This is a genomic window from Streptomyces violaceoruber (assembly GCF_033406955.1).
Lineage (GTDB): Bacteria > Actinomycetota > Actinomycetes > Streptomycetales > Streptomycetaceae > Streptomyces > Streptomyces violaceoruber.
This window is the reverse complement of the sequence record NZ_CP137734.1, coordinates 3,645,239-3,701,229: the sequence shown is the minus strand read 5'-3', so window position 1 is coordinate 3,701,229 and position 55,991 is coordinate 3,645,239. Positions and strand designations below refer to the sequence as shown.

Below are 55,991 nucleotides of genomic sequence, written 5' to 3'. Positions count from 1 at the left end.
CCAGGGCAGGCTGCGCCTGATACTGCCCGCCCAGGGAGCCGTCGACGGCTCCCACGTCAACCGCGTCCTCGGCGCGCTGGGCGTGCGCCGGCTCTTCGACTGCCACCCCGACCTCGCCTCGGCGACCGGGGACGAGCCGCGGCCCCTTTCCGCGTAGGCCGCGCGGGACATCGCGGCAAGTCCGGCCCGCGGCCGCGTCCGGCGACGTACGCTCCGGGCGAGACGTACCCCGAACACCGACGTGAGGCGGCCGGAGAGAGCCATGGTCAACAGCGAGTACGAGCGCAGGATCGCCGCGCGGTTCACCACCTTCGACCAGGACGGCAACGGCCACATCGACCGTTCCGACTTCAGCGGGGCGGCCAAGGCGCTGCTCGCCGAGTTCGGCGTCGCCGCCCGCTCGGACAGGGGCCAGGCCCTGTACGGCGGTGCCGAGGCGCTCTGGCAGGGCCTGGCCGGCATCGCCGACCGGGACGGCGACCAGCGCATCACCCGCGAGGAGTTCGTCACCGGAGCGGTCAAGCGGCTGCGGGACAAGCCCGACCGGTTCGCCGAGATCGCCCGGCCCTTCCTGCACGCCGCCCTCGGCGTCGCCGACACCGACGGTGACGGGGCGGTCACCGTCGCGGACACCGCGCGGGCGCTGACCGCGTTCGGCGTGCCCGAGGACCTCGCCCGGCAGGCCGCCGCCGCGCTCGACACGGACGGCGACGGCAAGGTGGGGGAGACGGAGATCGTCCCGGCCTTCGCCCGCTACTTCACGGTGCCCGAGTAGCGCCCTGCCGGAGCAGCGTCCAACGGAGCAGCGCCTGCCGGAGCAGCGCCCGCCGAAGTGGCGCCCGCCGAAGTGGCGCGTACCGGAGCAGCGCACACCGCGGCGGCGCCCGCCGGGGTGTCGCGGATCGTGGCGGTACGGCATCACAGAGCGTTGATACCGGCTTGTGTCCGCCGAGTCGCCCGTTACGGCCCGGAGTCGATGCCACGCTCCGGTACCTTGTGTGGGATGCGAGTGGTCCCGAGCGCCAGCCGTGCCGGAGTTGCCCCTGGGGCGGCTCCGGAACCGGCGGTGTGCGCCTTGCCCCGCAGGGCGGAACGGCCGTCGGCCGCCGCCTGTTCGACTCCTCGGGAAGCGCGTCGCACAGTATGCCGCACGCGTACTCCTTCGCGCTGGAATATGCCCGAAGCGCTTGTTGACGTGACTGTCCGTCAACCATGCTGTCCCACAAGGGATTCACGTTCCGTGAACCCTGCCCCGGCCGTTGTTCTGGCCATGCTGGAAATGGCTACGATCGTGGCCCTCATGAGGCGCGAGCCTTTGTGTCCGCCGGTTCGGATGGTGTGAGCGGTGCAGGTGCTTCAAGTGCAGCTGGAGGTCCGTCCAGACCCCTCGGAAGTGGGGCGTGCCCGGCGCTGGGCGCGTTCCCGGCTCGCCGGATCGGGGATACGGGCCGACGAACCACTCGCCGAGACGCTGGTTCTGCTCGTCTCCGAACTCGTCACCAACGCCGTGGTGCACACCGGGCGTTCGGCGGTCCTGCGGCTGGTGCTGCCGGGCGCGGTGACCGAGGAGACTCAGGAGGCGACCGTCCGCCTGGAGGTGGACGATGCCAGCGACCGGGCCCCCGTGCCCCGTTGCGCGGGCGGCGAGTCGACCGGCGGCCGGGGCCTCGCCCTCGTCGACGGCCTCGCCGACCGCTGGGGCTGGAGTCGGGAGGGCGCAGGCAAGCGCATCTGGTGCGAACTGGACCGGCGCGCCGCGGGCGAGGAGGCCCCGCCCGTCTGCGGGAGCGGCGGCGGCGCGGTGGCGTACGAGGGATTCGCGTACGAAGTGGTGTGACGGCCGTGCGCCGGGGTGTGCTTCCGTGCGCGTCCCGGCGAAGCGGGACCCGCACGAGGAGAACTCCCCTGCCGGTTGACGGATCGTGACCGTTTGCTCACGCTTGTAGCGACGATTCGCCGCGAGGGGACGACGAGGGCCCGGTGACGGGGACCTCGACGAGCGTGGGTCGTGTCGGCGGCGGTTCCCTCGGGGGCGACGGGAGCCGGGCGGGAGCGCCGGAGTCGGGCGGCGGCGCGCGATGCCGTGCTCGGGGCGGACAACGCCGCGCCGCCGGCCGACGAGTCCGGGATGGATCCCGCTCATTCTCCACAGGCTGTGGACAACTCCGCGCGGAAGGTCCGCCGGTACCCGGTCGGCGTGACCCCGAGCACCGCCTGCAAGTGCTGCCGCATCGACTGCGCCGTACCGAAACCGGCGTCCTGGGCGACCTGGTCGACCGAGAGCGCGGTGGACTCCAGCAGGTGCCGGGCCCGTTCGACGCGCTGCCGGGTGAGCCACTGGCCCGGACTGACCCCGACCTCCTCGCGGAAGCGGCGGGTGAAGGTGCGTACCGACATCGACTCCTGGGCGGCCATGTCCCGCAGCTGGATCGGCTCGTGCAGGCGGCCGAGCGCCCAGACGCGGGCCGCCGTCGTGGACGACTGCTGCGGATCGGGCACCGGCCGCTCGATGTACTGGGCCTGCCCGCCGTCCCGGTGCGGCGGTACGACGGTGCGGCGGGCCACCTCGTTGGCGACGGCGGTGCCGTGGTCCCGGCGCACGATGTGCACGCACAGGTCGATCCCGGCCGCGACCCCGGCCGAGGTGAGCACGTCGCCGTCGTCGACGAACAGTACGTCGGCGTCCACCCGCACCTTCGGGAACACCCGCTGGAAGTGCTCGGCCGAGGCCCAGTGCGTGGTCGCCGGGCGGCCGTCCAGATACCCCGCCGCGGCCAGCACGAACCCGCCCGTGCAGATCGCGACGAGCCGGGTGCCGGGCCGTACGTGGGCCAGCGCGGCGCTCAACTCCCCGGTCAGCACGCCCTCCTCGTAGACCGGGCCCAACTCGTAGGAGGCGGGGACGACGACCGTGTCCGCGGTGGCCAGGGCCTCGGGGCCGTTCCCGACCAGGATCTCGAAGTCGGCGTCCGTGGCGACCGGGCCCGGCGGCCGGACCGAGCAGGTGACGACCTCGTACAGCGGGCGCCTGTGCTCGTCCCGGGCGAGGCCGAAGATGCGTGACGCGATGCCCAGCTCGAAGGGGAGCAGGCCGTCGAGCGCGAGGACGACGACACGGTGCGGACGGACGGGGGCGCCGTGGGCGCCGGGGGCGCTGAGGGTCTCAGGGGCCATGACCCGATCCTATGGCCCGATCCTAGCGAATGGTGTCCTTCGGGCCACTCGCCCGTGCCGGGCCCGCTGCGGAGACTCGATGACGTGACCCAGACAACCGACGCGGCCGCGGCCGCAGCCGCTTCCGAGGCACGGCCGGAGCCCACCCGACCGGGCCGCCCCACCCGGGCGCACCGCGCCTGGTGGGTCGCCGCCGTCACCTTCGTGACGATCATCGGGGCCGCCGCCTTCCGCTCCCTGCCCGGCATCCTCATCGACCCGCTCCACCAGGAGTTCGGCTGGTCGCGCGGCACGATCGGGGCCGCCGTCTCGGTCAACCTCGCGCTCTACGGGCTGACCGCGCCGTTCGCCGCCGCGCTGATGGACCGCTTCGGCATCCGGCGGGTGGTCGCCGTCGCCCTGATGGTGATCGCGCTCGGCTCGGGCCTGACCGTGTGGATGAACTCCGCCTGGCAGCTCATCCTGTGCTGGGGCCTGCTGGTCGGCCTCGGCTCCGGCTCGATGGCCCTGGCCTTCGCCGCCACCGTCACCAACCGCTGGTTCACCGAACGGCGCGGCCTGGTCACCGGCGTCCTCACCGCCGCCTCCGCCTCCGGGCAGCTGATCTTCCTGCCGCTGCTGTCCTGGATCGTCGAGACGTACGACTGGCGCCCGGCGGCCGTCACCGTCGCCCTCGCCGCCCTGGCCGTCGTCCCCTTCGTCTGGCTCCTCCTGCACGACCACCCGGCCGACGTCGGCCAGAAGCCGTACGGCGCGAAGGAGTTCGTGCCCAAGCCCGCCCCCGTGCCCGGCGCCGCCCGCCGCGCCCTGACGGTCCTGTTCGCCGCCGTGCGCACCGGCCCGTTCTGGCTCCTGGCCGGTACCTTCGCGATCTGCGGCGCCTCCACCAACGGCCTGATCCAGACCCACTTCGTGCCCGCCGCCCACGACCACGGCATGCCGATCACCGCCGCCGCCTCGCTGCTCGCCGTCATCGGCGTGTTCGACGTGGCCGGCACGATCGCCTCCGGCTGGTTCACCGACCGCTTCGAGCCGCGCCGCCTGCTCGCCGTGTACTACGCCCTGCGCGGTGTCTCCCTGCTCTTCCTCCCCATGCTGCTCGCGCCGAGCGTCCACCCGCCGATGATCTTCTTCATCGTCTTCTACGGCCTCGACTGGGTCGCCACCGTCCCGCCCACCCTCGCCCTGTGCCGCGAGCACTACGGCGAGGACAGCGCGATCGTCTTCGGCTGGGTGCTGGCCTCCCACCAGGTGGGCGCCGCCCTCGTCGCCTTCCTCGGCGGCGTGGCCCGCGACAGATTCGGCTCCTACGACGTGGTCTGGATCGCCTCCGGCGCCCTGTGCGCGGCGGCGGCGCTGATGGCGCTGGTGATCCGGCGGCGGCCGGTTCCGGTGGCCGCGCTGTCATGAGCAAGTCGTAAGCTCCCGGGCATGGGGTGGGGGACGGAGCCGGAGGCGGCCGAGGGCAGACCGCTGCCGTGGTCGAACGACGAGTGGAACGTGGCTGCGGCGCTGTGCGCCACGCAGCTGCCGCTGGTGTGGCTGGCGTGGTGGTTCTTCGTGGGGGCGGGGCAGGACGACCACGGCCGCGGCGGGGGCGCTTTCGGTGTCCTCTGCCTCCCGCTGGTCCTGCCGCTGCTCGGGGTCGTGCACTCCAGTGCCCAGATCATGCCCGCCGCGACTCTGGCCCGCCTTCTCCCGCGCCGGAGCGGACCCGAGTGGGCCCGGCACGTGGTGGCTTCCGTGCTGGTCGGCGCGGGTTGGGCCGTGTTGGGGCACCTGGTGTGGGGCTGGTCGCCGAGGGACACGGCCCCCTGGTTCGCGGGTGCCGGGATCCTGCCGGTGCTGTTCCTCGCCCCCTTGCGCCGGCGGGCGTGGGGCGGGTGGAGCGTCTGGTTGCGCTCGGCCGGTGCCTGCTTCGTCCTCTCCGTCGCCGGCGGGCTGGCCGTGGCGGCCCTGGCCGACGAGTACGAGCCGCCCGCCCTCTCCGACGGGCAGCTCGCCGGGGAGTGGCGCGGAGACCACGGGGCCGTACTGCGGCTGGCCCCGGGCGGTCGGGCCGGGCTGACCCGGGTCCCGTCCCGGCCCGACTTCGGAACGTACCGGGACTACACCAGGTGCAGCGGTACGGGCACTTGGTCCCGGAACCTGTCCGGCGACCGCGAGGGCGTCGTGGTGCGGCTGGACGGCGACTGCGGTGAGGAGACGTCCTGGACGATCGGCGGGAGCGAGCGGTCGCCCGAGCTGTTCGCGCTGTTCGGCGACCCGGACGCCGGTGACCTGCTGTTCCTCACCCGGAACTAGGGGGTGTCGTTTGGATCTTGCCGGGGTCGCGGGGGCTGGCACGCGCATCTGCGGCGTTGTCGTCGGTTGCCGGGGCTCCGCCCCGTCGCCCTCCTCCGCCTTGCGGCTGCACGCACCGGACCCCGCTCGGGTCGGCCACAAGGCACCGTCGGCCGCGGCCGGCCTGATCCGAACGACACCCCCTAGCCGGGAAGCCGCGACACCCCGCCCGCCCCCCTCTTCGCGACCGCCCCGGCGATCCGCTCCGCGTCGATCGCCAGCTCGCGGAGCATGCCGCTGATGGGGTTGGTGAACCCGGTGAAGTACAGGCCGGGTGCGGCGGCCGGGGTGCGGCCCCCCTGCACGACCGGTCGCCCGGTGCCGTCGAGGACGCCGAGGTGCCCGACCAGCCCTTCCAGGCCTCGCCGGTACCCCGTGGCCGCGATCACCGCGTCCGGGGCGATGCGGGTGCCGTCGGCCAGCAGCACCTTGCCGTCCTCGAAGCCGTCCATGGCGGCGACGACCTCCACCCGGCCGGAGCGCACCGCGTCGATCAGGCCCACGTCCTGCACCGGGATGGCACCCTCGGCCACCCGGCTGTAGAGGCCGGTGCCGGGGCGCGGCAGCCCCTGCGCCGACAGGTCGGGCACGCTGATCCGGGCGAGCGGCCGGGCCAGCCGGTCCACCAGCGCGACCGGCAGCCGCCTGCACAGGACGCCGGTGTACTGGGCGGCCCACCCGGCGGTCGAGCGCCGGACGATGTGCGGCGCCGTGCGCACCGCGAGCCGGACCCGGGCGGCCCCGCCCTCCACCAGGTCCACGGCGATCTCGGCGCCGGTGTTGCCCACCCCGACCACCAAAACGTCCCGGCCGGCGTACGGCGCCGGGGTCCGGTAGTCGGCGGCGTGCCGTAGCTCGCCGGTGTAGGTGTCCCGCCCCGGCCAGTCCGGCACGCGCGGGGTGTGGTTGTAGCCGGTGGCGACCACCACCGCGGCGCCGGTCAGCTCCCGGCCCCCGGCGGCGTGCAGCAGCCAGCCGGTCCCGTCCGGCGCGCGCTCGACGCGGAAGACCTCGACGCCGGTGACGATCTCCAGCTGGTGGTACTCGGCGTACTTCTCCAGGTACCGCACCACGTCGTCCCGGGCCACCCACCGTCCGAAGCGGCGCGGGATCGGCAGGCCGGGCAGCGCCGACAGGCGGCGGGTGGTGTGCAGCCGCAGCCGGTCGTAGTGGCGCCGCCAGGAGGAGCCGACGTGGTCGGCCCGCTCCAGGACCACGGCCCGCAGACCGCGGGCGCGCAGCGCGTGGGCGACGGCGAGACCGCCGGGACCGGCGCCTATGACGTACACGGGTCGGCCCGCGGGGTGGGCGGGCCGCTGCGGTTCAGCGGACGCTGTGGAGTCGGCCATGCGGCGAGCGTAATCGCGCCCTCGCTTGATGGGTCTCGGTCAAGACCGGAATCGGTTGCGGATCGGTCACGACCGGGACGGGTCGGCTTGAATGGGCGGATGGCCCACACACCGATGTACACCCTCGACCCCTCCCTCTCCCGCACCGAACCGCGCGGACACGGCCTGCGCCTGCCCGCCTGGGACGCCGGCTCGGACGACGACGCCCACACGTGGCTGCGGGGCTGCCTGGACCCCGAGTTCCAGCGCTGGAACACCACGCTCAAGCTGTGGACCGACCTCGCCGGGGCCCGCGAGTCGCTGCGCGGGCGGGCGCGGGACGCGGCGGACGGACGGTCGGCGTCGTTCCGGATCACGGACGAGGAGAGCGGTACGACGCTGGGGCACATCGGGCTCAACGAGATCAGCCGGCAGATGAAGGTGGCCCGGGTCGGCTACTGGGTGCTCCCCGAGGCCCGGGGCCGGGGCGTCGCCACCCGCGCCCTGCTCCTCGCCTCCCGCTGGGCCTACGCCGAACTCGGTCTGCACCGCCTCGAACTGGGCCACGCCGTCGGCCACGACGCCTCCTGCCGGGTCGCCGAACGCAGTGGCTACGTCGTCGAGGGGACCCTGCGCGAGGCGATGTTCGAGGCCGGCCGGCACGACGCGTTCCGGGACGTGCACCTGCACGCCCGGCTGGCGACCGACGAGGAACCGACGCCGCCCGGCGCGCGGTGAGCGCGGTTCACGGCCACAGCAGACGCCGGTCCCAGCCCTCCTCCGCCGTCCGCCGGTAGGCCAGCCGGACGTGGCGTCGGCGGGCCTCGCCCTGGAAGAACTCCACCTCGGCGGGGCGCAGCCGGTACAGGGTCCAGGACGCGACCGGGGCGTCCGGTTCCCGCTCGGCCCGCTCCCAGGCCGCCTGCGAGGCACGGGCCAGTTCCTCCGGAGAGTCCAGCTCGGCGCTCTGCCGCCCGGTGAGCGCGGCGGCCAGGGCGCCGGTCGACCGCGCGTGCAGGTCGGCCCGCGCCTGGTCGGCCGGGGCGACGGCGACCGGTCCGCGCAGCCGCACCTGGCGGCCCAGCACCGGCCAGTAGAAGACGAGCGCGGCGTACGGGCGGGCGGCGAGGTGGCGGCCCTTGCGGCTGTCGGCGTGGGTGGCGAAGGCCCAGCCGTCCGCGTCCGCGCCGTGCAGCATCACGATGCGCGCGTCCGGCAGGCCCTCGGCGTCCGCCGTCGCCAGCGACACCGTGTGCGGCTCGCGTTCACCGGCGGCGACCGCCTCGGCGAACCAGCGGGTGAACAGCTCCAGCGGGTCGCCGGGCGCGCCGGCCGGGTCGAGGGGCGGCAGTTCGGTGACCGCGGGGTCCCACACCCGCAGCGACCTCAGCAGTTCGTGCAGATCGGTTTCCATGCCCGTCCGGGTCTCACACGGAGCCGAGGTCGGAGGAGACCCAGCGTTCGGGGCGCATCCGGACGACGACCTGCTCACCGTGGTTGGCCGAGGCGAAGGCGACGTAGCCGTCGACCTTCTCCGCCGGGAGGTAGCGCGCGGAGATCTCCCGCAGGTGCTCCTCGGTCGCGGTGACGGTCTCGACGACCGGCCCCTCCACCGACACGTAGCGGATGGTGGGCTCCAGCCGGTCGACCATCAGCGAGAACCGGCCCGCCTTGCCGATCAGCCGGTTCTTGCGGCTGTCGAGGCCCGTCATGATCCACACCTCGCCGCCGGGCGCGTACTGGTACCAGATCGGCACGGTCAGCGGGGCGCGGCCCGCGCCCGCGTCGACCGCGAGCGCGGCGATGTGCGGCTCGGCCAGGAACGTCTCACGCTCTTCGCGGGTCAGGGCCACGGGATCTCCTCCGGCGGATGCGGATGCGGATGCGTGCGGGTACGGATGCCGGACACAACGTCGGCCGGGCGGGCGGCTGTTCCCCGTCCGGGGTCGTCACGGTGCTGAACTTCGAGGCGCTGGACGTCGTGCCGGTGCGGCCGCGGGGCCGGGGCACGGTCGCCGAGTTCGAGCGGTCGGCCGACGGGGGCGCAAGGCTGGAGGTGCGGAGATGCAGAGCTGCGGAGGTGCAGAGCTGGGGAGATGCAGGGCTGCGGAGGTGCGACGGGCGGCGAACGCGGCGCGGCGGAGATGACAGGCTGCCGCGCGACGGACTACTTGGCAGGCTTCTTTCCGGTGATGCCGAGATACGTCAACAGAGCGAGATGGGGCTTGAGTTCAGCCTGTTTCACGCCCCACGAGGAGAAGCCCTTCTGGTGCGAGGCGGCGGCCGCGAGCATGACGACCAGTGACCCGGCGATCGCCGCGGGGTTCACGTCCTTGTCGACCTTGCCCTTTGCCTGGAGATCGGCGACGGAATCCGTGAGGGGGGAATTCACCGAGTTGAGGATCTTCATGCGGATTTTGGCGAATCGCTTGTCGCCCTCCGCCGCGCCGAGATCCACCACGCGCAGAATGGCGTCGTTCTTCCGCCAGAACTCCAGGAATCCGTCGACGAGTTCCTGTGCCGTCTGCCAGCCGGCCTTGCCGACCCACGAGCGGCCCGCCGTCAGCCCGGCCAGCGAGGAACTCTCGGCGGCCATGCGCTCGGCGATCTCCAGTACGGCGCCCTCGACGTCCGGGAAGTACTGGTAGAAGGTCGCGGGCGACGTGCCCGCCTTGCGGGCGACATCGATGACTTTGACATCGCGATAGGGGGAGGAGCTGAGCATTTCGCTGAGGCAGTCGAGCAGTTTCTGCCTGGTCGCCTGCCCACGCCGACCGGCCACGCGGCCGTCGACGGTACGCACTTGTCCTGTCATGCCGTCAGCTTACCGACGGGTGATCCGAGCGCGATTCGGCCGACTGCAAATGGGGTGCGGGACGGGAAAGTGACTGGTGTGCCTGGTCTGCGCGGTGCGGGTGACGCGGTTACTTTGACGGCATGGCCGAAAACGGGGCATTCGAGAAGAGGCGGGAGGGCGTCCCCTGCTGGGTGGACGCCCAGCTCTCCGACGTGGAGGCGGGCAGGCGTTTCTACGGCGAGCTGTTCGGCTGGACCTTCCAGGAGGAAGAGGGGGAGGCCGAGGAGAGTCCCTACCGGGCGGCGGGGCAGTCCGTACGGGCGTGCCTGGACGGGGAGCCGGTCGCCGCGCTGGTCCGCAAGACGGACGGCCGGATGCCCACCGTGTGGTCCGTGTACTTCCACACCTTGGACGCCGCCGCCCTCACCGCGCGGATCAGGGCGGGCGGCGGTCAGGTCGTCACTCCGCCGCACCCGCTCGGCGACCTGGGCACCACCGCCCTCGCCGCCGACCCCGACGGTGCGGTCTTCGGGCTCTGGCAGCCGGACCGCCGTAGCGGCTTCGGGCGCCGGCGCGAGCCCGGCACGTTCGCCTGGGCCGAGCTGTACACCCGGGACACGGAGGCCGCCAACGCCTTCTACGGCGACCTGTTCCACGAGGCGCTCTTCGGCCCGGACGCGTCCCCCGACTTCGGCCGGGCCCGGGTCTCCGACGTCTTCCCCGCCGAGATGCCGCCGCACTTCCTGGTCCACTTCCTGGTCGAGGACATGGACGCCGGGCTCGCGGCGGTGGTCCGGCTCGGCGGGCGGGTGCGGGTGCCGCCCTTCGGGACGTCGTACGGGCGGGTGGCCGTGGTCTCGGACGACCAGGGGGCGTCGTTCGCGCTGCTGCGACGCTGACCCGGCGGCCACGGCGCCGACGACGGCCGGTAACGGTCGCGCGAGGGTTCTTTGCCCGGAATCAGGCAAGACACCCCGATTGTCGCCAGGTTCGCCACCAGCGCCTCGGACAGGAAGAATCGGGGTGCGTGGCGCCACGGAGGTGCGGTGGTGAGACGCTGCACTTCGGTCGCGCGCATAAGTGGGTGGCGCGGCCCGTACGGGGAGGTGGCAGGCAAGTGGTGGATCAGCTGACGCAGCACGATCCGCGGCGGATCGGGCCGTTCGAGGTGCTGGGGCGGCTCGGCGCCGGCGGCATGGGGCTGGTCTATCTCGCGCGCTCGGCGTCCGGGCGGCGCGTGGCGATCAAGACGGTGCGCACGGAACTGGCGGAGGACCAGCTGTTCCGCGTCCGCTTCACCCGCGAGGTGGAGGCGGCCCGCGCGGTCTCGGGCTTCTACACGGCGGCCGTGGTCGACGCCGACCCGCGCGCCGCCGTGCCGTGGCTCGCCACGGCCTACGTACCCGCACCCTCCCTCGAGGAGATAGTGAACGAGTGCGGGCCGATGCCGGCCCAGGCGGTGCGCTGGCTGGCCGCGGGCGTCGCGGAGGCGCTCCAGTCGATCCACGGCGCGGGCCTGGTCCACCGCGACCTGAAGCCCTCCAACGTCCTCGTCGTCGAGGACGGCCCCCGCGTGATCGACTTCGGCATCGCGTCCGGCGTCTCGAACACCCGTCTGACCATGACGAACGTCGCCGTCGGCACCCCCGCCTACATGTCCCCGGAACAGGCGAAGGACTCCCGCAGCGTCACCGGCGCCAGCGACGTGTTCTCGCTCGGCTCGATGCTGGTGTTCGCCGCCACCGGACACCCGCCCTTCCACGGCGCCAACCCGGTCGAGACGGTCTTCATGCTGCTGCGCGAGGGCCCCGACCTGGAGGGCCTGCCGGACGAGCTGCGCCCGCTCATCGAGTCCTGCATGCAGATGGAGGCCACCGGCCGCCCCAACCCGGCCGACCTCCAGGCGCAGCTCGCCCCGCACCTCTTCGGCTCCGGCTCCGACGACAGCGGTACGGCGTCGGCGTGGCTGCCCGAGCGGGCCGTGGGCCTGATCGAGGGGCGCCGCAACGGCCGCCCCGCCGTCAAGCCCGCCACCACGGCCGGCGGCCGCGGCCACGGCCACGGCCCGTCCGGCGCCCGCGCTCCCGTCCACGCGCCCCCGCTGCCGCCCCCGCCCGCGCACGACCCCGTCGTACCGGCGCCGCCCGCGCACGTTCCGGCGGTGCCCGCTCCGGTCGGCGCCCCCGACGGCGGGCCGGTCCGGCTGCCCGGCGCGGCGGTGCCCATCGGGCCCGGCCCGCGCGTCGCCGACATGCGCGCCCCCGCCGGAGTCCGCCCTCGCCGCGTCCTGGTCCCGCCCGCGCCCCGGCGTCAACGGCGCCGACCCCGCCGTACCGGCCCCCGCCCCCGCGCCTCCGGAGGCCTCGCCGGCCGGGTGGCGCCCCTGGCGGTTCCGTATGTCCAACGACGTCTGGGGCACGCCGCGGGTCGCGGAGGACCTGGTCTACGTCACCTCCTTCGAGGTGCACGCCCTGGACGTGGCCACCGGACGCCGCCGCTTCAAGACCCGGGACGTCGCCTGGTCGATGGCGGTCGCGGACGGCCGTATCCACGCCTCCGACGGACCCACCCTGTTCGCCCTGGACGCCAGGGAGGGCGCCGACCTCTGGCGCGTGCAGACCGACGCCTGGGTGTACTCGCTCCAGGCCGACCGCGGCACCGTCCTCACCGCCACCCGCGGCGGCGGTGTCCAGGCCTGGGAGGCGTCGGCCGGCCAGAAGCTGTGGGAGGTCACCGGCGCGCAGACCGACTTCGAGTCCCCCGAGGCGGGCGCCGCGCTGCACGACGGCACGGCCTACGTCTGGCAGGACGCCCGCCTGCGCGCCCTGGACGCCCGTACCGGCGACGAGAGATGGTCGTACCCGATCGGCGACGCGGCCTCCTGCGGCGGCGTCCCGGTCCGCCTCACCCAGGCGCCCGACGGCTACGTGTACGTCGCGGCCGGCACCCGGGTCCTCGCCCTGGAGGTCGCCTCCGGCCACGTCCGCTGGCACTTCGAGGCCCCGGCGGTCTTCCTCGCCCCGCCCACCTTCGTGCCGGGCCCGGCCGTCACCGGCGGCGGCGTCTACCTGGCCGACTACCTCGGCACCGTCTACGCCCTCGACGCCACCGACGGCCGCGACCGCTGGCGCATCGCGACCGAGGCCCGCTCCTCGACCGACCCGGTCCTGGTCGCCGCCGGACACGTCCACGTGGGCAGCGGCAAGGGCCTGTACACCCTGGACGCGGTCACCGGGACGCCCAAGTGGCGCTTCCAGGCGGGCGGCGACATCGTGGGCGCGCCCGCGGTCGCCGAGGGCCGCATCCACTTCGGCTCGTCCGACCACCTGCTCTACACGCTGAAGGCCGACGACGGCCGCCTGCGCTGGAAGCTCGCCACCGGCGGCGAGATCACCGGCTCCCCGGTCGTCCGCGACGGCATCGTGTACGCGTGCAGCAAGGACCGCTGCGTCTACGCCCTGGACGCGGAGAAGGGCACGGGGACCGCCCGTACGACGTGAGGCCCCGTGCCCGGCCGGTGACGTGTCCGTGACATCCGCGGACTAACGTGATCTTCATGACGACACGGGGGCGAGCACTCAGGTTCACGGCGATCTCGGCGCTGGTGGTCCTCAGCCTGACCGGCTTCTCGACCGGCCGCCACGGCCACGGGAGCGACGGGTCGGGCGGGGGTTGCAGCAGCTCCGGCCAGGACCACGACGGCTCGTCGTCCACCTCGGGCGGCGGCGACGCCCACGAGGACGACGACGACACCTACGGGAGTGGCGGCAGCGGCTACCACGACCACGACGACGACACCTACGGCGACGACACGGGCGGCGGCAGCGGCGAGACAGAGGGCGCGGTCCTGAACCTGATCACCTGCGTCATGGTGGACCAGCCGTGGTCCACCGTCGAGGTCAGCAACCCGAACGCCGTCGAGCAGACGGTCCCGGTGACGGTCCTCTTCAAGGACGCGGACGGCACGACGATCGACGAAGGCACCGAGGAGGTCACCGTCCCCGCGGACGGGGTGAGCGCGGTCCGCGTCCCCTTCGACGGCTCCGGCATCCCGGACCACTGCGAAGTGACGGAGCGGTGACGGAGCCGGTCTCCTGAACCCCTCCGCGCACACGTAGGCCGCGGCGGCTCCCCTCCGCGCCGCCGCGGCCGATCCCCGTGTGGAGGAAGGTCTACTTGCCGTCGCCGTCCAGGTCCAGGGCGGGCGGGGCCGGCATGTGGTTGTCCATCGTGGTGATCGCTTCGTTCGCGGGCCCGCTCGGCATGTGGTTGTCGAGCGTCGTGACGGGCTCTTCCGTCGCCGGCGGAGTGGGCATGTGGTTGTCCTGCGGTGTGGCGTCCGCGTCCTTCATCTTGTCGCTCATGGACTTCGCTCCTCATGGGTCGTGACGAGGTAGCAACGCCCGTCCGGTAGCTCCCCCGTAGGCTGCCGGACGGGCGCGCGGAGCCGCACACTAACTGGTGGGCTCGGTCGTCATCCGTCTGCCCCCCGATGCGACGGTCTGACGGAGATGACAGTGCCAGGGGGAGATAAACGAACGCTGAACGCTCCGGCTACCGCCGGTCGACGGCCGGGTTCACCGCGCCACACTGCGAGCCAGCAACGCCCTTACCTCGCCGACCTCCTGGGCGTCGTGCTGCTCGTAGAGGCTGAGCGCCTCGCGCCAGCACGCTCGCGCGCGGTCCGCCTGGCCCAGGGCCGACAGGGCGCGTCCCAGCAGAGCCAGGACGTTGCCCCGCATCCGGTCGCCCCCGATGCATCCCAGGGCGAGTGCCTGCTCGGCGTGCTGGGCCGCCGAGGAGGGGCGTCCGGCGGCCAGGTGCACCTCGGCGAGACGGAAGTTGGTGGCGCCCTCCCACAGGCGCTGCCGGTGGTCCCCGAAGAGGTCCAGCGCCTCGGCGAACTCGCCCAGTGCCTCTTCGTGCCGGCCTGCCCTGGTCAGTGCCACTCCCAGGGCGAAGTGGCCGTTGGCGAGGCGCATGGTGCGGCCCAGCTCCGCGTACACCGCGAGTCCTTGCCGGGCGATGTCGACGGCCTCCGCGACGTTGCCCATGCCGAGCTGGGCACGGGAGAGGTTCGACAACGCGGACGCCTCGCCCGCGCGGTTGTCCGTTGCCCGGAAACCCGCGATGGCCTGGTGGAAGAGGCCCTTGCCCTCGGCGTACCGGCGCTGGTGCAGGCAGACGAGTCCTCGGTTGTTGGCGACCCAGCTCACGGCGGCCGAGTCCTCGGCGGAGCCCGCCAGCCGCATGGCCAGCCGTGCCTCTTCCTCGGCATGCTCGATGCGACCGGACACCAGGAGCACATCGCTGAGAACGGTGCGAGCCCTTCCCTCGGCGCGGGTGTCCGCAGCGGAACCGGTGGCGTCGCACATCGCCCTGGCCGTCGCCTCGTACTGGTGTGAGTTCGCGCCGGACTCCGTCAGGTCCTTGGCCGCCCACAGCAGATCCACCGCCCGCCGCAGCCTGGCCGTCCCGGCGGACTGCCGCACGCACGCCAGCAGCGGCGCGGCCTCCGTGTACAGCCAGTCCAGCGCCGCCGAGCCCTCGGTGAACGTCAGCCCCGGGTACTCCGTCGGCTCCAGGCCGTCCACCAGCCGGTCCCCCGGCCGCTCGATCGCGTACACCCCCGCCGCCGTCGCCAGGTAGAAGTCCAGCAGCCGCGACAGCGCCGCCCCCCGCTCGCTCGGCGCGTTCCCGTCCCGTTCCGTCCGTTCCGCGCAGGCACGCGCGTAGAGGCGGACCAGGTCGTGGAAGCGGTAGCGGCCCGGGGCCGCCGATTCGAGCAGCGAGGTGTCGACCAGGGACTCCAGGAGGTCCTCCGTGTCCTGCGCCGGGAGGTCCAGCACGGCCGCCGCCGCCGCGAGGGAGATGTCCGGGCCGTCGGCCAGGCCCAGCAGGCGGAAGGCGCGGGCCTGGGCCGGTTCCAGCTGGCCGTAGCCCAGTTCGAAGGTGGCCTCGACCGCCTGGTCGCCGGCCTGCAGCTCGTCCAGCCGGCGCCGTTCGTCCGCCAGCTTCGCGGCCAGGACCGAGACCGTCCAGGTGCGGCGGGCGGCCAGCCGGGACGCGGCGATGCGGATCGCCAGCGGCAGGAAACCGCACGCGCCGACCACGTCGAGCGCCGCCTGCCGCTCCGAGGCCACCCGCTCCTCGCCCACGATCTTCGTGAAGAGGGCCAGCGCCTCCTCGGGCGCCATCACGTCCAGGTCGACCAGGTGCGCCCCGGCGAGGTCCACCATCCGCACCCGTGCCGTCACCAGCGCCGCGCACCCGTCCGTGCCGGGCAGCAGGGGCCGCACCTGGGCGGCGTCGCGGGCGTTGTCCAGCAGGACCAGGACACGGCGGCCGTCCAGGACGGAGCGGTAGAGGGCGGCGCGCTCCTCCAGGGAGTCCGGGATGGCCGAGTCGGCCGTGCCCAGGGCCCGCAGGAAGGAACCGAGCACCGTCTCCGGCTCCGCGGGCCGCGCGCCCGCGCCCTGGAGGTCGACGTACAGCTGCCCGTCCGGGAAGGCGGCCCGCGCCCGGTGGGCGACGTGCACCGCGAGGGTCGTCTTGCCGACGCCGCCGATGCCGGCCAGCGCCGAGACCGCCATCACGCGGCCCGACGCCGACTCCCCGGACGCGGCGGACAGTACGTCGCTCAGCTCCCGGACGAAGGCCGCGCGGCCGGTGAAGTCGGAGACGGTCGCGGGCAGTTGCGCCGGGCGCAGCGTGGCCGTCGCGGTCTCCGCGGTGGCCGCCGAGAGCTCGGCCAGGGCCGGGTCGGCCTGGAGGATGCGCTGCTGGAGTTCCTGGAGGCCGGGGCGCGGGTCGACGCCCAGCTCGTCGGCGAGCAGGCGGCGCGTGTCCGCGTAGACGGCGAGCGCCTCCGCCTGGCGGCCGCTGCGGTACAGGGCCAGCATCAGCAGCTCGCGCAGGCGTTCGCGCAGCGGGTGCGCCGCGGTCAGCGCCGTCAGTTCCGAGACCGCCTCGGCGTGACAGCCCTGGTCGAGGTCCATGTCGAGGCGGGTTTCGAGGAGTTGGAGCCGCCATTCGCCGAGACGGACCCGCTGCGTCTGCGCGTACGGCCCCGGCACGCCGGCCAGCACCTCGCCGTCCCACAGGTCCAGCGCCCGGCGCAGCAGGTCACGGGCGTGGCACAGGTCGCCGGCGCTCCTGGCCTTCTCGGCCGCCGCGGCCAGGTCCTGGGCCCGCGCCAGGTCCAGCGCCCCCTCGGCGAGGCCCCGCACGGCGTACCCGCCCGACTCGCTGACCAGCACCCCCGGGTCGAGGACCTTCCGCAGCCGGGACGCGTACGTCCGCACCGCCGCCAGCGCCTGCGACGGCGGTTCCTCGCCCCACAGGGCGTCGATCAGCTCGCCGGCCGTGGCCGTACGGCCCTCGCGCAGCAACAGGGCGGCCAGCAGCGCGCGCTGCTGCGGGGAGCCGGTGGCCAGCGTCTCCCCGTCCCGCCAGGCGCGCACCGGCCCGAGCACACCGAAGCGCAGCGCGCCCGATTCCTCCTCTTCCGCCGGGAATCCGGGACGCCGCTGCTCCGGAACCCGCGGTCCACCGTCCATGCCGTCCCCCTAGACATCCTGAGCAACCACGTCAGTTTGCCTTGTTCATGCCGACCACGTCAGCCGTGGGAGACGCCGATCACAGGTTCTCCATCAGCTTCTTCGGCTTTGCCCCTCCAACTCCACCCGTACCGTCAGCAGCCCCGTCCCGACGCCCATCGCCCGCACCGCCACGCTGTTGAGGCGGGGGAGGCGGCGCAGGCGGGCGAGCGGGTCGTCGTCGGGAAGGAGGTGGGCCGTCCCCGGGTGCCAGCGGCCCCGGATGCGCACCCGCACCCGCGGGTCGGCCCGGATGTTGCGGATGTACTGCGAGCGCTCGCCGAACTCCGAGACCAGCCAGAAGGAATCGCCCTCCCGGCGGCCGCCCACCGGTGTGCGGCGGGGGAGACCGGAGACGCGGCCGGTGGTCTCCAGCAGGGTCTGGCCGGGCAGCCGGCGCACCACGGCGTTCAGCCGGCGCTGGAAGGCCGTGACGGTCCGGTACTTCCGCTCGGGGTTCGGCGGTTTCGGCATCGTGGGTCCGCGCTCCGTCTCGCTCGGGGGCTCCGCGGTCGGTCCCGGGGAGCCCGGTGGCCCCTGGAGACTAACTTCCCAGGAACACGGGGTTGGTGAACGCCGCCAGCGCGCCCGGCAGCGGGCCCGCCGCCGCCTCGTGCCGCACCTCCGCCCGTACGTAGGCCGCGTACGAGGCGGTCGTGCGCCACTGCACCGTGCCCGCGCCGGACACCGGCAGCGGATCGCTCGTGAACAGCACGCCCTGGTCCGTGACGAGGCGCACCGTGCAGCGCGGGGCGCCCGTCACCTCCAGGCGGACGGTGACCGGGGTGTCGGCGTCCACGCGCAGCCGCTCGCCGATCCCGGCGTGCTCGCCCCGGCCGCCGGACGCGGTGAGGGACAGGGACACCCTCGACGACTCGGCCACGTACGACCGTCCCGCCCGGATGCCCTCCTGGATCGCCTCGCGGGTCAGGTCGTCGGCGAGGACGACGGTCTGCGGGCGGCCGATCACGTCGGGGGAGCGGTGGGAGTCGCTGCTGCCCATCGCCGGGATCCAGTCCCGCCGCCCGTCGCGCACCGAGGCGACCAGCATGCCGTCCCAGTCGGCCAGCGCCACCTCGTCGTCGGGCGTGTAGGCGCCGTTCCACACCTCGACCGCGTCCGCCTCCCCGAACCCGAACTTCCAGTTGCAGCCGATGCAGGTGGCGTGCGGGTGGGCCGGCACGACCAGGCCCCCGGCGCGGCGGATCTGCCGGGCGAACCGGCCGAAGCGGTTGTCGCGGGCCCGGTAGCGCCAGTCGACGAAGGTGCCGGGATCGGTACCCAGCGCGACGACGTGGCCGTTGCGGGTCGTCACCTCCTCGCCGAGCAGGATCAGCAGGTCGTCCCCGGCGAGCCCGGCCCAGTGCGCGTGCGCCGAGTGCGTGTTGTGCTCCGAGGAGTTGATGAAGTCCAGGCCCGCCGCCCGCGCCAGCCGGGCGATCTCGGCGAGGGTGTAGCGGCCGTCGGAGTACTCGGAGTGCAGGTGGCAGTCGCCCCGGTACCAGGCCCGGCCCCGCCCCCTGGCCCGCTCGGGCGGGTAGACCGGACGAGGGGTCTCGCCCTGCTCGCCGTAGGTCAGCGTGATCGTGATCTCGTACGACAGGCCCTGCGGGGCCACCGTGTACGGGCCGAGCGCGATGTGCCAGGTGCCCGCCCGCACCGGCCCCGGGACATAGCCGGGGGTGGCGTCGTCCGCGCGGACGAAGAACTCGGTGCGCGCCCCGCCCGACCAGCCGCGGAAGCCCCGGCCGCCCAGGTCGGTGCCGCGCTCGTCGAAGAGGCCGATGTCGAGCGCGTTGCCCTGGGTGCCGGCCGGGACGGTGGGACGGTCGTAGGTGTAGGCGACGTGGATCTCGCGCACGCCCCGGGGGACTTCGACCGGGACGTACACGAAGTCGGGGGAGCCGGGCGGCAGGGTGCCGCGCACGGTCCTGGTCCGCGGGCCCGTACCGCCCGCCGCTGAAGCGAAGCTCACGGTCGACAACGTAAGCGCGGCGGCGGCTCCCGTCACGAACACCGCGCGTCTGCCGATCCCGGCGTGGTCGTTCTCGTGGTCGTCCTCGCACATGCTGCTGCTCCCCAGGTGTCGTCGATGACATGGCATGGGTGGTGCAGGGGTTGGTGCGTGCAACCCTCGTATTGAGCCGTGAACCGCGGGGCAAGGGAAGGGGGGAGACGGATGGAGGACCGGAAACCGTGCGGTGGGTCACCGGGACGGGACAGCCGTGCTGATCACGCCGCTCGTATGCTCGAAGGATGACGACTTCCGCGACCTCCGGAACCGGACCCGCCGACCCCGCAGGGCCCACCGAGAACTCCATGCGTCGCGCCCTCAAACGCGCCCGGGACGGCGTCGCCCTCGACGCGTCCGAGGCCGCCGTGCTGCTCCAGGCGCGCGGCGCGCACCTCGACGCCCTCACCGCGTCCGCCGCCCGGGTCCGGGACGCGGGTCTGGAGGCGGCCGGGCGGCCCGGCGTCATCACGTACTCCAGGAGCGTCTTCGTCCCGCTGACCCGGCTGTGCCGGGACAAGTGCCACTACTGCACCTTCGTCACCGTCCCCGGCAAGCTGCGCCGGGCGGGCCACGGGATGTTCATGTCCCCGGACGAGGTGCTCGACATCGCGCGCAAGGGCGCCGCCCTCGGCTGCAAGGAAGCCCTCATCACCCTCGGCGACAAGCCCGAAAACCGCTGGCCGGAGGCCAGGGAGTGGCTGGACGCGCACGGCTACGACGACACGATCGCCTACGTCCGCGCCGTCTCGATCCGCATCCTGGAGGAGACGGGCCTCCTCCCGCACCTCAACCCCGGCGTCATGACCTGGACGGACTTCCAGCGGCTCAAGCCCGTCGCGCCCTCCATGGGCATGATGCTGGAGACCACCGCGACCCGCCTGTGGTCCGAGCCCGGCGGCCCGCACCACGGCTCACCCGACAAGGAGCCCGCCGTACGCCTGCGCGTCCTGGAGGACGCCGGGCGCTCGTCGGTCCCCTTCACCTCCGGCATCCTCATCGGCATCGGCGAGACGTACGAGGAGCGGGCCGAGTCGCTCTTCGCGCTGCGCCGCGTCTCCCGCTCCTACCACGGCATCCAGGAACTGATCATCCAGAACTTCCGCGCCAAGCCCGACACGGCGATGCGCGGCATGCCGGACGCCGAACTGGACGAACTGGTCGCCACGGTCGCCGTCGCCCGGCACATCATGGGCCCCTCCGCCTGCCTCCAGGCCCCGCCCAACCTGGTGGACGCGGAGTACGAGCGGCTGATCGGCGCGGGCATCGACGACTGGGGCGGCGTCTCCCCGCTCACCATCGACCACGTGAACCCCGAGCGCCCCTGGCCGCAGATCGACGAACTCGCCGCGACGTCCCGGGCAGCCGGCTTCGAGCTGCGCGAACGGCTCTGCGTGTACCCGGAGTTCGTGCGGCGCGGCGAGCCCTGGCTGGACCCGCGGCTGCGCCCGCACGTGGCGGCGCTCGCCGACCCGGAGACCGGCCTGGCCCGCGAGGACGCGGTGGTCGAGGGGCACGCCTGGCAGGAGCCGGACGAGGCGTTCACCGCCACCGGCCGCACCGACCTGCACGCCACCATCGACACCGAGGGCCGTACGTCGGACCGCCGCGACGACTTCGACGAGGTGTACGGCGACTGGGGCGCCCTGCGCGAGGCCGCCGCGCCCGGCATGGCCCCCGAGCGCATCGACACCGACGTGCGGGCCGCGCTGGCGACGGCGGCCGACGACCCCACGAAGCTGACGGACGACGAGGCGCTCGCCCTGCTGCACGCCGAAGGACCGGCGCTGGACGCCCTGTGCGGCATCGCCGACGACGTGCGCAGGTCGGTGGTCGGCGACGACGTGACGTACATCGTCACCCGCAACATCAACTTCACCAACGTCTGCTACACCGGCTGCCGTTTCTGCGCCTTCGCCCAGCGCCGCACGGACGCCGACGCGTACACGCTCTCCCTGGACCAGGTCGCCGACCGCGCCCAGCAGGCGTGGGAGGTGGGCGCGGTGGAGGTCTGCATGCAGGGCGGCATCCACCCCGACCTGCCCGGCACGGCGTACTTCGACATCGCGCGGGCGGTCAAGGAACGCGTCCCCGGCATGCACGTGCACGCCTTCTCGCCGATGGAGGTCGTCAACGGCGCCACCCGCACGGGGCTGTCGATCCGCGAGTGGCTGACCGCGGCGAAGGAGGCGGGGCTCGACTCGGTCCCGGGCACGGCGGCGGAGATCCTCGACGACGAGGTCCGCTGGATCCTCACCAAGGGCAAGCTGCCGGCGGCCACCTGGATCGAGGTGATCGAGACCGCCCACGAACTGGGCATCCGCTCCTCGTCCACGATGATGTACGGCCACGTCGACCAGCCCCGCCACTGGCTGGGCCACCTGCGCACGCTCGCCGGGATCCAGCGGCGCACGGGCGGCTTCACGGAGTTCGTGACGCTCCCCTTCATCCACACCAACGCGCCGGTCTACCTCGCGGGCATCGCGCGGCCGGGTCCCACCCTCCGGGACAACCGCGCGGTGACCGCGATGGCCCGCCTCCTCCTGCACCCGCACATCCCCAACATCCAGACGAGCTGGGTGAAACTGGGCACGGAGGGTGCGGCGGAGATGCTGCGCTCCGGCGCCAACGACCTGGGCGGCACCCTCATGGAGGAGACGATCTCCCGCATGGCGGGCTCGTCCTACGGCTCGTACAAGTCGGTCAAGGACCTGATCGCGGTCGCGGACGCGGCGGGCCGCCCGGCGAAGCCGCGCACCACCCTCTACGGCCCGGTCCCCGAGGAGCGGCAGCGGGCGGCGCGGGACTCGGACGGGCACCTGCCGGAGCTGCTGCCGGTCCTGGACTGAGGGGTGCGGGCGCGCAGTACGATGATCGGGCCCCCGGTGTGTCGGGGTTCTCGTAGCTGAGGAGATGCGTGCCCGTGCCTGCCCGACTTCCCTCATGGGCGTGGGTCTCCGGTCTGACCGTGGGCGCGATCGCGGCGGTGACCGTGCTGGCCGTGCAGGCGGACCAGGGGCCCCAGCCCACCGCCGCGGCGACGAAGCCGAAACCGTCGGCGTCCGCGGACGCGCACCCCACGCCGAAGGAGACCGCGCCGGCCCCGGTGCCGGAGGGCTCCGGCACCGGTCGGCGCGTCGTCTACTCGGTCGGCGAGGACCGGGTGTGGCTGGTCGACGCCAGCGACGCCACCCGGCGCTCCTTCAAGGTGTGGCCGGGCACGGTCGACCCCGACCCCGGCAAGTACAGCGTCGGCACCCGCCGCCAGGACCCGACGACGGGCTCCGACGGGGTCAGGATCGAGCAGATCATGTACTTCACCCAGGAGGACGGCGTCTGGGTCGCCTTCTCCAACGCCGTGGACGGCTCCTCCCCGCCGCCGCCCGCCGACGGCGCCAAGACCGGCGGCATACGGCTGCCCAAGGCGGACGGCGACGCGCTCTGGGACTTCGGCACGTCCGGCACGACGGTCACCGTGGTCGCGTAGGTCACCGTGGTCTCGTGGGTCACTGTCGTCTCGTGGGTCACTGTGATCTCGTGGCCTCCGCCTCGCCGGACGGCAGGTGCGCCACGATCAGTACGACGCCGCTGAACAGCAGCACCCGCGTCGCCGCGTCCAGCCCGTTCCAGTCCTCCGACTGCCACATCGCGAACCACTCCCCGCCGATCGCGAGGAAACCGGCGCCGAAGAGCAGCATCAGCATGAGCGTGCCGTAGGTGGTGAAGCGCCGCGCGGGAGCGTGCTGCCGGCGTATCCAGAGCCAGGTCGCCCAGATCAGCACGAGCGCGGCCGCGGTCTCCCACACGATGATCGCCACGTAGGCGGTGTCCTGAAGGCCCTTGCTCGTGATCGCCCGCCACATCAGGTCGTCGTCCTTGAACGTCGTGTCCATGGCGAGGACGTGATGCACGTACTGCTGGTTGTTGTCGAAGTCGGTGATGTTCCCGAGGGCCACCAGGGCGATGTAGAGGGCGAGGACCGCGGTGAGCACGGTGGAGGCGAGTAAAAGGGTGCTGCGGGGGATGTTGGTCATGGCAGCACTATTCCGAAACCGGTGGCACGGCGAGTGGGTAGGGTCCGGAACGTGATCTCCCCGAAGCGTTCCGCCGACGAACTGCCGGGCGACCCGCGCCGGCTGAACCTGGAGTACCGGACATGGCACTTCGTCGGCTCGGCGGGGGACGAGAACGGCTTCGACGAATGGCACGTGTCCGTCCGGTCGGGCCGGTCTGCGGAGATCGGCTCGATGAAACTCTTCCGGCTGCGGATGGACGAGCGGTTCAGCCCCTTCCCGTTCTCCGACGCGCAGGCCTACGACACCGGCCTGTCCAACCTGGTCCTCGGCGTCTACGACCTCGGCCGGGGCGGCTACCGGCAGGAGTTCCGGGACGCGATGACGTCCTGCGACGGTGACCTGCTCGTCCTCTTCGACATACGGCTGGACCCCGCCTGGCGGGGCTTCGGCCTCGGGCCGGTCCTCGCGGCCGAGGCCGTCTGGACCCTGGCCGACGGCTGCTGCGCGGTCCTCGCGGCCACCCACCCCACGGAGTTCCCGGACGCTCCCATGGGCGAGGCCGCGTACCGGCGGGCCGCTGAGAAGATCGCGGCCCTGTGGAAAGACGTGGGTTTCCGGTGGCGGGCCCGCCCGCTCGGCCACCTCCTGGACCCTCGGTCGGGCGAGGCGCGGGACCTGCGGAACGAGCGGCGGGGGGACCTCGACGCGCTCGCCGACGCCTGGCGCGCCGCCCGGGGCCGCTGACCGCCGCGCGCCCGCTCACGCCGTGCTCACGCCCCGCCCGCTCACGCGGCCACCCCCAGGACCAGCGCCGCGGTGTTGAGCGCCAGGTAGCCGAGGGGGAAGGCGATGTTGTGGAAGACCCGGGCGCGGACGTGCGCGGCGAGCGCGCCGGCGAAGAAGAGGACGAGACCGGCCGCCGCCGCGGTCCCGAGCGGCCCGGCGCCCAGCAGGCCGGCCAGGAGCCCGGCGGCACCGGCCGCCTTGAGACCGGCCAGCCACGGGAGCCACGACGCGGGGACCCCCACCTCGGCCGAGTTGGCGAGGACGAACCGGGCACGCAGCAGGTCCGCGACGGCGATCCCGGCATGCGCGACGATCGCGGCGACACCGACGACCACATAAGCGGTGAACACGGGCTCCCCTTCCAGCAGCAACCTGCGTCCAGCCTCATCCCCGCCCGCCGCGACGTCCAATACCTGCGTCTATAACCTGGTGGAATGGACGTCGACACCCGATTGCTGCGGTACTTCGCGGCTGTGGCGGAGGAAGGCAGCCTGACCAGGGCGGCTCAGCGGCTGTACGTCTCCCAGCCCGCGCTGACCAAGCAGATCCGCCGGCTGGAGTCCGCACTCGGCACGGCCCTCTTCACGCGCTCCCGCGACGGCATGGCCCTCACCGAGCCGGGCCGGGCGCTCGCGGCCCGGGTCCCCGGCCTCCTGGCCGGGTGGGAGACGGCGCTGCGCGAGACGAGGGCCGCGGGGAGCCGGGCCGACCGCGTCCTGCGGGTCGGCTTCCTGGCCAGCGCGGCCAACGAGGCGACGCAGCCGATCATCGCCGAGTTCGCCCGGCGCCGTCCGGGCTGGCGGGCCGAGATGCGACAGGCCTCGTGGTCGAACCCGTCCGCCGGGCTCGCCGGCTCGGACGTCGACGTCGCCCTGGTACGGCTGCCGTTCCCCGGCCAGGAGGCGCTGCGGGTGGTGGAGCTGTTCAGCGAGCCCCGCTGCGTCGTGCTGCCCGAGGCGCACCCGCTGGCCGGGCGCGAGACGATCGACTTCCGTGAACTGCTGGACGAGCCCTTCGTGGCCGCCCCGCCCGAGACGGGTCCCTGGCGCGCGTACTGGCTGGCCGCCGACGAGCGCGACGGCCACCCGGTCCGCGTCGGCGCCGTCACCGCGCAGCCGGACGACTGGCTCACCGCGATCGCCAACGGCTACGGCGTGGCCCTCGCGCCCGAGTCGGCGTCCCGCTTCTACACCCGTCCCGGCGTCGTCCACCGCCCCGTCACCGGGGTCGGTCCCAGCCGGGTCGGTGTCGCCTGGGACCCCGCGGACGACGCCGACCCCGTCGTCCGGGACTTCGTCCGCTGCTGCCGCCTGGTGTGCGCCCGCACGTGAACGTTTCCACACCGTTCCGGCCCTGACCGACCACTTCTGTTCGCATACAGTGCTGGACGTCGTACGTACGGACAGTGGTGTGGGCAGTGCCGAGGGGAGGTCCGGGTGGGCGGGACAGCCGGTGCCGTCTGGGGGCGTGCCGAGCAGCAGGACTTCCGCAGCCGGGTGCGCGGGACGCTGCTCGGCGTGGCCGTCGGGGACGCCCTCGGCTCGCCCGTCGACCCTCTCGCCCTCGACGCGATCCGGGAGGCCCACGGCCCCGAAGGGCTGGCCGACCTGGCCGCCGCCCACGGCCGGCGCGGTGCCGTCACCCACCTCACCCAGCTCACCCTGTTCTCGGTCGACGGGCTGATCCGCGCCCAGGTGCGACGCGACACCGGCGCCTGGCATCCGCCGACCGACCTGCACCGGGCCTACCGGCGCTGGGTCGCCACCCAGCGCGACTGGGGGCCCGACCTGCGGCGCAAGGACGACGGCTGGCTGGCCCACGAGGAGTGGCTGTACGTCCGCCGGGGCGCCCCGCGCGCGCTGCTGCTCGGTCTCGGCGACGAGACGATGGGCACCCCCGAGGCGCCCAAGAACCCCGGCGAGCGCGGCCCCGAGGCCGCCGCCCGCTCGGCGCCGTTCGGACTCCTGGTCGGCTGGGAGCCGCAGCTGGTCGCCCAGCTCGCCGTGGAGTGCGCGGCGCAGACCCACGGCCACCCCACCGGCTACCTGGCGGCGGGCGCGTACGCCGTGATCGTGCACGGGCTGGCGCGCGGCGAGAGCCTGGACGCCGCCGTGCAGCGGGCCCTGGCACTGCTCGTCGCCCGGCCGGGGCACGAGCCCGTGACGGACGCCCTGCAGCACGCGCTGGGCGCCGTACGGCAAGGGCTGCCGAGCCCGGCCCGGGTGACCGGGCTGATCGGCGCGGGCACGGCGGAGGGCCTGGTCGCCGCCGCCGTGTACTGCGCCCTCGTCGGCGAGGACGTACGGCACGGGCTGCGGCTCGCCGTGAACCACGACGGCGCCTCGGCGGCGGCCGGTGCCCTGACCGGCGGCCTGCTCGGCGCGCTGCACGGCGAGACGGCGCTGCCCCCGGCCTGGCTGGCCGAGCTGGAGGGCCGCCCCACCGTCCTGGAACTGGCCGACGACTTCGCCATGGAGATGACCCAGGGCCCCGCGCTGCACGGCCCGGCGGGCTCGTCCCCCGGCTGGCTGACGCGGTACCCACGGGCGTAGCCCCGGCGGAACAGTCACGTTTCGAGAAGCGGTGGTCCGTGCGCCCCGGCTAGCGTGGCAGCCATGGACATCAGCATTCACACCACCGTCCTTCCGCACGACGACCCGGACGCGTCCCTGGCCTTCTACCGGGACGTCCTCGGCTTCGAGGTCCGCAAGGACGTCGGGAACGGCAAGATGCGCTGGATCACGGTCGGACCGGCCGACCAGCCGGACGTCTCGCTGCTCCTGTCGCCGCCCGCCGTGGACCCCGGCATCACCGACGGCGAGCGCCGCACCATCGCCGAGATGATGGCCAAGGGCACCTACGGATGGATCCTCCTGGCCACCGAGGACCTCGACGGCACCTTCGAGAAGGTGCGCGCCGGGAACACCGAGATCGTCCAGGAGCCGACCGAGCAGCCGTACGGCATCCGGGACTGCGCCTTCCGGGACCCGGCCGGCAACCAGATCCGCATCCAGGAACTGCGCTGAACCGCCCGGCCGGTGACCACGATCGCGGTCACCGGCCGGGCGGCCTTCCCCAGGCGGGCCCCGGGGCCTGTCCGGCGGATCATGCCGCAGACGCGGGGTCTGGCACGCCCATCTGCGGCGTTGTCGTCGGTTGCCGACTCCCCCACGCTCGACTGCGCTCGCGCGGGGTACCCCCATCGCGTCGACGCCCTCCTCCGCCTTGCAGCTGCACGCACCAGACCCCGCTCGGGTCGGCCACCAGGCACCGTCGGCCGCGGCCGGCCTGATCCAAACGACACTCCCCTAGGGCCTGTCCGGCGGATCATGCCGCAGACGCGGGGTCTGGCACGCTCATCTGCGGCGTTGTCGTCGGTTGCCGACGCTCCGCGTCGACGCCCTCCTCCGCCTTGCAGCTGCACGCACCAGACCCCGCTCACCAGCGACAATGAGGTGCCGCGTCTTTCCTGCGACCTGATCCGCCGGACAGGCCCTAGTCGCCCACCCGGCTGCGGCCCACCGCGTCGTCCACCCCGCCCGCGGGCGTCGGGATCGCGGCCGCCGCGCCGGCGGCGTCGCCGTCCCCGTCCGTGTTGACGCGCTCGATGATCGCCAGCCGTTCCGGGGTGTCCTCCGGCTTCAGGTAGCCGATCGCGATGTACAGGACCAGCGAGACCGCCAGCGGGACGGAGACCTGGTACTCCAGGGGCACCCCGCCGTCCACGCTCCAGTTGATCGGGTAGTTGACCAGCCAGAACGCCACCAGGCCCAGGCCCCAGCTGGTGAGCGCCGCCGTCGGGCCCGAGCGGCGGAAGGGCCGCAGCAGACCGAGCATCATCGGGATCGCGATCGGGCCCATCAGCCCGGCGACCCACTTGATCACGACGGTGATGATGTCCTTGAACGTCGGCGAGTCGACCTGCGTCGCCACCGCCATCGAGAGACCGAGGAAGATCACCGTCGTCAGCCGGGCCGCCAGCAGCCCGGACCGCTGTCCCCAGCCGCGCGCCCGCTTCGACAGCACCGGCGCCACGTCACGGGTGAACACGGCCGCGATGGCGTTCGCGTCCGAGGAGCACATGGCCATGGTGTGCGAGAAGAAGCCGACGATGACCAGGCCGAGCAGCCCGTGCGGCAGCAGTTGCTCGGTCATCAGGGCGTAGGAGTCGGAACCGTCCGCCTTCTGCGACTCCACCAGCAGCGGTGACATCCACATCGGGAAGAACAGCACCAACGGCCAGACCAGCCACAGCACCGCCGACAGCCGGGCCCCCCGCGTGGCCTCGCGGGCGTTGGCCGTGGCCATGTAGCGCTGGGCCTGGTTGAGCATGCCGCCGTTGTACTCGAAGAGCTTGATGAAGAGGAAGGCCAGCAGGAACACCGTCCCGTACGGCCCGACCAGCGGTTTCCCGTGGCCCTGGAGGGCGGGCTCGTCCCAGACGCCGAAGAAGCCGCCGTGGTCGCCGAGCTTCATGACGACGGCCACGAACATCGCGACCCCGGCCAGCAGCTGGATGATGAACTGCCCCAGCTCCGTCAGCGCGTCCGCCCACAGACCGCCGATCGTGCAGTAGATGCCCGTGATGACGCCGGTGATCAGGATGCCCTGGTTGAGCGTGATGCCGGTGAAGACCGACAGGAGCGTGGCGATGGCCGCCCACTTCGCGGCCACGTCCACGATCTTCAGCAGCATGCCGGACCAGGCCAGCGCCTGCTGGGTGGGCAGGTTGTACCGGTTCTTCAGGTACTCCAGCGGCGAGGCCACGTGCAGCCGGGAGCGCAGCCGGTTGATGCGCGGCGCGAACAGCTTGGAGCCGATGGCGACGCCGAGTGCGATCGGGAACGACCACGTCACGAAGGACGTGACGCCGTAGGTGTAGGCGATGCCGGCGTAGCCGGTGAACATCACCGCGCTGTAGCCCGACATGTGGTGCGAGATGCCGGACAGCCACCACGGCATCTTGCCGCCGGCCGTGAAGAAGTCGCTGACGTCGTCGACGCGTTTGTGCGACCAGACACCGATCGCCACCATGACGGCGAAGTAGCCGATGAGCACGGACCAGTCGAGACCGTTCATGTGCCCCCTTCCGGGGTCCGCCTTGTGAACTCCGCTCAGCTGGTTGGCACTTCGCACGAGCGGGGTAGGGGCGTGGCAGGCCGCGAAGTGCCCGCTCATCGTGGGTGCGACGACGCGGGCACGACAAGGAAGCGGAAGGTCAAGAGGGAGTAAAAAGGTTCGGCTTACTGACCTGCGTTCACCTACATGAACGTCAGCGAGGGTGTCCGGTGGCCGGGGCCGGCCGTCCGGTCCGCTACTTCAGCTCGTCCGGGCACGGTGTGCCCCGCTTCAGGCCGTACGGCGCCGACAGCCGGTAGGTGCCCGCCTCGGGCGCGACGAGCGTCGTCCACACGTCGCCGTCGGCGGTCTCCTCGGTCTCCGTCAGACAGCCGTTGACGTTGTCGTACGTCTTCGGCGTGCCCTCCGGGGCGTCCTTGGATGCCTCCGTCTCCCGGGGCGGCTCGAGCTTGTTGCCCTCCTCGTCGACGAGGCTCAGCCACGGCGAGTACGGCATCCGGATCAGGATGCGGCCGGGCTCCTTCACGTCGATGGTCCACTCGTCCTGCTCGGCCTGCCGGACGACGGCGTCGGGTTCGGCCAGCGGCGTCGGGTCGAGCACCTGGAACAGCTGCCAGTTGGCGTCGCCCCAGATCTGCTTCAGGTACGGCAGGCCCCGTTGCAGCAGCTCCCGCTCGCGCTTGCCGCCGTCGCCGTCCGGCTCGCCCTTGGGCAGCACCACGTAGTGCACCGCCCAGCGCTTCAGCCACTCGTGGTAGTTCGCCGAGTTGAGCGTGTCGTCGTAGAAGAGCGGGTTGCGCTCCATGTCGGCCTGCCGGGTCCAGCCGCGGGCCAGGTTCACGTACGGCGCGAGCGCCGACGCCTCCCGGTGGGAGCGGGCCGGCACGGCCTCCACCCGCCCCCGCCCCGCGCCGACCTCCTGGAGCTCGTTGACGAGCGGCGCCAGCTCGCGCGCCCAGGAGGCGGCGGGCTGGGTGTGGACGGCGTCGTCGGCCGACTTGAAGCCGATCCAGCCCACGAAGCCGACGATCGCGACCACCAGCGCGTACCACTTGCGCGACTTCACCACCGTGAACGGCAGTGCCGCGACCAGCGCCACCCCGGCGAAGAGCATCGGCAGGCGCGTGATGTTGGAGCCGATCTGCGAGCTGATCAGCCAGACCAGCAGCACGGACAGGCCGTAGACCGCCGTAGTGATCCGCACCGTCTTCCAGGTGCTCGGCACGAGCCAGTAGATCAGGCCCGAGTACACGATCGGCAGCACCGTCGAGCCGAACCCCATCGGCTGCGTGCCGGAGAAGGGGAACAGCACCGCCGACAGCGCGACGACCACACTCGGGGCCACGCCCAGCGCCCAGGCCCCCGGGCGGCGCTTCTGCAGGAACAGGGCGACCGCCACCAGGCCCACGAACAGCCCCGAGACCGGCGAGGCCATCGTGGACAGCGCGGCCAGCGGCGCCGCGCACAGCCCCTTGGCCCAGCGCTCGTGCCGCCACCGGTGGGGCCAGCAGAACACCGCGGCCACCGCGCCCAGACCGAACATCATGCCGAGCCCGAACGTCACCCGCCCCGACACCGCGTTGCCCAGCAGCGCGAAGAGCCCCGCCAGCGACGCCCACAGCGGATTGCGGACCACCCGGCTGCGGATCAGGACCATCGTCAGCAGCCCGGCCGACACCGTGCCCGCGATCATCATCGTGGTGCGCACGCCGAGCACCGACATCAGGTACGGCGAGATCACGCTGTACGACACCGGGTGCATGCCGCCGTACCAGGCGAGGTTGTACGCCGAGGCCGGGTGCCGGCCGACGAACTCGGCCCACGCGTCCTGCGCCGCGAGGTCGCCGCCGCTGTTCGCGAACGTGAAGAACCACGCTATGTGGAGCACCCCGGCCAGGGCGGTCACGGACAGCACGGGATGGCGCAGCATGCGCTCGCGCAGGGCCAGGAAGGCGGCGTTCACCGCCGAGGGCGCTTCCCGCTCGGCGGGCGGCCGCCGCCCGGCAGGCAGGGACTCACCGTCGTCCCTGCGGGGCGCGGGTACGCGTGGTCGCGGGTCGGCTCCCGAACCCGGATCGGCGTCGTCGGCGCGTGTCGGCTCCGCAGTGGCCACCTGAAGGCACTCCCCGTGTCCCGTCTTCTTCTTTGGGCCGTGTCCCGTTCCCGCGACCGGCGACTGCCCCGTTTGGCGACGCTAGCACGCGCCGCCGCACCGCTGCCTCCTCCCTTTCGGCACCTCCGGGGACGCGGACGCCCCCGCGGCCGGGTGACCGCGGGGGCGGGGAGCGCGGGGCGTGGCCGCGGCCCGGACGGGCCGGCCGTCAGCCCAGCCGGGTCAGCTTGTCCGTGAACCCCGGTTCGACGAGGTCGCTGCCCAGGGCCACCGGCACCTTCACCGCGCCGCTGGTGCCGCCGTCGCCGACCGTGAGGGTGCCCACCTTGGTCCCGGCCTTCGCCGTGTGCGGCACCTCGTCCGCCGTGAACGTCAGCTTCACGGTCAGCCCGCCCCAGCCGACTGCCTTCACGTCCTGCGAGGCGACGACCGGCGTCCGGCCGCCGAGGCCGTCGTCGACGTACCCGACGACGCTGCCCTTCTTGATGATCGTCGACGACTTCAGGGTGTCCTGCGCCGCCCGGATCAACTCGTCGCTCGCGTCCAGCGCGGCGTCGAGGATGCCCCCGCCGACGTCCGGCTGGCGCACCACGGCCCCGACGATGGTCCGGGTCTCGCCGCCGACCTCCTTCTTCGCCGCGAAGACGAGGTTGCCGAGCGCGGAGGTGGTGGTGCCGGTCTTGATGCCGACGACGCCGTTGTGACCGACCAGCTGGTTCCAGTTGCCGTGGTTCTCGCCCTTGTAGTCGTTGTACGACATCATCGCGGCGACCTCGCGGAAGGCGGGCTCCTTCATCGCGGCCTTGGCCAGCTTCACCTGGTCCACGGCCGTGCTCACCGTCGTGTTGTTCAGCCCCGACGGGTCGGTGTACGTGGTGTTGGTCATGCCGAGGTCCTTGGCGGCGCCGTTCATCTTCTCCACGAACGCCTTCTCCGACCCCGCGTCCCAGCGGGCGAGCAGACGCGCCACGTTGTTCGCGGACGCGATCAGGATGGCCTGCAGGGCCTCGCGCTGGGAGATCGAGTCGCCCGCGAAGACGTCGACCGTCGACTCCTGGCCGGCCTGCGACTGGTCCTCCGCCGCCTGGTCGATCTTGATCTTCGGGCCCTCGGCGCCGCTCTTGAGCGGGTGGTCGCGCAGGACGAGATACGCGGTCATGACCTTGGCCACGCTCGCGATCGGCACGGGCTTCTGGTCGCCGGACGAACCGAACGAGCCGATGCCCTGCACGTCGAGCGCGGCCTGACCGCTCTCCGGCCACGGGATCTGCGGTTTGCCGCCGTCGAACGAGAAGCTGTCCTGCGCCGTGAGGTCGAGGGTCGGCGCGGGCAGCGGGCGCATGGACTGCACGACGCCGAAGACGATCACCAGCAGGATGACCAGCGGCGTCCAGATCTTGACCCGGCGCACCGTCGTCCGCAGCGGGGTCTCCGGCGGCGGCGGCGTGTTCGTCAGCTCCGCCAGCAGGTCCAGCGGCGGCTTGGGCGGCAGCGGCTGCTGGGTGGTCCGGTCGGGCCCGACGTGTGACCTGGCGGCGGTCACCCCCGTACGGGGCGCCTGCGGTCCCTTGGGCTCCGTGGCGGGGGCCTTGGGCGCCTCGGCGGCCGGCGCGGACTGCGCGGTCCCCGGGGGCCGGCGGTTGGCCGGGTCGTCCGGATTCCGTAGCGCCACGAACTTGCTGGTCCGCTCGGCGTCACCCTCGGACCGCGCGGGGCCGTCGCTCTTCTGCCCGGACTTCTGCCCGGCCTTCTTCGCCGCGGAGGCGGCGTCCCCCAGCTTCAGCATGGTCGTCGGCTGATCGACGGCGGGCCTGCCCGGTCGCGGCGCCTTGAACACGGCGGTGGGCTGATCGACCGGCGGGGGGCCGTCGTCGCCGTCGGCGTCGCCGTCGCGGCTGGATGCCGCCTGCGCGTCGGGGGCCGGTTCGGAGTCCGCGTCCGGTTCCTGGTCCGGCTTCGCGTCCGGGGCCGGGGTGGCGTCCGCGTCGGAGCCCGAGTCGGGGGCGGCGCCGCCGGTGTCGTCGTCGGCGTCGCCGTCGCGGCTGGATGCCGCCTGCGCGTCGGGGGCTGGTTCGGAGTCCGCGTCCGGCTCTTGGTCCGGCTTCGTGTCCGGGGCCGGGGCCGGGGTCGCGTCCGTGCCGGAGCCCGAGTCGGGGGCGGCGCCGGCTTCGGCGTCCGTGCCCGGGTCGGCTGCGGTGGTCGATCCCTGGGCCCCGTCCGATGCGGAGCCCGCGTCGTCGTCGGTGTCCCCGTCGGCCTGCTCGGCCCTCTCGGTGTCCTGCGGGGCGGCGGCCTCACGGCTCGGCGCGTCCCCGGCGCCCTCGGGCGCCTCGGTCTCGTCGTCCTCGTCGCCGTTCCGCGAAGACTCCTCCGCGTCCGGCGCGTCCCCGAGCCGCGCGTTGGCGGCGGCACGCTCGTCCGCGGTGGCCACCCAGGCCGCGACGGCGTCCCTGAGCCGGCCGTCGCTCCCCGCGGTAGGCGCCGCGTCGCCGCCCTCGGAGCCGTCGGGGCTTTCGGACCTCTCCGGCGCGACGGGGGCGTCCGACGACGCGTCGGCCCCGGCGGCGTCGTCCTCGCCGGAGGCCTCCGCCTCCGGCCCCGTCTCGCGGACCGACAGCACCCGGGTCGCCGTGTCGATGCCACCGGACCCGGACCCGGCGGACCCCGCGGAGCGCTTCGCGTCCTCCCGGGCCACCGCCAGCCGCGGATCACGCCGCTCGCTCGCCTCGGTCCTGGCTTCGGGAACCGGACCCGCGCTCCCCGACGTCGGTTCTTCCGACGACTCGCGCTGCTTCGAACTGTCGGGGGACTCGCCCGCCACCGATGCCTCCTCCATGCGCCGCACGTCCTGTGCGCGCTGCCGAACCCGTACCGAAACCATTTACCAGTGTCCTGTGTACGGGTGGAACCCACGCGGAAGACGAGAACGACATACCTACTGGTTCCACTACGAAGCGGTCACGCACCCTCGACAGACCAATGTGAGAGGGGTCACCCTGTCTGTCATCCACGCGGGGAGGCATGGATGGGCAGGAGCCGCAGAACACTTCCGGAGGAGCTTCTGCTGCTGGCGTTGGACCCGACCACGGGTACCACCGCACAGCCGCAGTCGCTCGACCTCGGTCTGGCCGGAGCACAGCTGGTGGAGCTGGCGCTGGCCGGACGGATAGCCCCAGACGGGGATCGTATCGCCGTGGTGGCCCCACGGCCGACAGGAGATCCAACACTGGACTGCGCGTTGGAGTTGCTGCGAAGGCGTGGCGCTCCCGTACGGGCGGTCAACTGGATAGGCGGGCCCCGCCTGGGGCTGCGCCAGACCTATCTCTCGCATCTGGAGCGATGCGGCATGGTGCATGCCGTGGAGGGCCAGATGTGCGGGGTGTTGCCGACGACTCGCTACCAGGCGACGGACACGGCGATCAGCAGGGAGATCAAGGCCCGGCTGGACTCGGCGATCCGCACCGGCGTCCCGCCGGACCCGCGGACCGCGGCGCTCGCCGCGCTGGCCCACGCGGTCGGACTCGGCAAGCACCTCTACCCGGGCAACGAAGGACGCTCGTCGCGGTCCCGGCTGCGGGACCTCATCAGGCACGACCCCATGGGCGGTCTGGTGGCGCACGCGGTGATGGACGTCCAGAACGGCGCTGCGGCACAGCCACGCCGCAGCCCGGCCCCGGCCGGCCGCCAGGCCCCGGGACCGGGGGCCAGGCCCGCCCCGGAACCCGCCCGCGGCGTTCCGGCGCAACCGCGCCACGGATCCATGGCGCGGGCGGCGGTCCACTAGCCCGACGGGCGCACCGGACCGCACCGCACCGCAGCACCCGCACGACCGCACCACAGCACCGCCGCACCGCCAGTCCCCAAGCCCGGTCACGGGAGCCGCAGGTCCGCGCGGGGCGGCGGAACCGACCGCGGGTCCGGCCCACCCGGACCGCGGAAAGGTTCCGCCGCCCCGCGCGGCCGCATGCGGGGGTGGCGCCCCGAACTGGCGTGTACGCGGCGCATATCGACCGTTTCCCAGCGGTAGAAAGCACCTTGGTGGCAGTCTGCTCAGCAGCAGATACACAAAGTGGCAAGTATGAGTCACGCAGCCGGAGGTGCACGTCCCGTGGCGTCGAGTGTCAATCCCACCGTAAGGCGGCGTCGGCTGGGCCAGGAGCTGCGCCGGCTCCGTGAGCTCAAGGGCATGACGGCCGAGGAGGTCGCCGAGCGGCTGCTGGTCTCCCAGTCGAAGATCAGCCGCCTGGAGAACGGCCGGCGCAGCATCAGCCAGCGGGACGTCCGCGACCTGTGCGGGGTGTACGAGGTCGAGGACCAGCGGATCGTCGACTCGCTGATGCAGATGGCGAAGGACTCGCGCCAGCAGGGCTGGTGGCACGCCTTCGGGGACATCCCGTACAGCGTCTACATCGGCCTGGAGACCGACGCGGAGTCGCTGCGGACCTACGAACCCCAGATCATCACCGGCCTGTTGCAGACCCGGCCCTACGCCGAGGCCCTCATCCAGGGCGCGCTGCCCGAGACCTCCGTCGCCGACGTGGAGAAACGGGTGCAGGTCCGCATACGGCGGCAGGAGCGGATCTCCGCCGACCACAACCCGCTGCGGCTGTGGGTGGTCCTCGACGAGGCCTGCCTGCGACGGACGGTGGGCAGCAGGCAGGTGATGCGGGAGCAGCTGGAGCACGTCGCCGAGATGTCGCAGCGGCCGCACATCACCGTGCAGGTGCTGCCCTTCGACGTCGGGGCGCACCCCGGCATCAACGGCCAGTACTCCATCCTGGAGTTCGCCGACACGGCCGACTCCAGCGTGGTGTACATCGAGGGCGTGACCAGCGACCTGTACCTGGAGAAGGCGCCGGACGTGCAGAAGTACACGGTGATGTACGAGCATCTGCGGGCCCAGGCCCTGAACGTGGAGCAGTCCCGGCAGCGCATCGAGGACGTGGCGAAGGAGTACGCACGCTGAGCGGTGCGGCATGTTACCCCCTGCCGCGATGTACTGGAAGACTCGCCTGGAATATGCCATCCAGACGAGTGAATGGCTGCTCCGTACGGGAAGGCCAGCGAGTAGCGTCGATCACGCCAAAGATCAAACGTCATTGGCGTAAACCACACTCGCGACTCGCCATCGGAGCAGACATGGCAATTCTTCAGGGCGCCCAGGAATCGTGGACCAAGTCCTCCTACTCCGGAGGAAACGGCGCGTGCGTCGAAGTCAGGTCACCGCTCGTGGCGGCACTCGCCGTCCGCGACTCCAAGGTGACCGGCGGACCGGTCCTCGCGTTCCCCGCCGACGCGTGGACCGCCTTCGTGACCTCGGTCAAGGAGTAACGCCGCCACGCGCCACCCGCCGGTACCACCGACGGAGCCCTCTCGACCAGTTCGCCGACCTTGCCGAGAGGGCGCCCGCCGGCCCGGTTCCGCTCAGTTCACCGGGAACGCCACGTCGCACACCGGGTCCCCGGGACCCGCGGCCTCCCAGTCGGCGAAGTACACCTCGCGGCACGGCCCCGCCACCGTCAGGCCGTGCGCGGCGATCCACTCCTCCACCGCCCCGAAGGCGGCCAGGATCTGCGGATACGCCACCTGGGCCTTGGTGATCCGGGTGTAGGCCAGCCGCCCGGCCGGCTCCACCCGCACCCGCGTCTGCCAGGCCCGCCCCCGCTCCTCGCTCCACGCCCGCGCCGCCGCCCCGTCGGCGACCGGCACGCAGGACTCGGCCGGGCCGTCGCTCTCCATCGACACGTCCGAGTGGTAGACGACGTACGGCGCCGCCGTCACACCCCCGCAGCCCCGGGCGGCCTCCTCCAGGCGGCCCAGCGAGGCGCCGATCCAGGCCGGCAGCTCACTCGCCAGCGTGTGCCGGGTCTCGCTGATCACCACCTGCTCGGGCACGTCCACCGTCTCGACCACGAACTCTCCGTACACCTCGGAATCCCTTCCCGACAGTCGTCCACGGAGATACGCGACGAGCGTGCGCTGACCGGCCACCCGGGCCTCCACGTCCGCCCAGTAGCCGTCGAGCAGACCGGCCGCCCGGTCGCCGTCCGCGCGGACCACCTCGGCGATCCGCGCGAGCGGCATGTCCAGCCGGCGCAGCAGGGCCACGAGCCGGGCGCGTTCGGCCTGCCCGGCCCGGTAGTAGCGGTAGCCGGTCGCCTCGTCCACGTGGGCGGGCGCCAGCAGGCCCAGCCGGTCGTACAGCCGCAGGGCCTTGGCCGACAGCCGGGCCCGCGCGGCGAACGCGCCGATGGTCAGCAACGCGTCGTGCGCGCCGTCGTCCACGCAGTCGTCCACGTAGTCGTCCACGCCGTTGTCCACGTCGTCGTCCTCCGTCGCCGGGCGGCTGTTCCGCCCGGCGAGGAGAGGCTCGGCCTTGCCCCAGGGGCAAGGTCAACCGGCGAGGCGTTCCTCGACGGCCGCCACGACCTCGGCCGCCTCCGGCTCGGTCTGCGGCGAGAAGCGGGCGGCGACCTTGCCGTCCCGCCCGATCAGGAACTTCTCGAAGTTCCAGCGGATGTCCCCGCTGTGGCCCTCGGCGTCCGCGAAGCCGGTCAGCCGGTCGTACAGCGGATGCCGGCCCTCGCCGTTGACCTCGGCCTTCTCGGTCATCGGGAAGGTGACCCCGTAGGTCGCCGAGCAGAACTCGGCGATCTCGTCGGCGCTGCCCGGCTCCTGGCCCATGAACTGGTTGCAGGGCACGCCCAGCACGGTGAACCCCTGCTCCGCGTACCGCTCGTGCAGTCGCTCCAGGCCGGCGTACTGCGGGGTGAGCCCGCACTTGGAGGCCACGTTGACCACCAGCACGACCCGGCCGGCGTACTGCGAGAGGTCCGCGGCCCCGCCCTGGAGGGCGCCGATCTCGACGTCGAGGGGAAGGTTGTCGTCGTTCCGCGTGTTCGGTGCGCTCGTCATGCACAGGATGCTAGGGGGTGCCGTTTGGATCTTGCCGGGGTCGCGGGGTCTGGCACCCACATCTGCGGCGTTGTCGTCGGTTGCCGGGGCTCCGCCCTGTCGCCCTCCTCCGCCTTGCAGCTGCACGCACCAGCCCTCACTCGGGTCGGCCACAAGGCACCGTCGGCCGCGGCCGGCCCGATCCGAACGACACCCCCTAGCCCGGCCCCGTACCGCTCCCGGCGCCCGCCTCGACGAGGACCTCCCCGGCCGGTGTCCGTGAGTACAGCACCGAGCGGCCCGCGCGGCGGCGCTCCACCAGCCCCGCCTCCAACAGCACCCGCAGGTGCCGTCCGACCGACCCGAGGCCCTGCCCGGTCACGCCGACCAGCTGGCTGGTGCTCATGGGGGTGCCGAGCAGTGTCAGCACGCCCGCGCGGGCCGGGCCCAGCAGCGCGCCGAGGGCGGCGGGCACGTGCCGGGCGCCGTCGTCCGCGAGGGCGCCCGCGCACGGGTAGACCATCGCGTACCGTTCCGGTTCCTCCCAGGCCACCCAGCCGTGCCGCTGCGGGGTGATCGGCACGAGGAGCAGCTCGGCCCCGGACAGCTCGCGCGGCGGGTACGGGTTCAGGTTGATCTGGAGCCGGTTGTCGCCCAGCCAGCGGGTGCCGGGCCGCAGGGCGTCCAGCACCGTCGCCCAGCCGCCCCGGCTCACCTGCGCGGTCCGCGCGACGACGTCCGCCTCCAGCACCCGGCGGCGCCGGTCCCAGTCCGGCCGTACCGCCTCGGCCCAGACCTCCTCGAGGAGCGCGGCGGCCCGCTCCGGGAGGTCGTCGCGGTCCAGGGCCGCCGGGAGCGTCCCGCCCAGGGAGACGGCCAGGTCGGCGCGTGCCACCTCGGGGCGAGCCGCCCGGATCCGCGCGACGCCGTCCGCGAAGCTCTGGCCCTCGACCGGGGTGGGCGTGAGGAAGTCGGCGTTCCACTCCCGGCCCAGGCCCGAGGACACCAGCAGCGCGGTCACCGGGTCGGCCGCCATGCGGCGCAGATGGGCGGGCCGGTGGGTGTCGAGCCAGGCCCGCTCACCGGGGTGCCCGGCGACCCCCGCGTGCAGCATCTTCAGACAGGCGAGGGTCTCGTCGAGCGGGGACACGACGAAACGGCCGCGCGCGAGGGTGTCGGCGTTGATCTCCCACCAGCCCATACGCCCGTCGCCCTCCGCGCCCCGCGTGACCTTTCGCGTCCCTCGTGACCTTCGCGCCCCTCGTGACCTTTCGCGTCCACGCGAAACAATAACGGCCGGTCTCCCGCCCACCCCACACTCCCCGCATGCCGGACACACCCCGCAGGACGTACGCGGACCTCTTCCGCACCCCCGAGTTCAGCCCCCTCTTCCTCTCCTCCTCCGCCAACATCGCCGCCCAGACGGTGAGCGGGCTCGCGCTCGGCACCCTGGTGTTCCGGGCGACGGAATCGCCGCTGCTGTCCGCGGTCAGCATGTTCGGCCCGGCGCTCGCCCAGGTGCTGGGCGCCACCTTCTTCCTCTCCGGCGCCGACCGGCTGCCGCCCCGCGCGACGCTGGCGGGCCTCTCGCTCTCCTTCGCCGCCGCCACCGCGGCCCTCGCGCTGCCCGGTCTGCCGGTGTGGGCGATGCTCGTCATCGTGCTCGTCGAGGGGCTGATCGCCTCGCTCGGCGGCGGCGTCCGCTGGGGCCTGCTGACCGAGATCCTCGCCAAGGACGGTTACCTGACCGGGCGTTCGCTCTTCAACATGATGAGCGGCCTCATGCAGATCGCCGGCTACGCGACCGGCGGCGTCCTGGTGGTCCTGCTGTCGCCGCGCCTGTGCCTGCTGCTCGCGGCCGGTCTGTACGGCACCTCGGCCGCCCTCGCCCTGCGCCTGACCCGCCGGCCGCCCCGGGTCGCCGGCCGCCCCTCCGTCCGGGCCACCTGGCGGGCCAACTCCCTGCTCTGGTCGGCCCGTCCGCGCCGCCACGTGTACCTGGCCCTGTGGGTGCCCAACGGCCTCGTCGTGGGCTGCGAGTCGCTGTTCGTCTCCTACGACCCGCGCGCCGCGGGCACCCTGTTCGCCTGTGGGGCGCTGGGCATGCTCGCCGGGGACGTGACGATCGGCCGGCTGCTGCCCGCCCGGCTGCGTCCGCGGCTCGGCATCCCGCTCCTGGTGCTGCTGGCCGCCCCGTACCTCGTCCTCTTCCTGCGTCCGCCGCTGCCGTTGACGGCCGTCCTGGTCGGCCTGGCGTCGGTGGGCTTCGGCGCGAGCCTGGTGCAGCAGGAGCGCCTGGTCACCCTGACCCCCGACGAACTCTCCGGGCACGCCCTCGGGCTGCACTCCGCCGGGATGCTCACCATGCAGGGCCTCGCCGCGGTCCTGGCGGGCACGGTGGCCCAGTTCACCTCACCGGCGACGGCCATGTCCGTGATGGCGCTCGCCTCGCTCACGGTGACGCTCACGCTGACGGCGGCGAGCCGGCGGGGCGCGCCCGACGGGGGACTGCTGCCGACCCGGGCGGCGGTACGGTCCGCGTGATGTGCGGTCGGCGTGGTGTGTGGTCGGCGTGACGTGCGGTCGGCGTGACGTGCGGGCCGGCGGGCGCGGCTCGGCCTCGATTGGGTTAAGGACCGACCGCGAACTCCTGCGCGCACCCTCCCTTGCCTAGGGTGAGAGGCTGGGGAGGGCGCCTGAGGACAGGGATGAGGCGGCTCTTGAGCGCTGCGACACCGGAGTAGTCATGACCGTGAAGAAGTCGCCGTCCGGTCCGGTGGTGCTTTCCTGGACGCCCGTCGCCGCCATGGCCGTGGTCGCCGTCGTGGACCTCACCATGGGCCCCGGGGTGGGCCTGCTGCCGCTGGTGTCGCTGGGACCGGCGTTCGGCTCGCTGGTCGGCGGCTGGCGGCGCACCGCGGTGATCGGACTGGCCGCGCTGCTGCTCTGCGTCGGCCTCGGCATGTACAACGGGCTCTTCGACCGCCCCCGCGGCTACACCGCCATGCTGTCGGTGGCCGGTGTGACCGGCGTCGGCATCGCGGCGGCCGTGATGCGCTCGCGCCGCGAGGCGGAGCTGGCCAGCGTGCGCTCGATCGCGGAAGCGGCCCAGCGGGTCCTGCTGCGCCCGGTGCCGCTGACCGCGGGCCCGCTGCACGCGGCCGTCTCCTACACCTCGGCGGTCGCGGAGGCCCGGATCGGCGGCGACCTGTACGAGGTGGTGGCCTCGCCGCACGGTGTCCGGGTGATCGTGGGCGACGTCCAGGGCAAGGGGCTGGCCGCGGTGGAGACCGCCGCCCGGGTCCTCGGCGCCTTCCGGGAGGCGGCGTACGACGAGGAGGACCTGGTCGAACTCGGCGAACGACTCGAACGCAGCGTCGCCCGGGAGCTGGAGGACGAGAAGTTCGTGACCGCGATCCTCGCCGAGATCGGCCACGACCACCGGGTCGTCCTCCTGAACTACGGCCACCCGGCACCGCTGCTCGTCCACGGCGACGGCACCGCCGACTTCCCGGAGCCGCCCGCGTACGCCCTGCCGCTGGGCCTGGCCGCGCACGGCGGCCCCGGCCCCGACCCCTTCCCGGTGCCCTTCCGCCCCGGCGACCAACTGCTCCTCTACACCGACGGCGTCACGGAGGCCCGCGACGAGCGGGGCGGCTTCTACCCGCTCGCCGAGCGTGCCCACCTCCTGAAGGACCCGGACATCCACCGCGCCCTGGACGCCCTGCGCGAGGACCTGGTCCGGCACGCGGCGGGGCCCCACCACGACGACGCGGCGATGCTGCTCCTGCGCTACCAGCAAGGGGCCGGCGCCACGCCGAGCACCCCGGCGTGACGGAGTGACGGAGCAATGCGGTGACGGAGCGACGCGGTGACGGAGCGACGCGGTGACGGAGCGACGCACTGACCGTGCTCAGGCGTGCCGCGCCCCCGCCGACGCCATGCCGAGCCAGGTGTGCGGGTTGCCCTCCCAGCACCAGCCGAGCTTCGGGGCGCGCTTGCTGATCCACAGCGCCGGTACCCGGCGGTCGCCGCACCGTGAACCGCCCAGCGAGAAGCACTTGTTCTTGACCAGCACCTCCGGCACGTGGGTCAGCAGGGCGATGCCCTCCTCGACGGTGAGCGGTGTGCGGCCCCGCTCCGCGACGGTGGCCAGCGCGTCGCCCGGCACGGCCCCGCAGAACTCCTCCCCCCGCTCGACGTCGAACAGCAGGTGGACTCCGTCCCGCCCGGGCGGACGGGTCGTACCGGTGGCGACGAACCGGGCCAGGGAGCCCGGTTCGAAGCTGCGGTCGACGAACCCCGGCAGCCGGCCGCCGCGCAGCGTGGTCAACGGCATGGTCCGTTCGACGGGGGCGAGTTCGCGTCCGATGACCAGGACGAAGGGCACCCGGCCGGTCGCGGCGGGCTCGTACGCCGCGTACGCGGCCCGGTCCGTGCGGGCCACGGCCTCGGCGCGCAGCGGCGCCACCAGTTCGGCGAACCGCTCCGGGGTACGGCCGGACAGCGCCGGGTAGCCGAGCGCGACCAGGGTGCGGACCTGCCGGTCGAACTCGGCGGCGGCGCCGGGGGCGGGGGAGTGCGTCGAGTCGGTCAAACGAGTGTGTCCTTCCGGGAGCGGATACGGGTGCGGGCGGGTGCGCGGGTGCGGTCAGGCCGGGACCTGGATCCTGGCCAGGGAGCCGGTTTCCAGGGCGCACCACAGGGCGCCGTCGTGTACGGCGATGCCGTGCGGTTCGCAGTCGGTACGGGAGAGCGGGTACGAGGTGACGCGGCCGTCGACGGTGATCCGGCCGACCCGGCCACTGCCCCACTCGGTGAACCACAGTGCGCCGTCGGGCCCCGCCGTCACCGCGTGCGGCCGGGCCGCGGGGTCGGACAGCGGGTACTCGGTGAGGTCGCCGGTCACGGTGATCCGGCCGATCCGCCCGGCCCCGATCTCGGTGAACCACAGGGCGCCGTCGGGTCCCGCGGCGATGCCCACCGGCGCGGCGCCCGGCGTCGGCAGCGGATACGCGGTGCCGTGGCCTTCGGGGGTGAGCCGCCCGATGGCGTTGCCCTGGTTGAGCGTGCACCACAGGGCGCCGTCCGGCCCGGCCGTGAGGGCGGACGGGAAGGCGCCGGGCGCCGGATGCTCGGTGACCTCGCCGTCCATGGTGACGCGGCCGACCCGGTCGGCCGAGGAGAGCGTGAACCACATGGCGCCGTCCGGCCCCGCGGTGATCCCGAACGGCCCGCCCTCGGGGGTGAGGGGCGCGAAGGACGCGTAGTGGCCCTCGGGGGTGATCCGGCCGATGCGGTGCGCCCGGTACTCGGTGAACCACAGGGCGCCGTCGGGTCCCGGCGCGATCACCGTCGGCCCGTCGCCGACCGGATGGACGGTGACCCGCCCGTCGTCCGGGTCCCGGCGGGCGACGGCGCCCCGGTGGACCAGGGTGAACCACAGGGCGCCGTCCGGTCCCTCGGCGAGCGCGTAGGGGCCGGCGTCCGCGTCGCTCACGGTGAACTCCCGCACGGAGTCGGTGTCGTAGCTCTCGTTGATTTCGTTCATCGAGGGTAATTTTTCTCAAGGGCTACTTTGACCGTCAACATAAAAATACTACCGAGGTAAGATTCGCCCATGGATCAGAACACCACCCCTGCGCCGGGCCTGCGCGAGACCAAGAAGCGCGAGACGCGGCAGCTGATCTCCGACCACGCCACCAGGCTCTTCATCGAGCGCGGCTTCGAGCACACGACGATCGCGGAGATCGCCGACGCCGCCCGGGTCGCCAAGAAGACCGTGACGAACTACTTCCCGCGCAAGGAGGACCTCGCCCTGGACCACCAGGACGAGTTCGTCGCCGCCCTGGCCGCCACCGTGACGGCACGCGGGGCCGGCGAGACCCCGCTGACGGCCCTGCGCCACGCCTTCCTGGCGGCGGTGGCGGCCCAGGACCCGGTCGCGGGCTTCGCCGGCCAGGCCTTCACCCGCATGATCGCCGACAGCCCCACCCTCACCGCGTGCCTGCGCGGCCTGCACGACCGGCGGGAGGAGGCGCTGACCGCGGCCCTGGCCGGCACCACGGACACCCCGCCCGACGACATCACCCCGCGCACGGCCGCGGCTCTGCTGGGCGGGGTCCACCGCGTCCTGTTCAACCGCATCCAGGAACTGACCCTGGCGGGCCGCGCCAACCCGGAGATCGCCGAGGTGCTGGCGCGGGAGGCGCCCCGGGCCTTCGACCTGCTGACACCGGCCCTCGCGGAGTACGGACGCCGCCCCTAGGGGGGCGCCCGGGCCCGGGTCCCGCGCCCGGAGCGCGCGGATGCGGGGGCACCGGCGCGAGCGCAGACTGGCCGGGTGAGCGGATCACCAACGAAGCGGGACCGGAGCATGCCCGGTGCCGGTCGCCGTGCCACCTCCCAGCCGCTGGCCCTCGCCGCCATGATGTTCGCGGTGGCGATGACGTTCATCGACCAGACGATCGTCTCGATCGCGGCCCCCGACATCGTCTCCGAACTGGGCCTGTCGGCCTCGGGCATGCAGTGGGTGATCAACGCCTACCTGCTGGCCCTCGCCGCCTTCTTCGCCCTGGGTGGCCGCCTGGCCGACCTGTGGGGCCCGCGCCGCGTGGTCGTGCTCGGCACCCTGGTCTTCGTCGTCTCCTCGGTCCTGTGCGGCTGCGTGCCCTCCGGCGACTACGCGCTGACCTGGCTGATCGTCTTCCGCGCCACCCAGGGCCTGGGCGCCGCGCTGCTCTTCCCGGCCGCGCTCGCCGTGGTCGTCGCCGTGTTCCCGGTGGAGCGCCGGGGCCGCGCGCTCGCCCTCTTCTTCGGCCTCACCGGCGCCCTGACCGCCGTGGGCCCGCTGCTCGGCGGCTGGCTGACCGCGTGGACCTGGCGGGCGATCTTCTGGGTCAACGTCCCCGTGGCGATCGCGGCGCTGGTCCTGACGGCGCTGGCCGGCATCCCCGACCGCCGGCGCGGGGAGCCGCTGGACGTGCGGGGCGCGCTGCTGATCGTCGCCGGCATGGGCCTGAGCGTGCTCGGCTTCCAGCAGTCGGCGGTCTGGGGCTGGGACAACGCGGCGACCTGGGTCTGCATCGCGGGCGGCCTCGCCGTCCTCTACGTCTTCTGCCGCTACGAACTGCGCACCCGCCACCCCCTGGTCAACCTCGCGGTCTTCCGCGACCGCGCCTTCACGGTGGACGCGCTGGTGCTCTTCTTCGCCATGCTGGCGTTCGTCCCGCTGTTCTTCTTCGCCTCGGTCTACGCCCAGGTCTCGCTCAGCGCCTCACCCAACCAGGCCGCCCTGTACCTGCTGTACGTCTTCGCGGGGTTCGCCATCGCCTCCCAGTGGGGCGGCCGCATCCTCGACAAGCGGGGCGCCCGCCCGGCGCTGCGGATCGGCTGCGCGCTGGGCGCCGTCGGCTTCGCGCTGTGGGCCGGCAAGCTCACCGACCTGTCCATGCACGACCAGTGGCCCTACGCCGCACTCGCCGGCGCGGGCATCGGCTTCGTCCTCGCCCCCGCGTCGACGGACGCCGTCAACCGCTCCATCGACTCCTCCTACGGCGAGGTCACCGGCATCACCCAGACCGTCCGCAACTACGCCGCCAGCGTCGGCCTGGCCGTCTTCGGCACCCTGCTGACGCACGGCATGACCGACCGGGTCGAGGAGACCCTCCGGGCGCGCGGAGTGCCGCCGGACGGGCGGCGCTCCATGGCCCGGGACGTCACGGAGGCGATCACCGGCAACGCGGACACCCGCACCCCGACGGGCGACGGCCCGACCGAGACGGCCATGCGGGACGCGATGCCCGCCATCCGCCTGGACTTCGCCGAGGCCAACCAGTGGGTCTTCTACGGCATGGCCGTCGCCCTCGCGATCGGCTACTTCTGCGCCCTGCGGCACCCGGGCGGCCGGCCGGCCGACGTGAACGCGGCGCCGGGAGAGCCCGGTCCGCCCGCACCGGCCGCCGGCGCCCCGGTCACCGGCGCCCACGGCGACGGGAGTTGAGGCGGGCCGCCTGGCGGGTCAGATGGTCGCGCTCGGCGAGCGCGGGTGCCTTGAGGGCCGCCTCGGCGTACAGCCGCGCGGCCGTGTCCACGTCGCCGTCGCGCTCGTGCAGGTACGCCGCCACCGCGGTGTGGCGGGGCAGCGTGCCGTCCAGCTCCGCGAGCGCCGCCAGTCCGGCGCGCGGCCCGTCGGCCTCCCCGACGGCGACCGCGCGGTTGAGCCGGACGACGGGGTTGTCGGTCAGGCGCGCCAGCTCGTCGTACCACTCCACGATCTGCGGCCAGTCGGTCTCCCCGGCGGTCGGCGCGTCGGCGTGCAGGGCGGCGATGGCGGCCTGGGCCTGGAACTCGCCCAGCCGGTCCCGGGCGAGCGCCGCCTGAAGGATCCGTACGCCCTCCGCGATCGACGCGGTGTCCCACCGGCCGCGGTCCTGTTCGGCGAGCGGCACCAGACTCCCGTCAGGCGCGGTCCGGGCCGACCGCCGCGCGTGGTGGAGCAGCATCAGCGCCAGCAGCCCGGCCACCTCCGGGTGGTCGACCGAGGCCGCGAGCTGCCGGGTGAGCCGGACGGCCTCGGCGGCGAGGTCCACGTCACCGGAGTAGCCCTCGTTGAAGACGAGGTAGAGGACGCGCAGCACGGTGGCGACGTCACCGGGCCGGTCGAACCGGACACCGGACACGGTGCGCTTGGCCCGGCTGATCCGCTGCGCCATGGTCGCCTCGGGCACCAGGTAGGCCCGGGCGATCTGCCGGGTGGTCAGCCCGCCGACGGCGCGCAGCGTGAGCGCGACCGCGGCGGACGGCGTCAGGGACGGATGCGCGCACAGGAAGTAGAGCTGGAGCGTGTCGTCCACGTCCGGGGCCGGCCCGGGCACCGGTTCCTCATCGACCCGGTCCTCGCGCCGCCGGCGGGCGGTGTCGGCGCGGGCCGCGTCGAGGAACCGCCGCCAGGCCACGGTGACCAGCCACCCCTTCGGATCCCGCGGCGGATCGGCCGGCCACCCGCGGACCGCCTCGACCAGCGCGTCCTGGACCGCGTCCTCGGCCGCCGCGAAGTCGGCTCCGCGGCGGACGAGGACGGTCAGCACGCCGGGCGTGAGGCTCCTGACCAGGGCCTCGTCCATCGGCGGGGTCAGTCCGTGACGTTCGGGGAGGCGGTCAGGAACGGACGCAGCTCCAGCCACTCGTGGATCGGCCTCCCGCCCGCACCGGGGGCGGCGGACAGCTCCCCGGCCAGCTCGACGGCGCGCTCGTAGCTGTCGACGTCGATCACCATCCAGCCGGCGATGAGGTCCTTGGTCTCGGCGAACGGCCCGTCGGTGACCGGCGGCTTCCCCTCGCCGTCGTACCGGACCCACGTCCCCTCGGGGGCGAGCGCCTGACCGTCGACGAACTCGCCGCTCTTCTCGAGCCGGTCCGCGAAGTCCTGCATGTACCGCATGTGGGCCGAGATCTCCTCGGGCGTCCACTGGTCCATGGGCGCGGAGTTGACCGGTTCCGGGGCGCCTCGGTAGTGCTTGAGCAGCAGGTACTTGGCCATGATGGGTCTCCTCGGTGCTGGTGCGGCCCATTGTGGCCGCCTTCACCCCTGGGACGGAGCCGGACGCGCGTTCTCGACACGGCGGGAGAATCAGGCGGAAGTTTTTTCCGAGACGTCCCTCAGGACCCCTTCCACGCCGTGCAGGAAGGTCTCGGAGACCAGCTCGGGGTCGAAGAGGCACCCGGCCGCCATCGCACCGTCCCGGAGCATGACGAGGTGCCGCCCGGCGGCGACGCCGTCACCGTCCCCGACCTGCGCGAGCAGCTCCGTGACGGTGTCCAGGAACCACTGCCGGTGGGCCAGCACGGCCCGGTGCACGGGGTGGGCCGGGTCCGGGTACTCGGCCACGGCGTTGAGGAAGGCGCAGCCGCGGAAACCGGGGGAGCGGATCCCGTCCACGATGGACCGCGCGACGGCCCGGACCTGCCCGTCGGCAGCCGGACTGCTGCCCCTGGCCGCGGTCACCTGCGCCCGGATGCCCCGGTCGGCCTGGTCGAGGTAGGCGAGGATCAGGTCGTCCTTGCCCGAGAAGTGCCGGTACAGCGTGGCGCGGGTGACCTGCGCCTCCGCGGTGATCCGGTCGATGCCGACGGAGTGGATGCCCTCGGCGTAGAAGATCCTCGTGGCGGTGCCGAGCAGCCGGGCTCGCGCTTCGGAGGGGGTGCGGGCGGCGGCTTCCGTGCTCGGGCTCATGGGTCCACCGTATCAAGGTGGCGAGGTAGAACGTTCGGTCTTGACAGCGGAGGCGGGAAGCCGTTGACTGCATGACGAGACCGAACGTTCTACCTCATCGAGTGCTCGGATGCTCGAATGCTCGGTTGCTCCGCCTCGCCCGAGCGTTCCGTCTCGCCTCTCCCACCGCCGCACCGAAAGGCACTCACCGTGGACACCGTCGTCGTCGCACCGTCCGCCAGCGTCCCCGTCACGCTCCGGAAGCTGTACTTCCTCCGCTTCGCGTTCGCCGCCGTGTGGGCCGCCCTGGTCTTCGCCACCGCCGACGCGCTGGGCCCGCTGAGCACGGCACTGCTGCTGGTCTACCCGCTGTTCGACGTGGCGGCCGCGGTCGTCGACGTCCGGTCGGCGAGGGCGAACGGCGGCCCCGCCGCGCCCCTGTACGCGAACATCGCGATCAGCTCCCTGACCGTCCTCGCCCTCGCCCTCGCCGCGACCTCGGGCATCCCGGCCGTCCTGCGGGTCTGGGGTGCGTGGGCGGTCACCGCGGGAATCGTCCAGCTCGTCGCGGGCGCCGTCCGCCGCCGGCTGGGCGGGCAGTGGCCGATGATCGTCAGCGGTGCCATCTCCACGCTCGCCGGACTCTCGTTCGTCTCGCAGGCCGGCGCCGAGGACCCCTCGCTGAGCAGCCTCGCGGGCTACGCCTTCCTCGGCGGCGTCTTCTTCCTGGTCTCCGCCCTCCGCCTGGGGCGCGGGGGACGCGGTTCGGCCTGAGGGACCGCGGCGACGGAACGGCTTGTCCGGCACGCTGATGCCCCGGGAAGATCGTCACTCGTGCGCCTCGACGAACTCAACGCCCAAGAACGCCGGTTGTGGGACGCCTTCCCGACGGGCCGCCCCGTCGACCTCCGGGACGGCCCCTCACCCTCCGACCCGGTGGTCCGGTCCGAGGTCGTGGCGGCCCTGCTGCTGGGCGCCAACCCCGACCACGACCCCGGCGACCGCCCCGCCCTCCGGCTCACCGGCGCGCGCCTCACGGGCCGCCTGGACATCGGTTTCACGGAGGTCGCCGTACCGGTTCGCCTCACCGACTGCCGTTTCGACGAAGCGCCGTTGCTCCAGGGAGCCCGGACCCGTGAGCTGGCCCTGACGGGGTGCGTCCTGCCCGGGCTCCTGGCCGACACGGCGCAGATCGACGGGAGGCTGGTCGTCTCCCACTGCACCCTGACGGGCCCCCTGGTCCTCACCCGCACCCAGGTCAACGGCGACCTGGACCTGCGCGGCACGGTGGTCCGCCACCCCGCCGGGGAGGCCATACCGGCCGTCCACGCCCACGTGGGCGGCGACGCGCTGTGCGCGGACCTGGCCGTCGAGGGGACGTTCCGGCTCTCCGGCGCCTCCATAGAGGGCGAGTTCGACCTGGAGGGCGCCACGCTCAGGGCCCCCGGCGGCCACGCCCTGGACGCCTACCACATCCGTGTCGCCGAGGACTTCACCTGCCACCCCGGCTTCAGCGCGGAGGGCCGGATCATCCTCTCCGGCGCCACCGTCGCGGCGGCCATCGGATTCTGCGGGGCCCGGCTGAGCAACCCGGGCGACATCGCCCTGGAGGCGGTGGACGTCACGGTCGGCCGCAACTTCGACCTGGGCCTCGGGCTCACGGTCGACGGCGCGGTGAAGCTCGACGGCACCCGCGTCGGCACGGAACTGAGCTTCCGCGACGCCGAACTGACCCACAAGGACGGCACCGCCCTGTCCCTCCGGGCGACCCAGGCCCGGGAGACCGACCTGCGCACCCGCCGGCCGATCGACGCGGTGGTGGACGCCCGCAACGCCCGGCTGGGCACGCTGTACGACGCCCGGGAGACCTGGCCCACCGACCTGCGCCTGGCCGACGCGACGTACGAGGCCCTCGCGTTCCCGCTCCCCGCCGCGCAGCGGGTCCGCTGGATCCGCCGCACGACCGGCGACTACTTCCCCCAGCCGTACGAGCAACTGGCGGCGGCCTACCGGCGGCTGGGCCACGAGGACGAGGCCCGCACGGTCCTGCTGGCCAAGCAGCGCCACCGCCGTGCCACCCTCCCCCCGCACACCCGTCTGTGGGGCCACGTCCAGGACGTCTCCGTCGGCTACGGCTACCGCCCGCTGCGCGCCGGCCTGTGGCTCCTGGCCCTTCTGGCCTGCGGAGCCCTCTACTTCGCCCAGCACACCCCGGCCCCCCTCGAAGCGGCCAAGGCCCCGCCCTTCAACGCCGTCTTCTACACCCTCGACCTCCTCGTCCCGATCATCACCTTCGGCCAGGAGCCCGCCTACGCCCCCCGGGGCCCCGGCCAGTGGCTGTCCTACGCCCTGATCACGGCGGGCTGGATCCTCGCCACGACGGTCACCGCGGGTCTGTCCCGCACCCTGAACCGGCAGTGACCGGACACCTGGGCGGCTGCCTTCGGCCCCGGCAAGAGGGATTCCGCCGGGGGCGTCACCCGCCGACCCTCCCGGCCGTGATCTGCCGGCCGCGGGTGGTGTCGACCACGATGGGGACGCCGTCGGGGATCTGGCCCTCCAGGTCGCTCAGCAGGGCTTGGATCGGGGGCAGTTCGTCGGGGCCGCGGACGTGGATGTACAGGGTTCTGGACTGCGCGTCGACGCTGGTGACCGTCGCGCCGGGGCTGTCCGTGAGCCAGCGCTCGGCGGCGCTCTCGGCCCTGAGGGTCCAGGTGTTGAGCAGCACGGTGGCGACCGTGTTGGCGCCCAGGGGGAGCAGGACGGCCGTGAACAGCAGCCCCAGCATGACGTGGGCGCGGCGTGGTCCGCGGTGGGCTCGGTGGGCCCCGGTCCGGGCGTAGGCGAGGACGGTGAAGACGATCATCCCGGCGAAGACGAGGGCGAAGAGGTTGGACAGGAACAGCACCAGCGCGCCCAGCGCGAGCCACCACGCCGCCTGGCCGGCGCAGACGCCGGTGACCACCAGGGGCGGCACGAGCGAGATCGCGATGGCCACCCCGGGCAGCACGGCGGCGACGTCCTTGCGGGCCAGCGCCACGGCACCGGCGAAGCCCGTGGCCAGGGCGGAGATCAGGTCCAGCAGTCCCGGTGAGGTCCGGCCCGCGATCTGGCCGTTGGTCAGCAGGTCGTAGGACTGGGGCACCACCAGGGAGGCCACCGCCCCGACCAGGATCACCAGCAGGCATCCGAGGGCCACGAAGGCCGCGGCGGTGGTACGGCGCCGCTGCACGGCCCCGAGGGCGATGCCCATGATGGGCGTGGAGAGCGGAGCGATGATCATCGCGCCGATGACGGTGGCAGTGGAGTCCGTCAGGATGCCGCACGCGGCGATGACCGCGGAGAGCGTGAGCATGGTCCAGAACGCCGACTGCTTCGACCGGCTGTCCCCGGACGAGAGATCGAGGTCCTGCTGGAGTTCTTCCAGGGAACGGCGTTGCCGGTCCGGCAGGACCGTGGCGCGGAGTTGGCCGGGCATGCCCTCAGTATCGTGAGCCGGCCCCTCGCCCCCCGGCAGGAACACGATCCACCGGCGGGGTCATACCCGGGTCTGACTGCCCGGTTCACGAGACCGGGCTGGTGGGCGAGGGACGGCGCGGAGCGTGAGCCCGGGAGCGCCCGGGAGCCCGGGAGCCCGTGAGACGGATCCCCGGGCGGGTGCGCGCCGGTGCGGGCCGACGCCTTCGGCGCGCCCGCCCGCACCGGCGCGGTGCGGTCAGTCCTTGCCGAGCAGTGCGTTCATCTGCTCGATCTCCGCGCTCTGCGAGTCGATGATCTCTCCGGCCATCTTCCTCGCCGGTCCGTGGGCGCCGTCGGCCTGCTCGGTCCTCGCCATCTCGACTGCGCCTTCGTGATGCTTGATCATCAGCTCGGTGAACGCGGTGTCGAAGGCCTTGCCCGAGGCGTTCTCGAGCCCGGTCATCTCCTCGGCCGTCATCATGCCGCCCATGCCGCCCATGCCGCTCATGTCGTGCGTGGAGTGGTCCATGGCACCCTCGGCGGGCACGTCCTCGCCCCACGAGGTCAGCCAGCCGGAGAGCGTCCTGATCTCCGGGTCCTGGGCCTTCTTGATGTCGGCGGCGAGCTTCTTCACCTCGGCCGACCGCGCCCGGCCGGGCGCGAGGTCGGCCATCTCGACGGCCTGGCGGTGGTGGGGGATCATCCCCTTCGCGAAGGCGACGTCGGCGGCGTTGTGCTGCCCCTGTGACGCCGATGCCGATGCCGACGCCGACGACGACGGGGCGGACGAGGGTGCGGTGGCGGCGTGGCCGCCGTGTCCGGCCGAGCCGTCGCCGCCGCCGCTGCCGCCGCAGGCGGCCAGGACCAGTGCTGCCGCGCCTGCGGCGGCCACGACGGCTGTGCGGCGCATGAGGGAACGCTTGCGGATCATGGTGATGCAACTCCTTGACGCGCGCCGTCGCGCGGCACGCGGTGGGAACGGGTGGAGAGCGTGCGGAAGCACGGCACCCGGCACCGGCAGGGCCGGACGCACGGGAGCCGGGCGGGCCGCTCTATATCCGCAGGAGCTGCAACTCGGCGAGGTCGGGCGGAGCCCGGCCGTCGTGCGGCGCCCCCGGGAACGCCCCGGCGGGCGCGGGGGCCGCGGGCGCGTCCAGCAGGGCGCCGGTCAGCGCGGGCGGCGTGTACGCCGAACCGGTGCCGGCCGCCGCACACGTCCCATCGGCATGATCGAGGTGGTGACTCGAACCGCCATCCGTGTGCGTACATCCCCCGTCCGCGTGCGGCACGCCGTCCGCCGCGGTCATCACCGTCCCGTGACCGGCACCCGCCTGACCCGGCGGCATCGCGCCGGGGGCGAGGCCGTGCATGCCCAGCACACCGGCCAGCACCGCCAGCACCAGCAGCACGAACAGCCGCCCGGCCGGGCGGCTGCTTGATCCGGTGCTCCTGGTCACGCGCTCATCGTAAGGGCCGCCCGTGGTGCACCCTCGCAAGAGACCATCGGGTCACGCGAACACCCACCAGGAGGAACCGGTGTCACACCCGCGACTGCCCGCCCCCGAGGAGGCGCTCGCCGACGCGAAGAAGCGGCTGAGCCTCCCGCGCATCGTCGTGATCTGCGGCTCCACCCGTTTCATGACCGAGATGACCGAGGCCGACGTGCGGGAGACCACGGCCGGAAGGATCGTCGTCAAGCCGGGCTGCGACATGAAGTCGCCGCACGCGCTCTGGTCCGATCCCGTCGAGGCCGAGGCACTGAAGGCACGCCTGGACGAGCTGCACCGGGCGAAGATCCGGCTCGCGGACGAGGTGCTCGTGGTCGGCGACTACGTCGGAGACAGCACCCGAGCCGAGATCGCCTACGCCCGGTCACTGGACAAGCCCGTGCGCTTCACCCATCCGGAAGTCGACCCCGGCAACGCCGTGGAACGGCCCGGCCGTCCATGACGGGGCACCCCCCTTGTTCACCGGTGCCGGTCGACGACGGCGCTGACGACGGCGGCGACGTCCTCGCGGGCGGTGGGGCTCAGGTCGACGGAGTTGTGGATGGAGAAGCCCTCGATCAGGGCGTCGAGGGCGCGTGCGGTGAGCGGGTCGAAGTGCCTGGCCAGGGAGGACCGGCTGGCTCGCATCCAGGAGCGCATGACGGCGCGCACCTCGGGATGGCGGGTGGCGAAGGCGTAGAGCTCGTAGCTGAGCAGGAGGTTGCGGTCGGTGCCCCAGACCTTGCCGCAGACGATCTCGACGACCGCTTCCTCGGCCTCCTGGCGGGTCTGTGCGGCCTCCAGGAGGGCGCCGTAGCGCGTGGAGACGGTCTCGGCGAGCCGGGTGAAGGCGTCGGTCAGCAGGTGCTGCATGTCGTCGAAGTAGTAGGTCAGTGACCCCAACGGAACACCCGCCGCTTCGGCGATCCTGCGGAAGGTCACCTTGATGGCGCCGTGCTCGGCGACGACGTCGAGCGCGGCGTCGAGGATGCGTTCGCGGCGCAGGGGGTCGTTGGGGCCGCGGGTGCTGCCGGTCATCTCCGTTGTCCGCCTTGTCTTTTCGGGCTCCCCCACCGGTGTGTACATTTGTGCATACTCAGTGGGTGACGCGAGATCGTCGCCTGCCTGTCCTCCATTGTGTCCAACCCCGGCGGAGCCCCTCCTTGACAGACCGCGCTGTTCAGCGACGCCGCCGGGCGCTGTACCTCTTCTTCTTCCTCAACGGCATCGCCATGTCCTCATGGGTCACGCGCACTCCGGACATCCGTGACCGGCTGGGCGTGTCCACGGCGCAGATGGGGCTGGTGCTGTTCGGCCTGTCCGTCGGCTCGATGACCGGCATCCTCTGCTCCGGCCGTCTGGTGTCGCGGTTCGGGACCAGGCCCGTGACGGCGGTCGGCACGCTGCTGATCGTCGCGAGCGTGGCCGTCGTCGGCGCGGGCAGCGCCCTCGCCTCCGCGCCACTGGTCACCGCGGGACTGTGTCTGTTCGGCGTGGGGGCCGGGGCGGGCGAGGTGGCGATCAATGTGGACGGCGCCGACGTGGAACGGATCACCGGCAGGCCGGTTCTCCCCACCCTGCACGGGTGCTTCAGCCTGGGCACCGTCGTCGGAGCCCTGGCCGGCATGGCGGCCACCGCCGCGGCGTTCCCCGCCCACTGGCACCTGTCGGCCGTGGCCGTGGTGGCGGCCGGGATCTTCACGTACGCCATCGGCGCCGTCCCCGCCGGGACCGGGATCCGTGCCGCACTGCCCGCCCCGGGATCCGCGGGCCCCTCGAAGCCGCAGGTGTGGCGGGACCGGCGGCTCCTGTTGATCGGCGCCATCGTTCTCGCCATGGCTCTCGCCGAGGGCGCCGCCAACGACTGGCTGCCGCTGCTCATGGTCGACGGCCACGGGCTCGACGCCGCCGCCGGTTCGCTCGTCTACGTGGGGTTCGCCGCGGCGATGACCCTGGGGCGCTTCGGCGGTACGTTCTTCCTCAGCCGCCACAGCCGGGCGACCGTCGTGCGGGCCAGTGCCGTCTCCGGGGCCCTCGGTCTGTGCCTGGTCATCTTCTCCGACAACACCGTCGTGGCCGCGGCCGCCGTCCTGTTCTGGGGACTGGGCGCGTCCCTGGGCTTTCCGGTGGCCCTGTCGGCGGCGGGCGACTCGGGGCCCGACGAGACCGCCCGGGTCGGTCTCGTGGCGACGATCGGCTACATCGCCTTCCTGGTGGGGCCGCCCACCCTCGGTTTCCTGGGCGATCACTACGGGCTGCGTCCGGCGATGGTCGTGGTGCTGGCCTTCGTCGCCGCGGCCGCCTTCGCCGCCCCGGCCGCCGGAACCCGCGGCTCCCGCCACCACGGGGCCGACACCCGCGCCCCCGCCGAACACGCGGCGAAACGGCCGGCGCAGCGCACCGAGGGGTGACCTCGGGTGTCGTGCGGGTGGGCAAGGGGCAGGCGTCGCCCCGGCCTCAGTGCCGCCCATGCCGTACACGCGCCCCTGTGGCCAGTTGGTTCGTGATCTCCTCGGCGGTCAGGACGAGTGCGAAGCCTTTGCGTAGGACGGCGAGTTCCGGTTCCTGGCGGGACTCGTCGTCGGTGGCCGTGACGTCTGCCCCGAACACGACCTTGTAGCCGCGCTCATATGCCTGCCTGGCCGTGGTGCCGCAGCAGTAGTTGGTGAGCGTTCCCGTGACAATGACCGTGT

52 protein-coding genes and 1 pseudogene (2 of these 53 running past the window's edge) are annotated in these 55,991 nt (G+C 73.3%); 26 read left to right on the top strand and 27 right to left on the bottom strand.

The features are described from left to right. The 3 genes from R2E43_RS16375 to R2E43_RS16365 all read left to right on the top strand — a co-directional run. Window positions 1-157 carry the final stretch of an STAS domain-containing protein gene (locus tag R2E43_RS16375; protein WP_003974572.1) on the top strand. It extends 224 nt beyond the left edge of the window, so 157 of the gene's 381 nt are visible here — the last part of the coding sequence; its start codon lies off the left edge, out of view; the stop codon is at window positions 155-157. A gap of 105 nt (window positions 158-262) precedes the next feature. Beyond that, window positions 263-775, top strand: coding sequence for a calcium binding protein CalD (calD, locus tag R2E43_RS16370; protein ID WP_003974571.1), 513 nt, complete (start codon window positions 263-265; stop codon window positions 773-775). A gap of 585 nt (window positions 776-1,360) precedes the next feature. Further along, window positions 1,361-1,837 carry an ATP-binding protein gene (locus tag R2E43_RS16365; RefSeq protein WP_016326908.1) on the top strand — a complete coding sequence of 159 codons (477 nt, stop codon included), beginning with the start codon at window positions 1,361-1,363 and terminating at the stop codon, window positions 1,835-1,837. Between the two features lie 302 nt (window positions 1,838-2,139). On the opposite strand, the gene R2E43_RS16360 is transcribed toward R2E43_RS16365, so the two are convergent. Continuing rightward, window positions 2,140-3,174 (bottom strand): GlxA family transcriptional regulator, encoded by a 1,035-nt coding sequence (locus R2E43_RS16360; protein ID WP_003974569.1) that lies wholly within the window; start codon window positions 3,172-3,174, stop codon window positions 2,140-2,142. 84 nt (window positions 3,175-3,258) lie between these two features. On the opposite strand from R2E43_RS16360, the gene R2E43_RS16355 reads away from it, so the two are divergent. Together R2E43_RS16355 and R2E43_RS16350 are read left to right on the top strand one after the other, a co-directional pair. Beyond that, window positions 3,259-4,584, top strand: coding sequence for an MFS transporter (locus tag R2E43_RS16355; protein WP_011029637.1), 1,326 nt, complete (start codon window positions 3,259-3,261; stop codon window positions 4,582-4,584). A 21-nt stretch (window positions 4,585-4,605) separates the two neighbouring features. Further along, window positions 4,606-5,478, top strand: coding sequence for a hypothetical protein (locus R2E43_RS16350; RefSeq protein ID WP_106518370.1), 873 nt, complete (start codon window positions 4,606-4,608; stop codon window positions 5,476-5,478). A gap of 182 nt (window positions 5,479-5,660) precedes the next feature. Here the strand turns inward: R2E43_RS16350 and R2E43_RS16345 are convergent, their stop codons facing one another. Next, the gene (locus tag R2E43_RS16345; protein WP_003974566.1) at window positions 5,661-6,866 is read right to left on the bottom strand and encodes a flavin-containing monooxygenase; all 1,206 of its coding nucleotides are present in this window, start codon (window positions 6,864-6,866) and stop codon (window positions 5,661-5,663) included. Between the two features lie 99 nt (window positions 6,867-6,965). Between R2E43_RS16345 and R2E43_RS16340 the strand changes: the two genes are divergently transcribed. Next, window positions 6,966-7,583: a GNAT family N-acetyltransferase gene (locus R2E43_RS16340; RefSeq protein ID WP_332056310.1), complete on the top strand. Its 618-nt coding sequence runs from the start codon at window positions 6,966-6,968 to the stop codon at window positions 7,581-7,583. A 7-nt stretch (window positions 7,584-7,590) separates the two neighbouring features. Here R2E43_RS16340 and R2E43_RS16335 read toward each other — a convergent pair whose 3' ends face one another. The 3 genes from R2E43_RS16335 to R2E43_RS16325 form a co-directional block, all read right to left on the bottom strand. Continuing rightward, window positions 7,591-8,259: a pyridoxine/pyridoxamine 5'-phosphate oxidase gene (locus R2E43_RS16335; RefSeq protein ID WP_003974564.1), complete on the bottom strand. Its 669-nt coding sequence runs from the start codon at window positions 8,257-8,259 to the stop codon at window positions 7,591-7,593. Window positions 8,260-8,272: 13 nt separating this feature from the next. Next, on the bottom strand, window positions 8,273-8,698 hold the full coding sequence (locus R2E43_RS16330; RefSeq protein WP_106518885.1) for a pyridoxamine 5'-phosphate oxidase family protein: 426 nt from the start codon (window positions 8,696-8,698) through the stop codon (window positions 8,273-8,275). Between the two features lie 314 nt (window positions 8,699-9,012). Beyond that, the gene (locus tag R2E43_RS16325; RefSeq protein ID WP_003974562.1) at window positions 9,013-9,648 is read right to left on the bottom strand and encodes a TetR family transcriptional regulator; all 636 of its coding nucleotides are present in this window, start codon (window positions 9,646-9,648) and stop codon (window positions 9,013-9,015) included. A gap of 134 nt (window positions 9,649-9,782) precedes the next feature. Between R2E43_RS16325 and R2E43_RS16320 the strand changes: the two genes are divergently transcribed. From R2E43_RS16320 to R2E43_RS16310, 3 genes and pseudogenes are all read left to right on the top strand, one after another. Next, entirely contained in the window at window positions 9,783-10,541 is a 759-nt protein-coding gene (locus tag R2E43_RS16320; RefSeq protein WP_093456691.1) for a VOC family protein, read from the top strand. Window positions 10,542-10,759: 218 nt separating this feature from the next. Then, window positions 10,760-13,142: pseudogene (locus R2E43_RS16315) on the top strand (serine/threonine-protein kinase). 56 nt (window positions 13,143-13,198) lie between these two features. Continuing rightward, the gene (locus R2E43_RS16310) at window positions 13,199-13,723 is read left to right on the top strand and encodes a hypothetical protein (RefSeq protein ID WP_332056309.1); all 525 of its coding nucleotides are present in this window, start codon (window positions 13,199-13,201) and stop codon (window positions 13,721-13,723) included. Window positions 13,724-13,814: 91 nt separating this feature from the next. Here R2E43_RS16310 and R2E43_RS16305 read toward each other — a convergent pair whose 3' ends face one another. From R2E43_RS16305 to R2E43_RS16290, 4 genes are all read right to left on the bottom strand, one after another. Further along, window positions 13,815-14,006, bottom strand: coding sequence for a hypothetical protein (locus R2E43_RS16305; RefSeq protein WP_003974557.1), 192 nt, complete (start codon window positions 14,004-14,006; stop codon window positions 13,815-13,817). A 213-nt stretch (window positions 14,007-14,219) separates the two neighbouring features. Next, entirely contained in the window at window positions 14,220-17,201 is a 2,982-nt protein-coding gene (gene afsR / locus R2E43_RS16300; protein ID WP_106517066.1) for a transcriptional regulator AfsR, read from the bottom strand. Between the two features lie 93 nt (window positions 17,202-17,294). Next, window positions 17,295-17,714: a nitroreductase/quinone reductase family protein gene (locus R2E43_RS16295; RefSeq protein ID WP_093456694.1), complete on the bottom strand. Its 420-nt coding sequence runs from the start codon at window positions 17,712-17,714 to the stop codon at window positions 17,295-17,297. A 70-nt stretch (window positions 17,715-17,784) separates the two neighbouring features. Further along, window positions 17,785-19,308 carry a CehA/McbA family metallohydrolase gene (locus R2E43_RS16290; RefSeq protein WP_093456695.1) on the bottom strand — a complete coding sequence of 508 codons (1,524 nt, stop codon included), beginning with the start codon at window positions 19,306-19,308 and terminating at the stop codon, window positions 17,785-17,787. 188 nt (window positions 19,309-19,496) lie between these two features. Here R2E43_RS16290 and R2E43_RS16285 point away from each other — a divergent pair, with 188 nt between their 5' ends. Then, window positions 19,497-22,100, top strand: coding sequence for a bifunctional FO biosynthesis protein CofGH (locus R2E43_RS16285; RefSeq protein ID WP_030867271.1), 2,604 nt, complete (start codon window positions 19,497-19,499; stop codon window positions 22,098-22,100). 74 nt (window positions 22,101-22,174) lie between these two features. Then, on the top strand, window positions 22,175-22,738 hold the full coding sequence (locus R2E43_RS16280; RefSeq protein ID WP_189284288.1) for a hypothetical protein: 564 nt from the start codon (window positions 22,175-22,177) through the stop codon (window positions 22,736-22,738). Between the two features lie 37 nt (window positions 22,739-22,775). Here the strand turns inward: R2E43_RS16280 and R2E43_RS16275 are convergent, their stop codons facing one another. Then, a complete protein-coding gene (locus tag R2E43_RS16275; protein WP_003974551.1) occupies window positions 22,776-23,285 on the bottom strand; it encodes a DUF2165 domain-containing protein in 510 nt (169 codons plus the stop codon). 51 nt (window positions 23,286-23,336) lie between these two features. Between R2E43_RS16275 and R2E43_RS16270 the strand changes: the two genes are divergently transcribed. Next, window positions 23,337-24,011 (top strand): hypothetical protein, encoded by a 675-nt coding sequence (locus R2E43_RS16270; protein ID WP_003974550.1) that lies wholly within the window; start codon window positions 23,337-23,339, stop codon window positions 24,009-24,011. A 41-nt stretch (window positions 24,012-24,052) separates the two neighbouring features. On the opposite strand, the gene R2E43_RS16265 is transcribed toward R2E43_RS16270, so the two are convergent. Then, window positions 24,053-24,403: a DoxX family protein gene (locus tag R2E43_RS16265; protein WP_030867274.1), complete on the bottom strand. Its 351-nt coding sequence runs from the start codon at window positions 24,401-24,403 to the stop codon at window positions 24,053-24,055. 84 nt (window positions 24,404-24,487) lie between these two features. On the opposite strand from R2E43_RS16265, the gene R2E43_RS16260 reads away from it, so the two are divergent. The 3 genes from R2E43_RS16260 to R2E43_RS16250 all read left to right on the top strand — a co-directional run bounded on the left by R2E43_RS16260 (window position 24,488) and on the right by R2E43_RS16250 (window position 27,079). Continuing rightward, on the top strand, window positions 24,488-25,384 hold the full coding sequence (locus R2E43_RS16260) for a LysR family transcriptional regulator (RefSeq protein ID WP_332056308.1): 897 nt from the start codon (window positions 24,488-24,490) through the stop codon (window positions 25,382-25,384). Window positions 25,385-25,489: 105 nt separating this feature from the next. After that, a complete protein-coding gene (locus R2E43_RS16255) occupies window positions 25,490-26,605 on the top strand; it encodes an ADP-ribosylglycohydrolase family protein (RefSeq protein ID WP_003974547.1) in 1,116 nt (371 codons plus the stop codon). 63 nt (window positions 26,606-26,668) lie between these two features. Then, complete coding sequence (locus R2E43_RS16250; protein ID WP_003974546.1) at window positions 26,669-27,079, top strand: VOC family protein; 411 nt, start codon at window positions 26,669-26,671, stop codon at window positions 27,077-27,079. A gap of 469 nt (window positions 27,080-27,548) precedes the next feature. Here the strand turns inward: R2E43_RS16250 and R2E43_RS16245 are convergent, their stop codons facing one another. From R2E43_RS16245 to R2E43_RS16235, 3 genes are all read right to left on the bottom strand, one after another. Continuing rightward, a complete protein-coding gene (locus R2E43_RS16245) occupies window positions 27,549-29,132 on the bottom strand; it encodes a sodium:solute symporter family protein (RefSeq protein ID WP_011029652.1) in 1,584 nt (527 codons plus the stop codon). A 235-nt stretch (window positions 29,133-29,367) separates the two neighbouring features. Continuing rightward, the gene (locus tag R2E43_RS16240) at window positions 29,368-31,245 is read right to left on the bottom strand and encodes an MFS transporter (protein ID WP_003974543.1); all 1,878 of its coding nucleotides are present in this window, start codon (window positions 31,243-31,245) and stop codon (window positions 29,368-29,370) included. Between the two features lie 208 nt (window positions 31,246-31,453). Continuing rightward, window positions 31,454-34,081: a D-alanyl-D-alanine carboxypeptidase gene (locus R2E43_RS16235; protein ID WP_319129401.1), complete on the bottom strand. Its 2,628-nt coding sequence runs from the start codon at window positions 34,079-34,081 to the stop codon at window positions 31,454-31,456. Between the two features lie 189 nt (window positions 34,082-34,270). Between R2E43_RS16235 and R2E43_RS16230 the strand changes: the two genes are divergently transcribed. From R2E43_RS16230 to R2E43_RS16220, 3 genes are all read left to right on the top strand, one after another. Beyond that, entirely contained in the window at window positions 34,271-35,029 is a 759-nt protein-coding gene (locus tag R2E43_RS16230; protein ID WP_003974541.1) for a GOLPH3/VPS74 family protein, read from the top strand. Between the two features lie 324 nt (window positions 35,030-35,353). Further along, window positions 35,354-36,211 carry a helix-turn-helix domain-containing protein gene (locus R2E43_RS16225; RefSeq protein ID WP_003974540.1) on the top strand — a complete coding sequence of 286 codons (858 nt, stop codon included), beginning with the start codon at window positions 35,354-35,356 and terminating at the stop codon, window positions 36,209-36,211. Between the two features lie 173 nt (window positions 36,212-36,384). Further along, a complete protein-coding gene (locus R2E43_RS16220) occupies window positions 36,385-36,576 on the top strand; it encodes a DUF397 domain-containing protein (protein ID WP_003974539.1) in 192 nt (63 codons plus the stop codon). A 93-nt stretch (window positions 36,577-36,669) separates the two neighbouring features. Here the strand turns inward: R2E43_RS16220 and R2E43_RS16215 are convergent, their stop codons facing one another. The 3 genes from R2E43_RS16215 to R2E43_RS16205 form a co-directional block, all read right to left on the bottom strand. Continuing rightward, a complete protein-coding gene (locus R2E43_RS16215; RefSeq protein ID WP_016326923.1) occupies window positions 36,670-37,566 on the bottom strand; it encodes a MerR family transcriptional regulator in 897 nt (298 codons plus the stop codon). Between the two features lie 72 nt (window positions 37,567-37,638). Next, a complete protein-coding gene (locus R2E43_RS16210; RefSeq protein WP_030867293.1) occupies window positions 37,639-38,160 on the bottom strand; it encodes a glutathione peroxidase in 522 nt (173 codons plus the stop codon). A gap of 196 nt (window positions 38,161-38,356) precedes the next feature. After that, entirely contained in the window at window positions 38,357-39,340 is a 984-nt protein-coding gene (locus tag R2E43_RS16205; protein ID WP_003974536.1) for an ArsR/SmtB family transcription factor, read from the bottom strand. Window positions 39,341-39,465: 125 nt separating this feature from the next. Between R2E43_RS16205 and R2E43_RS16200 the strand changes: the two genes are divergently transcribed. After that, a complete protein-coding gene (locus R2E43_RS16200; protein ID WP_332056307.1) occupies window positions 39,466-40,683 on the top strand; it encodes an MFS transporter in 1,218 nt (405 codons plus the stop codon). A 202-nt stretch (window positions 40,684-40,885) separates the two neighbouring features. Continuing rightward, window positions 40,886-41,974 (top strand): PP2C family protein-serine/threonine phosphatase, encoded by a 1,089-nt coding sequence (locus R2E43_RS16195; protein WP_011029660.1) that lies wholly within the window; start codon window positions 40,886-40,888, stop codon window positions 41,972-41,974. Window positions 41,975-42,052: 78 nt separating this feature from the next. On the opposite strand, the gene R2E43_RS16190 is transcribed toward R2E43_RS16195, so the two are convergent. Both R2E43_RS16190 and R2E43_RS16185 read right to left on the bottom strand, forming a co-directional pair. After that, a complete protein-coding gene (locus R2E43_RS16190) occupies window positions 42,053-42,736 on the bottom strand; it encodes a DUF5701 family protein (RefSeq protein ID WP_003974533.1) in 684 nt (227 codons plus the stop codon). A 54-nt stretch (window positions 42,737-42,790) separates the two neighbouring features. Next, window positions 42,791-43,690, bottom strand: a complete 900-nt coding sequence (locus R2E43_RS16185; RefSeq protein WP_003974532.1) for a Vgb family protein — start codon at window positions 43,688-43,690, stop codon at window positions 42,791-42,793. A 69-nt stretch (window positions 43,691-43,759) separates the two neighbouring features. Here R2E43_RS16185 and R2E43_RS16180 point away from each other — a divergent pair, with 69 nt between their 5' ends. Further along, window positions 43,760-44,407: a TetR/AcrR family transcriptional regulator gene (locus R2E43_RS16180; protein ID WP_332056306.1), complete on the top strand. Its 648-nt coding sequence runs from the start codon at window positions 43,760-43,762 to the stop codon at window positions 44,405-44,407. A gap of 108 nt (window positions 44,408-44,515) precedes the next feature. After that, on the top strand, window positions 44,516-46,141 hold the full coding sequence (locus tag R2E43_RS16175; RefSeq protein WP_003974530.1) for an MFS transporter: 1,626 nt from the start codon (window positions 44,516-44,518) through the stop codon (window positions 46,139-46,141). On the opposite strand, the gene R2E43_RS16170 is transcribed toward R2E43_RS16175, so the two are convergent. The 3 genes from R2E43_RS16170 to R2E43_RS16160 form a co-directional block, all read right to left on the bottom strand. Continuing rightward, window positions 46,113-47,264 (bottom strand): RNA polymerase sigma factor, encoded by a 1,152-nt coding sequence (locus tag R2E43_RS16170; protein WP_332056305.1) that lies wholly within the window; start codon window positions 47,262-47,264, stop codon window positions 46,113-46,115. The genes R2E43_RS16175 and R2E43_RS16170 overlap by 29 nt on opposite strands. Before the next feature lie 8 nt (window positions 47,265-47,272). Continuing rightward, window positions 47,273-47,680 carry a YciI family protein gene (locus R2E43_RS16165; RefSeq protein ID WP_003974528.1) on the bottom strand — a complete coding sequence of 136 codons (408 nt, stop codon included), beginning with the start codon at window positions 47,678-47,680 and terminating at the stop codon, window positions 47,273-47,275. A 90-nt stretch (window positions 47,681-47,770) separates the two neighbouring features. Beyond that, entirely contained in the window at window positions 47,771-48,373 is a 603-nt protein-coding gene (locus R2E43_RS16160) for a TetR/AcrR family transcriptional regulator (protein WP_003974527.1), read from the bottom strand. A 189-nt stretch (window positions 48,374-48,562) separates the two neighbouring features. Between R2E43_RS16160 and R2E43_RS16155 the strand changes: the two genes are divergently transcribed. Beyond that, window positions 48,563-49,126 carry a hypothetical protein gene (locus R2E43_RS16155; protein ID WP_003974526.1) on the top strand — a complete coding sequence of 188 codons (564 nt, stop codon included), beginning with the start codon at window positions 48,563-48,565 and terminating at the stop codon, window positions 49,124-49,126. 60 nt (window positions 49,127-49,186) lie between these two features. After that, window positions 49,187-50,773: an oxidoreductase gene (locus R2E43_RS16150; RefSeq protein ID WP_136208687.1), complete on the top strand. Its 1,587-nt coding sequence runs from the start codon at window positions 49,187-49,189 to the stop codon at window positions 50,771-50,773. A 55-nt stretch (window positions 50,774-50,828) separates the two neighbouring features. On the opposite strand, the gene R2E43_RS16145 is transcribed toward R2E43_RS16150, so the two are convergent. The 3 genes from R2E43_RS16145 to R2E43_RS16135 form a co-directional block, all read right to left on the bottom strand. Continuing rightward, entirely contained in the window at window positions 50,829-51,830 is a 1,002-nt protein-coding gene (locus R2E43_RS16145) for a DUF389 domain-containing protein (RefSeq protein ID WP_030867305.1), read from the bottom strand. Between the two features lie 237 nt (window positions 51,831-52,067). Continuing rightward, complete coding sequence (locus R2E43_RS16140; RefSeq protein ID WP_332056304.1) at window positions 52,068-52,742, bottom strand: DUF305 domain-containing protein; 675 nt, start codon at window positions 52,740-52,742, stop codon at window positions 52,068-52,070. A 121-nt stretch (window positions 52,743-52,863) separates the two neighbouring features. Continuing rightward, window positions 52,864-53,268, bottom strand: a complete 405-nt coding sequence (locus R2E43_RS16135; protein ID WP_319123438.1) for a DUF6153 family protein — start codon at window positions 53,266-53,268, stop codon at window positions 52,864-52,866. A gap of 79 nt (window positions 53,269-53,347) precedes the next feature. Here R2E43_RS16135 and R2E43_RS16130 point away from each other — a divergent pair, with 79 nt between their 5' ends. Further along, a complete protein-coding gene (locus R2E43_RS16130; protein WP_003974520.1) occupies window positions 53,348-53,761 on the top strand; it encodes a hypothetical protein in 414 nt (137 codons plus the stop codon). A 17-nt stretch (window positions 53,762-53,778) separates the two neighbouring features. On the opposite strand, the gene R2E43_RS16125 is transcribed toward R2E43_RS16130, so the two are convergent. Beyond that, window positions 53,779-54,336: a TetR/AcrR family transcriptional regulator gene (locus R2E43_RS16125; protein WP_011029670.1), complete on the bottom strand. Its 558-nt coding sequence runs from the start codon at window positions 54,334-54,336 to the stop codon at window positions 53,779-53,781. A gap of 125 nt (window positions 54,337-54,461) precedes the next feature. On the opposite strand from R2E43_RS16125, the gene R2E43_RS16120 reads away from it, so the two are divergent. Beyond that, on the top strand, window positions 54,462-55,709 hold the full coding sequence (locus tag R2E43_RS16120; RefSeq protein ID WP_037666445.1) for an MFS transporter: 1,248 nt from the start codon (window positions 54,462-54,464) through the stop codon (window positions 55,707-55,709). Window positions 55,710-55,755: 46 nt separating this feature from the next. Here R2E43_RS16120 and R2E43_RS16115 read toward each other — a convergent pair whose 3' ends face one another. Then, on the bottom strand, window positions 55,756-55,991 hold the end of the coding sequence (locus R2E43_RS16115) for an isochorismatase family cysteine hydrolase (protein WP_234328654.1). It continues 451 nt past the right edge of the window; 236 of the gene's 687 nt are visible here — the last part of the coding sequence; its start codon lies beyond the right edge, outside the window; the stop codon is at window positions 55,756-55,758.

Bases quoted from the DNA above. Each gene is read 5' to 3' on its own strand.
- calD (WP_003974571.1), top strand. From the start codon at position 263: ATGGTCAACAGCGAGTACGAGCGCAGGATCGCCGCGCGGTTCACCACC.
- R2E43_RS16360 (WP_003974569.1), bottom strand. From the start codon at position 3,174: ATGGCCCCTGAGACCCTCAGCGCCCCCGGCGCCCACGGCGCCCCCGTC.
- R2E43_RS16350 (WP_106518370.1), top strand. From the start codon at position 4,606: ATGGGGTGGGGGACGGAGCCGGAGGCGGCCGAGGGCAGACCGCTGCCG.
- R2E43_RS16345 (WP_003974566.1), bottom strand. From the start codon at position 6,866: ATGGCCGACTCCACAGCGTCCGCTGAACCGCAGCGGCCCGCCCACCCC.
- R2E43_RS16340 (WP_332056310.1), top strand. From the start codon at position 6,966: ATGGCCCACACACCGATGTACACCCTCGACCCCTCCCTCTCCCGCACC.
- R2E43_RS16335 (WP_003974564.1), bottom strand. From the start codon at position 8,259: ATGGAAACCGATCTGCACGAACTGCTGAGGTCGCTGCGGGTGTGGGAC.
- R2E43_RS16320 (WP_093456691.1), top strand. From the start codon at position 9,783: ATGGCCGAAAACGGGGCATTCGAGAAGAGGCGGGAGGGCGTCCCCTGC.
- R2E43_RS16310 (WP_332056309.1), top strand. From the start codon at position 13,199: ATGACGACACGGGGGCGAGCACTCAGGTTCACGGCGATCTCGGCGCTG.
- R2E43_RS16305 (WP_003974557.1), bottom strand. From the start codon at position 14,006: ATGAGCGACAAGATGAAGGACGCGGACGCCACACCGCAGGACAACCAC.
- afsR (WP_106517066.1), bottom strand. From the start codon at position 17,201: ATGGACGGTGGACCGCGGGTTCCGGAGCAGCGGCGTCCCGGATTCCCG.
- R2E43_RS16295 (WP_093456694.1), bottom strand. From the start codon at position 17,714: ATGCCGAAACCGCCGAACCCCGAGCGGAAGTACCGGACCGTCACGGCC.
- R2E43_RS16290 (WP_093456695.1), bottom strand. From the start codon at position 19,308: ATGTGCGAGGACGACCACGAGAACGACCACGCCGGGATCGGCAGACGC.
- R2E43_RS16285 (WP_030867271.1), top strand. From the start codon at position 19,497: ATGACGACTTCCGCGACCTCCGGAACCGGACCCGCCGACCCCGCAGGG.
- R2E43_RS16275 (WP_003974551.1), bottom strand. From the start codon at position 23,285: ATGACCAACATCCCCCGCAGCACCCTTTTACTCGCCTCCACCGTGCTC.
- R2E43_RS16260 (WP_332056308.1), top strand. From the start codon at position 24,488: ATGGACGTCGACACCCGATTGCTGCGGTACTTCGCGGCTGTGGCGGAG.
- R2E43_RS16250 (WP_003974546.1), top strand. From the start codon at position 26,669: ATGGACATCAGCATTCACACCACCGTCCTTCCGCACGACGACCCGGAC.
- R2E43_RS16245 (WP_011029652.1), bottom strand. From the start codon at position 29,132: ATGAACGGTCTCGACTGGTCCGTGCTCATCGGCTACTTCGCCGTCATG.
- R2E43_RS16235 (WP_319129401.1), bottom strand. From the start codon at position 34,081: ATGGAGGAGGCATCGGTGGCGGGCGAGTCCCCCGACAGTTCGAAGCAG.
- R2E43_RS16230 (WP_003974541.1), top strand. From the start codon at position 34,271: ATGGGCAGGAGCCGCAGAACACTTCCGGAGGAGCTTCTGCTGCTGGCG.
- R2E43_RS16220 (WP_003974539.1), top strand. From the start codon at position 36,385: ATGGCAATTCTTCAGGGCGCCCAGGAATCGTGGACCAAGTCCTCCTAC.
- R2E43_RS16210 (WP_030867293.1), bottom strand. From the start codon at position 38,160: ATGACGAGCGCACCGAACACGCGGAACGACGACAACCTTCCCCTCGAC.
- R2E43_RS16205 (WP_003974536.1), bottom strand. From the start codon at position 39,340: ATGGGCTGGTGGGAGATCAACGCCGACACCCTCGCGCGCGGCCGTTTC.
- R2E43_RS16200 (WP_332056307.1), top strand. From the start codon at position 39,466: ATGCCGGACACACCCCGCAGGACGTACGCGGACCTCTTCCGCACCCCC.
- R2E43_RS16195 (WP_011029660.1), top strand. From the start codon at position 40,886: ATGACCGTGAAGAAGTCGCCGTCCGGTCCGGTGGTGCTTTCCTGGACG.
- R2E43_RS16185 (WP_003974532.1), bottom strand. From the start codon at position 43,690: ATGAACGAAATCAACGAGAGCTACGACACCGACTCCGTGCGGGAGTTC.
- R2E43_RS16180 (WP_332056306.1), top strand. From the start codon at position 43,760: ATGGATCAGAACACCACCCCTGCGCCGGGCCTGCGCGAGACCAAGAAG.
- R2E43_RS16175 (WP_003974530.1), top strand. From the start codon at position 44,516: ATGCCCGGTGCCGGTCGCCGTGCCACCTCCCAGCCGCTGGCCCTCGCC.
- R2E43_RS16170 (WP_332056305.1), bottom strand. From the start codon at position 47,264: ATGGACGAGGCCCTGGTCAGGAGCCTCACGCCCGGCGTGCTGACCGTC.
- R2E43_RS16165 (WP_003974528.1), bottom strand. From the start codon at position 47,680: ATGGCCAAGTACCTGCTGCTCAAGCACTACCGAGGCGCCCCGGAACCG.
- R2E43_RS16160 (WP_003974527.1), bottom strand. From the start codon at position 48,373: ATGAGCCCGAGCACGGAAGCCGCCGCCCGCACCCCCTCCGAAGCGCGA.
- R2E43_RS16145 (WP_030867305.1), bottom strand. From the start codon at position 51,830: ATGCCCGGCCAACTCCGCGCCACGGTCCTGCCGGACCGGCAACGCCGT.
- R2E43_RS16140 (WP_332056304.1), bottom strand. From the start codon at position 52,742: ATGATCCGCAAGCGTTCCCTCATGCGCCGCACAGCCGTCGTGGCCGCC.
- R2E43_RS16125 (WP_011029670.1), bottom strand. From the start codon at position 54,336: ATGACCGGCAGCACCCGCGGCCCCAACGACCCCCTGCGCCGCGAACGC.